Origin of the sequence: Streptomyces sp. NPDC058008, assembly GCF_042886395.1 — a bacterium.
In the GTDB taxonomy this organism is placed as follows: domain Bacteria; phylum Actinomycetota; class Actinomycetes; order Streptomycetales; family Streptomycetaceae; genus Streptomyces.
This window is the reverse complement of the sequence record NZ_JBHVQX010000042.1, coordinates 1-54,852: the sequence shown is the minus strand read 5'-3', so window position 1 is coordinate 54,852 and position 54,852 is coordinate 1. Positions and strand designations below refer to the sequence as shown.

Below are 54,852 nucleotides of genomic sequence, written 5' to 3'. Positions count from 1 at the left end.
GCGGCGGGGCCACGACCGACTCCCGTACGGCACCGCGCATCGAGACCCGCAGCCCGTCCTCCTCGTCGATGCCCAGACCGTGGGCGTACGGCAGCACCCCGTACGTCCGCCGGCCCGTGAGCCCCAGCAGCATGTCGAGGCCGGGCTCCAGCAGCGACACGTCACCGCGGAACTTGTTGACGAGGTATCCGGCGATCAGTGACTGGTCCTCGGCGCTCAGCAGCGCCGTCGTGCCGAAGAACGAGGCGAACACGCCGCCCCGGTCGATGTCGCCGACCACCAGCACGGGGAAGCGCGCGGCCCGCGCGACGCCCATGTTCACGATGTCCGTGCGCCGGAGGTTGATCTCGGCCGGACTGCCCGCCCCCTCGCAGATCACCGCGTCATGACTGCCCCGCAACTGCTCCAGACAGTCCGTGACCGTCCCCAGCAGAGCCTCCTGCCGCCCCCCGTGGTAGCCGCGCGCGCTCATCTCGCCGACCGGCCTGCCCATCAGGACGACCTGGCTGGAGCGGTCGCCGCCCGGCTTGAGCAGCACCGGGTTCATCAGCGCCGACGGCTCCACCCGGGCCGCCTGCGCCTGCATCGCCTGGGCCCGGCCGATCTCCGCCCCCTCCCGGGTGACGAACGAGTTCAGCGACATGTTCTGCGCCTTGAACGGCGCGACCTTCACCCCCCGGCGCACCAGCCACCGGCAGATCCCGGCCGTGACGACGCTCTTGCCCGCGTCCGACGTGGTTCCCGCGACCAGCAGTCCGCCGCTCATGTGACTCTCCGTCCCACGGCCAGCCGCCCCGCCGCACACACGGCGAGGGCCAGCACACTCACCCGGCGCGACAGCCGCACCGCGCGTTCGATGTCCGTGACCCGCACGTCCCGGCCCGCCCCGCCGTTGAGCACCGGCCGGTGCTCGACCCGTCCGCCGTAGGCCAGGGTGCCGCCCAGCCGTACGCCGAGCGCCCCCGCGAACGAGGCCTCCACCGGCCCCGCGTTGGGGCTCGGATGCCGGCCGGCGTCGGCCCGCCAGGCCCGGACGGCCTCGCGCGGGCGGCCCCCGGCGGCCACCGCGAGCACGGCGGTGAGCCGAGCCCCTGGCCAGCCGGCGACGTCGTCGAGCCGGGCCGACGCCCAGCCGTAGCGCCGGTGACGCGGCGACCGGTGCCCGACCATCGCGTCGAGCGTGTTGACCGCCCGGAAGCCGACCAGCCCCGGTACACCGGCGAGGGCGCCCCACACCAGGGCCCCCACGACGGCGTCGGAGGTGTTCTCGGCGACGGACTCCACCACCGCGCGGGCGATCCCCGGTCCGTCCAGCGCCTGCGGATCGCGGCCGCACAGGTGCGGCAGCCGCTCCCGGGCCAGCTCGACGTCCCCGGCGGCCAGGGCCCCGCCGATGGCGCGGGCCTCCCGGCCCAGCGACGTGCCGCCGACGACGGACCAGGTGGCCGCCGCGGTCAGTGCCACGGCGGCGGCGGGACGGTTCCGTACGGCGCGGGCGGCCAGCGCGGCGGCGCCCGTGGCGCCTCCGGCGCAGACCAGCGCGTGCAGCGCGCCCCGGCCCCGGTGGTCGCCCCACAGGCGGTTCTCGACGCCCGCCGCGGCACGGCCGAAGGCGGCGACGGGATGACCGCGCCGGGGGTCACCGAGCAGCAGGTCGCCGATCAGGCCGGCGGCGGCGCCGTACGCGAAGATGCGGTCGGCTCGCACCGCTCAGCCGGCCGTCGCGCCTCGGTGGACCTTCGCGGCAGGTGGTACGGCGACCGACGCAGGGCAGCCCGACATGGCGTATGTCCTCACTCAGGGTCCGCGCCCTGGTTCGACGTGACCGGCGACGAGAGTCTCCTGGCTCCCGGATCCGCAGTTCCTCCGGCCTTCCAGTCCGCGGTGGCGGACCGTGACTTCCGTATGGAGGCTGCTCCCCGGTGACAGTGGCGGGACCGCGCCGGATTCGCACCGGCTTCCTCTGCTGTCGCCGTAAATGGCTCCGGCAGTCCACCACGCTCCGCGAATGTCCGTCAACCTGCCGTTGACCTGCGAGGCTTCGGTGTGCTCAGACGCACACCGGGCCGGACACGCCCGTGGTGTGTCCGGCCCGGTGCGTCCGCAGGGGGATTCAGGCGACGATCAGGTAGATGCCGTACGCGACGGCCGCCGCGCACAGCGCGAAGCAGGCGTACGCGCCGGTGCGCGCCAGGACGCTGCCGCCGCCCCGCGCCGTGGACGTCTGCCTGGCGAGGCCGGTGACGCCGAGGGTGAAGAGGCCGACCAGCGCGACGGTGATCACGAGGCTGACGCCGAAGACGGAAGCGAGAGCTGCCCAGTCGATGTTCATGCGGATCTGTCCTTACACCGTGGCCGGCCGGTCGGCCGGGGTCTCGGCCGTCGCGGACGGGGCGTGGATGGTGGTCTTGAGGTCCGGCACGCTCACGCCGGCGGGCGGCGGGGCGACCGCCGCGATGGCGGTCGTCACGACACCCGCGGGCTCGCCCTCGGGCGCGTTGACGTTGGTGTGGTCGACCGGCTTGCGGCGCGACAGCAGCCAGATGGCGCCGGAGCCCGCGACCAGCAGGACCGCGACCACCGCGACGCCCCAGGGCCCCTGCTTGGTGAGGAACTCGGCCCCCGCGCCGACGAGTCCGGCGGCCGGCAGGGTCAGACCCCAGGCGACGAACATCCGGGTGGCGGTGGACCAGCGGACCACACCGCCCTTGCGGCCGAGACCCGCGCCCATCACCGCGCCGGAGCAGGACTGGGTGGTCGAGAGGGAGAAGCCGAGGTGCGAGGAGGCCAGGATGACCGTCGCCGCACTCGTCTGGGCCGCGAAGCCCTGCGGCGGACGCAGGTCGGTGAGACCGCTGCCCATGGTGCGGATGATGCGCCAGCCGCCGAGGTAGGTGCCCAGGGCGATGGCCACGCCCGCGGAGGCGATGACCCAGACGGGCGGGTTGGAGCCGGGGGAGAGGACACCGCCGGTGACCAGGGCCAGGGTGATGATGCCCATGGTCTTCTGCGCGTCGTTGGTGCCGTGCGCGAGCGAGACGAGACCGGCCGAGGCGATCTGCCCGGCGCGGTAGCCCTTCGCGGTGGACCTGAGCTGGGCCTCGTCGGTGATCTTCCGGTTGAGGCGGTACGTCAGCTTCGTGGCCAGCAGCGCGGCGACACCGGCCACGACGGGCGCGGCGACGGCGGGCAGCAGGACCTTCGTCACGACGGTGCCGCCGTTGATCGAGGACCAGCCGGCCGACATCACCGCGGCGCCGATGAGGCCGCCGAAGAGTGCGTGGGAGGAACTGGAGGGCAGGCCGACCAGCCAGGTCAGCAGATTCCACAGGATGGCGCCGACGAGCGCGGCGAAGATGACCTCGGTTCTGAGGCCGTTCTCATTGATGATCCCGCCGGAGATCGTCTTGGCGACCTCCACCGACAGGAACGCGCCGACGAGGTTGAGAACGGCGGACATGGCCACCGCCGTCTTGGGCTTGAGAGCGCCGGTCGAGATGGTGGTGGCCATCGCGTTGGCGGTGTCGTGGAAACCGTTCGTGAAATCGAACACGAGAGCTGTCACGATCACGATCGCGAGCAGCAGCGTGATGTGTTCCATTTACCCAGGCAATCGTTCGACGTCATTGGCACGTGGAACGTAAGCAACCTGGGTGAACGGAAGATGAACTGGGCAGGGCGGCACGGTGACCCCATTCGCGTACGCGGGTTCCGCTTGTGTGCGGCAGGAGGAGGGCGGAGGGCCGCGGGCGGTGCGGGGCCCGGATCCCGGAAGGCGCGGACGGCCCCGGCCGCGACCGTTCCGTCCCGTCGGGGAGACCTCGGTCACGTGCCCCCTAGGATCCCCGTATGAGTGACGTGGACAGCGACGCGGTCCGCCGCGCGTGGGACGGTGTCGTCGCGACGGCCCGGCGGACCGCCGCCGACGGCCTGGTCGTCGGGACCTCGGGCAACGTCTCGGCCCGGGTCGGCGACCTCGTCCTGGTCACCCCGAGCGGGGTGCCCTACGACCGGCTGGGCCCCGGGGACGCGGTCGGGACCGACCTGGAGGGACGGCAGGTCCTGGGAGACATGGTCCCGACCAGCGAACTCCCGCTCCACCTGGCGGTCTACCGCGGCACCGGCGCCGCGGCCGTCGTCCACACCCACGCCGTGCACGCGACGGCCGTCTCCACCCTCGTCACCGAGGTCCCCCTCGTCCACTACGCCGCCGCCCTGCTCGGCGGCCCCGTCCGCACCGCCGCCTACGCGCGCTACGGCAGCGCCGAACTGGCCCGCGGCATGATGACCGCCCTGCGCGGCCGCACCGGCTGCCTGCTGCGCAACCACGGCACCGTCACCTACGGGAACACCCTCGACGAGGCCTACGACCGCACCGCCCAGCTCGAATGGATGTGCAGGCTCTGGCTCACCGCGAGCTCCGTGCCCGGCCACCGCCCCGCCCTGCTCACCCCGGACCAGCTGCGCGAGGTCCAGGACGCCCTGGAGACGTACGGCCAGCCGCCCGGCTGAGCCCGCCCCCGCACCGTACGGCCCCCGCCCGCTGGCAGCCGGCGCCGGCGCCCGGGACACTGGAGCCGTGCGCCCGGCAACAGCGGCGGCAGTGGCCGCCACCTCGGTCCTCGGCGTCGGCGCGGCAGCGGTCGCCGCCGGACGCCACGCCAGCGACGCCGCCCTCGCGGCGCCCTCGCCACGCCCCTTCCCCGGAGACCGCCGTCTCACCGTGCACGCCACCGCGGCCGGCCGGATCACCCTGACCCGTTCGTTCTCCGCGCTGCGCCCCGGCACGTACGGACTGACCGGCCGCGACGTCCACGCGGTGGCAGGCCCGGTGATCGAACAGGCGCCCGGCGACACCGCGGCCTCCGCCGACACCGTCGTACGCCGACTGGAACGCGTGACCCTCGGTAGCCTGAAGCCCGGTGCCAGGGTCCGCCTCACCCCCGAGCTCCACCGAGGGGACCCGTCGGCCGCCCTCGGACTGGCCTACAAGGAGGTCGAGATCCCCGGTGAGCTGGGCGCCCTGCCCGCCTGGTTCGTGCCCGGGGCCCGCGAGACCTGGGTGATCACCGTGCACGGTCTCGGCACCACCCGGGACCACCCCATGAACGTCCTGGGCTTCCTCCACGACCAGCAGTTCCCCGTGCTGGACCTCGCCTACCGCGGCGACCCGGGCGCCCCGCGTTCCCCCGACGGACTCAGCCACCTCGGCGAGTCCGAATGGCGCGACCTCGACGCGGCCATCCGCCACGCCGTGCGCTACGGGGCCGAGAACGTCATCCTGCACGGCTGGTCGACCGGTGCGTCGATGGCCCTCCACGCGACCGTCAACTCCGCCCGCCGCGACCGCGTCAGCGGCCTCGTCCTCGACTCCCCGGTGCTGGACTGGAGGGCCACCCTGCGCGCCCTCGCCTCGGCCCGGGGCGTCCCCTCCGCGCTGCTGCCGCTGGCCGTCCGGGCCGCCCAGGGCCGGACCGGGCTGCACGGCGCCCCGCTGCTGGACACCTCGGTGCCGACGGCCCTGCACGTGCCCACGCTCCTCCTCCACGGCCCCGACGACACCCTGGCCCCCTGGGCCCCGTCGCGGGAGCTCGCCGACCGCCGGCCCGACCTGGTGACCCTGCACTCCGTACCGCAGGCTCCGCACGCGGCGATGTGGAACGCCGACCCGGCGGGATACGAGGAGGCGCTCCGCCGCTTCCTCACGCCCCTGATGTGAGCTGATGGGCCGGAACCACCCGGTTGGTGCCCCGTCCCGGGAGCCCGCCGAACCCCGGTGACACGGCTTCCGTTTGGGCTTTCGGCCCGTCAGAGGCAAGACTGCTCCTCGTGACGTCCCGTACCCCGCGCGACTCCAGGCTGCGACTTGTCCGCCCCCGACCCCAGGCGACCGCCCGTAAGGCCGTGACGACCCGGCGCACCAGGCCGGCCCCCCGCCCACCCGAAGGCACCCCGCCGCCGGCCGAACTGGCGCGGCAGGCCAGGGCGGTACTGGCCGACGCCGTGCGGATCGCCCACTGGGCCGCGGACGGGACGAGCACCGGCGCCGCCCCGCTCGCCGCCCAGGCGCTGGAACGGGCCGCCGCCGCACTCGAACTGTCCCCGGCCCAGGTGCGGTCCGGCTGGGACCGGGCCAGGCTGGCCGGACTCATCGAACTGCACGGCGACACCGCACGCCCCGGCTGGCGGCTGCGCGCCTGGGACCGCGACGAATCCGCGGTCCTCCGCGGGTGGGTGGCGCTCTTCGACGCCTGGTCGCTCGTCCACGCCTCACCCGAGGGCATCGAGGCCACCGCGGTGGCCGAGGCCATCGAGGCCGTGCCCCAGGTGCTCTCCCTCCTCCAGCTCTCGGCGGGCCCCGTCACCGTGCCCGCCCTCCTGGACCTCCTCGGACAGCGCGTCGCGGAACTCCACGAGGAGCGGTGCGAGGTGCCGTACGGGCCCCAGGAACAGCCCGCCCCCGCCGTGGGACGGTCCGCCGAGCTGAACGCGACGCTGCTCGACTGGGCCCTGGAGGGCCTCGCCTCCGTCGGCGCCCTCACGCTCGGCTCCGGCCACGCCACCCTCACCCCGCTGGGCAACTGGGCGGTCTGGGTCAAGCTGGAGCAGATCTGCGTCGCCGCCCAGAGCCCCGCCGGCAACATCGAGCAGTCCGCCGCCGACATGCTCCTCGGCTGCGCCCGGCTCACCCCCGGCCCGGCCCGCGCCGAATACCGGGCCTGGCTGGCCGCGCGGCCCGTCGGCAGCGCCGTGGCCGAACTGCTGGCCGTCGCCCGCGGTGAGGACGCCCTGCTGCGCGGCCTCGCCTTCGAGGCGCTGCGCGTCGTCGGAGCCCCCGCCGAACCCGTGGTCCGCTCCGTGGTCACCGAGACGCCGCTGCGCCCGTACGCACTGCTGTGGCTCGCCGAGTACGAGGGCACCGACCCGGACGACGCCCAGGACGTCCTGAGCCGTGAGGAAGCCACCTGGCTCTGGGTCGACACCGCCGCCGCCGTGGCCGACCACGGAGAGACCGGACTGCTGGTCCGCCATCTCGACTCCGCCGTCCAGGGCACCGTCCCCGCGCTGCTGGACGAGGTCCGGGCCGTCGGGCACCCGCGGACCGTCCAGGTGCTGGTCGCCCTGGCGGCCGCCCACCCGGACCCCGCCCTCGCCAAGGCCGTACGCCGCGCCGCCTTCCAGGTGCACACCGGCGGCGTCTGACCGGGCGGCCCCGGGGGCGGCTCCTCAGCCCGAGGCCCCCGGGGCGTACGTCCCGAAGCTCCAGACGTTGCCCTCGGCGTCCCGCGCCATGTAGTCGCGCGAGCCGTACTCCTGGTCGGTGGGCGGCATGAGGATCTCCACGCCGTGCTCCACGGCCCGCGCGTGGCGGGCGTCCACCTCGTCCACCACCACGTACACCCCGGCGGGCCCGGCCCCCGCCATCGCCTCGGCGAAGACGCCCCCGCGCCCCCTGGAACCGAGCATCACCCTGCCGTTGCCGCAGGACAGCTCGGCATGGAGCACGCTGCCGTCCTCCGCCTCGTGGACCGCCTCCGCGGTGAAGCCCAGGGCCTCGGTCAGCACGCGGATCGCGGCCTTCGCGTCGTCGTACAGGATCGTCGGGAAGACCGTCGGAACGCCGCCCGTACCCGCCATCACGCTCACCCTCTCCCGCACCTACGCCTCTGTGTGATATGCGTCTCAGTCTCCCACCGCCCGTCGGCGGTGTCGGCCGCAGGCCTCGCGCCGGCTCGCGCCCCGGAGCAGGCGCCGCCGCGCACGCCACGGACCTCGGGCGCGTCCCGGCCGCCGTCCTCGCCGGGAGGCCCCCCGCTCCCACCGGCCCGCGGCGGGTGCGCGGTCGCGCGCCGGAGGGCGGGCGGGCCGGCGCGGCGGGGCGGCCCCCGCCAGGGCGCGGACCGGGGCGGTGGCCCGGGATCTGGCGGAAAAGCAGGTGGACACCGCCAGTAGACTGGGTCCCATGGCAATTCTCCTTGTGCATTAGACGGCGTCGAGTCGTGAGCCCGCTGTCCCTCCGCCGTCCACACCGCCCTGGAGTATTTCCGTGATCACCGCATCCGGCATCGAGCTGCGCGCCGGCGCCCGCATCCTCATCGAGTCCGCGTCCTTCCGGATCGCCAAGGGCGACCGCATCGGCCTCGTCGGCCGCAACGGAGCGGGCAAGACGACCCTCACCAAGTGCCTTGCGGGCGAGGGCACCCCGGCGGGCGGGACCATCACCAACTCGGGCGAGGTCGGCTACCTCCCGCAGGACCCGCGCACCGGCGACCTCGACGTCCTGGCCCGCGACCGCATCCTGTCGGCCCGCGGCCTCGACGAGATCCTGCGCAGGATGCGGGAGAACGAGGAGCGGATGGCGAACGGCAAGGGCGCCACCCGCGAGAAGGCGATGAAGAAGTACGAGCGCCTGGAGACGGAGTTCCTCACCAAGGGCGGATACGCCGCCGAGGCCGAGGCCGCCACCATCGCCGCCGCGCTCAGCCTGCCCGACCGGGTGCTCGGCCAGCCCCTGCACACCCTCTCCGGTGGTCAGCGCCGCCGCGTCGAGCTCGCCCGGATCCTGTTCTCGGACGCGGACACCCTGCTCCTCGACGAGCCCACCAACCACCTCGACGCGGACTCGATCGTCTGGCTGCGCGACTACCTCAAGACCTACCGGGGCGGCTTCGTCGTGATCTCCCACGATGTCGAGCTCGTCGAGACGGTGGTCAACAAGGTGTTCTACCTCGACGCCAACCGCGCGCAGATCGACATCTACAACATGGGCTGGAAGCTCTACCAGCAGCAGCGCGAGGCCGACGAGAAGCGCCGCAAGCGCGAGCGTCAGAACGCCGAGAAGAAGGCCGCGTCGCTGAACTCCCAGGCCGACAAGATGCGCGCCAAGGCGACCAAGACCGTGGCCGCGCAGAACATGGCCAAGCGGGCCGAGCGCCTGCTCTCCGGGCTGGAGGCCGTACGGGTCTCCGACAAGGTGGCGAAGCTGCGCTTCCCCGAGCCCTCCCCGTGCGGCAAGACGCCGCTGATGGCCGAGGGCCTCTCCAAGTCCTACGGGTCGCTGGAGATCTTCACCGATGTGGACCTCGCCATCGACAAGGGCTCACGCGTCGTCATCCTCGGCCTCAACGGCGCGGGCAAGACCACCCTGCTGCGGCTCCTCGGCGGCGCGGAGAAGCCCGACACCGGCCAGATCATCGAGGGCCACGGCCTCAAGCTCGGCTACTACGCCCAGGAGCACGAGACCCTGGACCCGGAGCGCACGGTCCTGGAGAACATGCGCAGCGCGGCCCCCGACCTCGATCTGGTCGAGGTCCGCAAGACGCTCGGTTCCTTCCTCTTCTCCGGTGACGACGTGGACAAGCCCGCCGGAGTGCTCTCCGGCGGTGAGAAGACCCGGCTCGCCCTGGCGACGCTCGTCGTCTCCTCCGCCAACGTGCTGCTGCTCGACGAGCCGACGAACAACCTCGACCCGGCCAGCCGCGAGGAGATCCTGGGGGCCCTGCGCACGTACAAGGGCGCCGTCGTCCTCGTGACCCACGACGAGGGCGCGGTCGAGGCGCTCCAGCCGGAGCGCATCATCCTGCTGCCCGACGGGGTCGAGGACCTCTGGGGTGCGGACTACCGCGACCTGGTGGCCCTGGCCTGACCCGCCCGGGTCCCCGGTTCCGGTCCTCGGGCCGGTGATCCAACGCGTCTGGATCATTCGGCCCATCGGTGATCCATCATCTGGGTGAGCGGGTCTCGTACCCCGGCGCGGCGCCCGGCAGATAGCTGCCGGGCGCACTCTTTTCTGCCCCTCCAGCCCCGTACGGCCCTGACCTGGCAGTTTTTCCGGAGGCCCGTCCCGCGGGTCTCCGAGGCCCTTGGGAATGCCTGATTCCGCTTGTGTCGGCCCGCTTCGGAGGGCGTATTCCGGTTCACCGACCTTGCCGAATGGGTGGCCAGGAAGCGCGGGAGGGGTGATCATGAGAGTCCAGAGCGCACTTCCTTGAGGAGGCACGGGTGGCCGAGACTCTGAAGAAGGGCAGCCGGGTGACCGGCGCCGCGCGCGACAAGCTCGCGGCAGACCTGAAGAAGAAGTACGACTCCGGTGCGAGCATCCGGGCGCTGGCCGAGGAAACGGGCCGCTCCTACGGGTTCGTCCACCGGATGCTCAGCGAGTCCGGAGTCACGCTGCGCGGACGCGGCGGAGCGACTCGAGGCAAGAAGGCCGCTTCGGCCTGACGGCGAGCAGGTCCCACGGGCCGGTCCTCACCGGACCGGGGGCCCACCGGAACACCGGGTGGCCACCCGGCCGACCAGTAGGTCGTCCGGGTGGTTACTGTTCAGTACTTGCCAGTAAGTGCTGACTGAACCCGATCCGGAGGCGCCCCATGACCTCGCTCGACTCTGTGCTCGACAAGGACGGCGTACGGCTCACCGTCGAAGACGCGGTTGCCACGGTGACACTCACCCATCCGGCCAAGCGCAACGCTCAGTCTCCCGCTCTGTGGCGGGCGTTGGCGGAGGCAGGACGGGTACTCCCCGGCAGCGTGCGGGTCGTCGTGCTGCGCGGCGAGGGCAAGTCCTTCTCCGCCGGACTCGACCGGCAGGCGTTCGCACCCGAGGGATTCGACGGCGAGCCGTCCTTCATCGACATGGCGCGCGGCACGGAGGCCGAGCTCGACGCGACCATCGCCGGGTACCAGGAGGCGTTCACCTGGTGGCGTCGCAACGACCTCGTGTCCATCGCGGCCGTACAGGGGCATGCGATCGGTGCCGGATTCCAGCTCGCCCTCGCCTGTGACCTGCGGATCGTCGCCGAGGACGTGCAGTTCGCCATGCGCGAGACCAGCCTCGGCCTCGTGCCCGACCTCACGGGCACCCACCCCCTGGTGAACCTCGTGGGGTACGCCCGCGCGCTCGAGATCTGCGCCACCGGGCGCTTCGTGCACGCCGAGGAGGCCGAGCGCACCGGTCTCGCCAACCTCGTGGTCCCGGCCGGCCAGCTCGACGCGGCGAGCCGCGACCTCGCCGCGGCCCTGCTCGCCGCCCCGCGTGACGCCCTCGTCGAGACCAAGGCACTGCTGAGCGGCGCCCTCTCCCGTACGTACGAGGAGCAGCGCACCGCCGAGCGGGCCGCGCAGGGCCGTCGCCTGCGCGACCTCGCCGGCCTCGCCGACTGAGCGGCCGCGACCGGCTCCGCCCCCGCCCGCCGGTGAGGTGCGGAGTCAGTCCCGGTCCACCACCGCCGTGACCAGCACGGCGACCGTCAGAGGGCCTTCCACCGCGTCGGCCACCGCCCCGCGCACCGCCTGTGCGACGTCGAGCGCCCGGTGGTCCCCGGACGCGGCGAGCTCCACCTGGACGTGCCCGTCCCCGTGCGGGGTCCGCGCCGCGCCGCCCAGCACCCGTGTCAGGGAGACGACGCCCGGGACCCCGGCCGCGGCGGCCCCGGCCGCTCCCTCCGGTTCCACCGCGCGGAAGTCGGCGGGCTGCCGGGCTGCGCGCCCGGGCTCCTCCTCCAGCAGCTCCGTCATCCGCAGGTCCACCTCGTCGACCACCAGGCCGAGCCGCTGCGCCGCCGCCGTCAGGAGAGCCGCGCGCAACGCGTCCGCCGTGGCGAGCAGCGGCCGGCGCGCCGTCGCGGAGAACCCGGCCTCGATCCGCAGCGGGCCGGGAGGCAGGGCGCTGGGCGGCCCGGGCGCCGCGGGCTCCGGGGCGTTGTCCGGGTCTGCCGGGGCGATCCTGAGGGTCCCCAGCACGGCCCCCGTTCCGGTCGCGGCGTCCCGCAGGACCGTCGCGGCGGCCCGTTCGGCGATCCAGGAACAGTCGGAGGGGCCGCCCAGAGGGAGCAGTCTGCCCAGTCCGAGCCGCCGGCGTACCGTGGCGGTCCATCCGTCGGCCCCGTGCGGGCCGTCAGCCGTTGTCATTGCTCCACCCTGCCCCATCCACGGCGCGCGACCGGGCAAGCACACATAGTGTGGGGGCCGTAAGTCCAAAACCGCCCCGAAGGGAAGTGCGGCGATGACCGAGAGCCCACAGCGGAACCGGCCCGACAGCCCCGGCACTGCGTCCGGCGGGGACGACGGCAGGCAGAGCCAGCTCACCAAGCGCGGCGGGGGAGCCCCCGCCACCCGTGGACGCACCACCATCGCCGATGGTGTGGTCGAGAAGATCGCCGGAATGGCGGCACGGGACGTCGTCGGGGTCCACGCCATGGGCAGCGGCCTCTCCCGGACCTTCGGGGCGGTGCGTGACCGCGTCCCCGGCGGCAAGTCGGTGACCCGCGGCGTCAAGGCGGAGGTCGGCGAGTCGCAGACCGCGCTCGACCTGGAGATCGTGGTCGACTACGGCGTGGCGATCAGCGAGGTGGCCCGTGACGTGCGCGAGAACGTCATCGCGGCCGTCGAGCGGATGACCGGCCTGGAAGTCGTCGAGGTCAACATCGCGGTGAGCGACGTCAAGCTGCCCGACGAGGAGGACGACGAGGGCGAGTCCGAGACACGCGTCCAGTAGACCTCCCGCGCGCGGCAGTTGAGGAGAGCACACGATGAGCATGGCTGTGGTCGGCCTGGTGGCCGGCATGGCACTCGGTTTCGCCGGGTACTTCGGCGGATTCGGGGCCTTTCTGCTGGTGGCGGCGCTGGGCGCGGTCGGCTTCATCGCCGGCCGCTTCCTGGACGGCGACCTGGAACCCGGCGACTTCTTCCGGAGTCGCGAGCGCGGCGACCGGCGACGGTGACGGGGGGAACCGGCCGGGTCGCCGCCGCCGAGCGCGGGCAGACCCGGATCGCCGACCGGGTCGTCGCGAAGATCGCCGCGCAGGCGGCGAAGGAGGCCGTCGACGAGCGGCCCCAGAACGCGGCCCCGCCGCGGGCCACCGTCACCGTGCACCACGACACCGCCCGGGTCAGGGTCAGTCTCGACCTCGCCTACCCCTGCGACATCGGCCGGCAGTGCGGGTCGGTGCGTCGCCGGGTGGCCGAGCGGGTAAGAGCCCTGGCGGGGATGGAGGTGCCCGAGGTGGCGGTCCAGGTCGAACGGCTGCATCCGTCGGGAGCGGGCACCGCACCGGAGGGGAGCACCCGATGACCGAGCCCCGGGAACCTGAGAACAGCACGCAGCGCCTGCCCACCGTCGAACAGGCGCCGGGCGGCGTGCTCGAGATGGACCAGTCCGCGTCCGGCTCGACCTACGAACCCGCCGCGCCGCCGGAGGAGCCGGGCGGCAGGGCGGGCCGCTTCTGGTCCGGGCGCAGGGTCCCGGCGGCGCTGCTCGCCCTCGTCGTCCTCGGTGGCGCCGGACTCCTGCTCTACGACGTCGCGGCGGTGCGCGCGGGACACCCGGCCATGCAGTGGCGGCGTACCGTCGCGGACGACCTGGCCCGCCGTCAGCTCGACGACGTATGGCTCCTCGCGGGGCCCGCCCTGGCGGCCGCCCTCGGCCTCTGGCTGCTGCTCCTGGCCCTCACCCCCGGGCTGCGCGCCCTGCTCCCCATGAGCCGCCGGCACGCCGGGGTCCGGGCCGGGCTCGACCGGAACGCCGCCGCCCTGGTCCTGCGCGACCGGGCCGTGGAGGTCGCCGGCGTGCAATCCGTTCGGGTGAAGATGAGCCGTCGCAAGGCGACGGCGCGGGCCCTGTCGCACTTCCGTGAACTCGACGACGTCAGGGCCGACCTGGACACCGTCCTCGCCACGGCCGTCAGCGAACTGGGCCTGGCCCGGCCGCCACGCCTGTCCGTGCGCGTGCGCCGGCCGGCGAAGAAGGGGTGACCTCGTGATCACAACCGTCAACCGGGTCCTGCTCGGCCTGGCAGGGCTGGTCCTCCTCGTCGCCGGCGGTGCCGTCCTCGCGACGGGGCTCGGCGCGTCCGTGCCCTCCTGGTGGCCCTACGACGGCAGGCACGACGTGCTGCTCAGCAAGGCCGACCGGACCCGGTGGCGGGACGACGGCTGGTGGTGGCCGACCGTCATCGCGGTCCTCGCCGTCCTGGTCGTCCTCGCGCTGTGGTGGTTCCTCGCCCAGCTGCGCCGCGGGCGCCTCGCCGAGGTGCTCGTGGACAGCGGCGACGGTCAGGGCGCGCTGCTGCGCGGAAGGGCCCTGGAGGGCGCGCTCGGCGACGAGGCGGCGGGCCTGGACGGGGTGGCCGAGGCCAAGGTCAGGCTGACCGGCCGGCGCACCGCCCCGCGGGCCCGGGTCCGGATGCTGCTGGATCCGCACGCGGCCCCGGGGCCGGCCCTGCGCGGCCTCGCGGAGGGGGCGCTGACCCACGCGCGGACCTCGGCCGGGCTGGAGGAACTGCCCGCCGAGGTCCGGCTGAAGGCCGTCAAGCACCGTGCGGAGCGGGTGAGCTGACGCACCGCCTGCGCGCGGGTGCGTCAGAACCCGTGCCGGGCACCGCCGTCGACCGGCACCATGATGCCCGTGAGGTACGAGGCGGCCGGGGAGAGCAGGAAGGCCGAGGTCTTCCCGAACTCCTCCGGGGTGCCGTAGCGGCGCAGCGGGATCCGCGCCTCGTTCGCCGTGCGGGCCGCCTCCGCGTCGCCGGACAGGGCGTCGAGCTCACGCACCCGGTCCGTGTCGATCCGGGACGGCAGCACCCCGACGACCCGGATGCCACGCGGGCCCAGCTCGTCGGCGAGGGATTTGGCGAAACCGGCGAGGCCGGGGCGCAGTCCGTTGGAGATCGTCAGCCCCGCGATCGGCTCGTGCACCGACCCCGACAGGACGAAGCCGATGACACCGCCCTCGCCGAGCGCCTCGGCCGCCGTACGCGCCAGGCGCACGGCACCGAGGAAGACCGACTCGAAGGCCGACTGCCACTGGTCGTCCGTGTTGTCGGCCAGGAAGCCCGGAGCGGGGCCGCCGACGCTGATGAGAATGCCGTCCAGCCTGCCGAAGCGTTCCTTCGCGGTGTCCACGAGCCGCCGGGCCGCCAGCGGGTCGGCGTTGTCCGCGGCGAGTCCGACCGCGTCGGGGCCCAGCTCGGCGGCGGCCTCGGCGGCGGTCTTCTCGTCACGGCCGGAAACGATCACCTTCGCGCCGTCGGCGGCGAGAGCGCGCGCGGTGGCGTTGCCCAGCCCCCGGGTCGCCCCGGTGACGATGTACACACGGTCCTTCAGTCCAAGATCCATGGCCCTATCCTGCCAAGTCCTCACCGGCCAGGGCGACCGCGCTGTTCACCAGGCCGACGTGGCTGAACGCCTGCGGGAAGTTGCCGAGCTGGCGCCCGGTCACCGAGTCGTACTCCTCGGCCAGCAGCCCCACGTCGTTGCGCAGCTCCAGCAGCCGGTCGAAGAGCACCTCCGCCTCCTTCCTGCGGCCCGTCCGCAACAGGGCGTCGACCAGCCAGAACGAGCAGGCCAGGAACGCTCCCTCGTCACCGGGGAGGCCGTCCACCGACGCGCCCTCGGTGCTGTAGCGGCGGATCAGGCCGTCGTGGGCGAGCTCGCTGCGTACCGCGTCGACCGTCCCGATCACCCGCGGGTCGTCGGGCGGGAGGAAGCCGGTGCGCACGATGAGCAGCGTCGAGGCGTCCAGCTCCCGGGAGCCGTAGTACTGGGTGAAGGTGTTGCGCTCGGGGTCGTAGCCCTTCTCGACGACCTCCGCGTGCACGGCCTCGCGCATCGCCCGCCACCGGCCCGCGTCGCCCGGCAGGTCCGGATTCTCCTCCAGGGTGCGCACCGCCCGGTCGGCCGCGACCCAGGCCATCACCTTGGAGTGCACGAAGTGGCGGCGTTCGCCGCGCACCTCCCACAGGCCCTCGTCCGGCTCGCGCCAGGAGGACTCCAGGAAGCCGAGCAGGCTGAGCTGAAGGTTCCAGGCGTGCGGCTTGTCGTCGAGTCCGGCGGCGCGGGCCACCCTGAGCGAGTCGATGACCTCGCCGTAGACGTCGAGCTGACGCTGCCGCACCGCCGCGTTGCCGGTGCGCACCGGCAGCGAGTTCTCGTAGCCGCTCAGCCACGGCAGCTCCGTCTCGGGGAGCCGGCGCTCGCCGGCCAGCCCGTACATGATCTGGAGGTCGGCGGGGTCACCCGCCACCGCCCGGAGCAGCCAGTCCCGCCAGGCCGCAGCCTCCTCCACGTATCCGGCCGAGATCATGGCGCCCAGGGTGAGCGTGGAGTCCCGCAGCCAGCAGTAGCGGTAGTCCCAGTTCCGTACGCCTCCGATCTCCTCCGGCAGCGAGGTCGTCAGGGCCGCCACGATGCCGCCGGTGGGGGCGTAGGTGAGCGCCTTCAGGGTGATCAGGGAGCGGAGCACCGCCTGCCGGTGCCTGCCGTGGTAGGTGCACCGCGCCGACCACCTGGCCCAGTCGGTGAGGGTGTGCTTCAGCGACTTGTGGGGGTCGATCAGCTTCGGGCGGGGGGAGTGCGAGGGGTGCCAGGTGAGGACGAACGCCACGGACTCGCCCTCGGCGACCGTGAAGGAGGAGCAGGTGCTGAACTGCTGGCCCCACGTCTTGACCGAGGGCTCGCTGCGCAGCCAGACGGAGTCGGGGCCCGCCACCGCCACCCGGTGGCCGTGCGAGCGGCGCATCCACGGGACCACGGAGCCGAAGTCGAACCGCAGCCGCAGGACGGAGCTCATGTCGACGCTGCCGCTGACGCCCTCGATGATCCGCATGACGTCGGGCGCCTTGTCGCGCTGGGGCATGAAGTCGATGACCTTGACGGTCCCGGTCCTCGTCTCCCAGTAGGTCTCCAGGACCAGGGAGTCGTCCACGTAGGCGCGGCGGGTACAGGTGTCCGTGCTGTCCGTGCCCTGGGGGGCGATGCGCCAGTGGCCGTTGTCCTCGTCGCCGAGCAGGGCCGCGAAACAGGCGCCCGAGTCGAAGCGGGGCAGGCACAGCCAGTCGATAGAACCGTTCCTGCCCACCAGGGCAGCCGTCTGGAGATCGCCGATGACGGCGTAGTCCTCGATGCGTGGGGTCACGCTCAGGCGTCTTCCCGAACCTGGGCCGCGCTAAGCAGCGGGACCGGTGCGGACGGGCCCGCAGGGGCGGCGCTCAGGCGGTCGCGGGCTCCGGCTCGGCCGTCTTCTCCCCGTCCTTCGCGGCTTCCTCGCGGTCGCGCTTCTCACGGCGTACGAGAATCACCCAGCCGACGGGGACCCCGGCGGCGAAGAGCCACCACTGCACCGCGTAGGCCATGTGAGGGCCGATGGAGCTGTCGTCGGGGGCCGCGATCGTCTCGGGGCTGCCGTCCTCGGGCGCGGGGCCGGTCAGCTCGACGTACCCGCCCAGCACGGGACGGCCGAGCAGATGCGACTGCTGGGAGCTGTTCATCAGCATCACCTGGCGGTCCGGCAGGCCCTCCAGGTCCTTGATGCCGCTGGCGCTCGTCGTCTCGTCCGCCTTGAGCCGGCCCGTGACGGTGACCTCGCCGCGCGGCGGCGCGGGGACCTCGGGGAAGGCCTGCTGGTCGTCGGCGGCCGGTACCCAGCCGCGGTTGACCAGGACGGTGCCCCCGCCCTTGAGGTCCAGCGGGGTCAGGACCAGTACGCCGATGCGCTCGTCCTGCGAGGTGCGGCGGCGCACGACCACCTCGTGCTCGGTGTCGAACGTCCCGGTGGCCGTCACCGCACGCCAGTAGTCGGAGCGCGGGACGGTGTGCGCGGGGGAGGTGAGGCGGGTGACGGGGACCGGGGCCGATTCGAGGTTCCGCGTGATCAGCGCGTTCTGCTCGACCCGGTGTTCATGCCGGTGCAGCTGCCAGAAACCCAGCTCCACCATGGTGGGGATCATGACGAGGACGAGGAGGGTGAGAATCACCCACTGCCGGGTCAACAGGAAGCGGTACACCCCATGACCGTACAACCGGGGTCATGGGGTGCGGCACGGAGGGTCCCCCGTGCGGACGGGACGGGCCGTCACACTTTGTCCACGATGCCCGCCCTTCCCTCGGCGCGGGCGCAGTGGCCGCCGCAGTACCAGTGGCCGTCCACCTCGACGCCCTGGCCGATGACCTGGACGCGGCAGTGCTCACAGATGGGCGCCATGCGGTGGATGGCGCAGGAGAAGCAGTCGAAGACGTGCACCGCGCCCTGCGCGTGCACCTCGAAGGACATCCCGTAGTCGTTTCCGCAAACCTCACAACGTGCCATGCGCCACAGGGTGGGACGCCCGGCGGCGGCGGGCGAGCCGGTGCGGGGCGAGTCGCCCCCGGTTCACTCCGATGACGGTGACGGCTTCGGCACGGCGACCGTGCCGGCGGGCGCCACGTCCCTCAGCAGGTGGGTGAAGGCACTCTCGTCCAGGACCGGGGTGCCGAACGACTTCGCCTTGACCGTCTTGGACGTCGCCGAGTCCGGGTCGTTGGTGACGAGCAGGCTCGTCAGCCGGGACACGCTGGTCGCCACGTGCAGGCCGGCCTCCACGGCGCGGTCCTCCAGGAGCTCCCGGTCGACCGAGGTGTCACCGGAGAAGGCCACCCGCATGCCCTGCATGAGCGGTTTGTCCGACTCGTAGCGTCCGGGGTTCGGATACGGGCACGCGGGACGCTTGCGCGAGGCGCGCCAGCTGCCCTGCCCCTGCGACGGCCGGTAACCGGTGCGCGGGGTGACCGGGGAGTCGTGCCATTCCGTCAGGGGACGGCACTCCAGCAGCGGCAGCCGCACCCCGTCCCTGGCCGCCGCGTGCAGACTCGGCCGGAAGGCCTCCGCCAGCACCCGCGCGTCGTCCAGCGCGTGGTGCGCGTGCCGCTGCACCACGCCGAAGTGCGCGGCGAGCGACTCCAGCTTGTGGTTGGGCAGGGGGAGCCGCAGCTCCTTGGCGAGCGCGATGGTGCACAGCCGCTGCTCGACGGGCACCGTGACCGCCGCACGGGCGTACTCCCGGGCGATCATCGACCAGTCGAACGCCGCGTTGTGGGCCACGAGCACCCGCCCGGCGAGCCGCTCCGACAACTGCGCGGCGACCTCCGGGAAGAGCGGTGCGCCCTCCAGGACGTCGCTGGTCAGCCCGTGGATCCAGACGGGGCCCGGATCCCGCTCCGGGTTCACCAGCGTGTACCAGTGGTCCTCGACGTCACCTCTCGCGTCCAGGCGGTACACGGCAGCGGAGATTATCCGGTCGTCGCGGGCGAGTCCGGTGGTCTCCACGTCGACGACCGCGTACCCCTGGGGATACGCGGCCGGCCACGGCGCTGCGGTCTGACGGTCGTCGAGCATGGTCACAGAGAATACGGGCCCGCACCGACAGCGGCCCATCCGGGCACCTCGGCCGTGAACGCGGACAGGGCGCCGCGCAGTTGACCCGGGGGCCTCCGGCGCGGGTCGCGGACGCGCCGGGGGAGGGCGTGGTGAGACGCTCGCGGGGTGACGGACACACAGGCGCAGACACACGACGAACCCCACGGGGGCGGGCTCGGCACCCGGCTCAACTGGCTCCGGGCGGCGGTGCTCGGCGCCAACGACGGGGTGGTCTCCACCGCCGGCATCGTCGTCGGCGTGGCCGGGGCCACGGGCGACCGCTCCACCCTGCTGACCGCGGGACTGGCCGGGCTGCTCGCGGGATCCATGTCGATGGCGGCCGGCGAGTACGTCTCGGTGTCCACCCAGCGTGACTCGGAGAAGGCCGCGCTGGCGATGGAGAGACGGGAACTGGAGGAGACCCCGGAGGCCGAGCTCGCCGAGCTGACCGGCCTGCTGGAGGAGAAGGGGCTGAGCAACCGGCTGGCCCGGGAGGCCGCCGTCCAGCTCACACGGCGCGACGCGCTGCGCGCCCACGCCGAGGTCGAGCTGGGCATCGACCCGGACGAGCTGACCAACCCCTGGCACGCGGCGGGCGCGAGCTTCCTGGCGTTCACGGTGGGCGCGCTGCTGCCCCTCCTGGCGATCGTGCTGCCACCGACCTCCGTACGGCTGCCCGTCACCGTCGTGTCCGTGCTCGCGGCGCTGGCGCTCACGGGCTGGTGGAGCGCCCGCCTGGGCGAGGCGGCGGCCCGGCCCGCCGTGCTGCGGAACATGGCCGGGGGAGCGGTCGCCATGGCGGTGACGTACGGGGCGGGGACGCTGCTGGGCGCGGCGGGGGTGTGAGGACGGGGCCACGCGCCGCGCGCACGATCCGCCCGGCGGGCGGAGCCCGGTGCCGGCCGTCACCGGGCCCGACGAGGATGCCGGGGCTCCACCCCTGGGGCGGCCGGCCACGGGGGACGCGGTGCCTTCCCGGAGCCCGCTCCACGGAAGCGGTCAGGACCCGGAGGCCGGCAACGACCTGATGGCCGTGCCGGCGCAACTTCCCTACCCGGCAGGTGTGTTCCTCCCCCCGGGCCACGCGCCCGCCGGAGAGCCCGCGACGGGGCCACGGGCTGAACCCGCCGAGCGCTCATGACGCCGTGTCTCACATACTTGTCGGTAACAACGTCTATGCCCGGCCCCCCGGACGGCTCTACGGTGCTCGCATGGAGCCGAACCTGCCCGATGTCGTGCTGTGGTCGATCCCGGCCTTCGTCCTGCTCACCGTCCTCGAAATGGTGTCGTACCGCCTGCATCCGGACGACGACGCCGCCGGGTACGACGCCAGGGACGCCGCCACCAGCGTCACCATGGGGCTGGGCAGCCTGGTCTTCGACCTGCTGTGGAAGATACCCGTCGTGGCGATCTACGCCGCCCTGTACGAACTGACCCCGCTGCGCGTCCCCGTGCTGTGGTGGACGGTCCTGCTGATGCTGCTCGCCCAGGACTTCTTCTACTACTGGTCCCACCGGGGCCACCACGTCGTCCGGATCCTCTGGGCCTGCCACGTCGTCCACCACTCCAGCCGGAAGTTCAACCTCACCACCGCCCTGCGCCAGCCCTGGACCTCGCTCACCTCCTGGCCGTTCTACCTGCCGCTCATCGCCCTGGGCGTCCACCCGGCCGCACTCGCCTTCTGCTCCTCGGCGAACCTCGTCTACCAGTTCTGGGTGCACACGGAACGGATCGGCACGCTGCCCCGGCCCTTCGAGTACGTCCTCAACACCCCCTCCCACCACCGGGTGCACCACGCCTCCCAGGGCGGATACCTGGACCGGAACTTCGGCGGGATCCTCATCCTCTGGGACCGGCTCTTCGGCTCGTTCGCCCCGGAGACCGAGCGTCCCGTCTTCGGGCTCACCAAGAACATCAGTACCCACAACCCGTTCCGCGTCGCCACCCACGAGTACGCCGCCATCGCCCGCGACGTACGGTCGGCCGCCACCTGGAGCGAGCGGGCGGGCCGGGTCTTCCGCGGACCGGGCTGGCAGCCGGCGCGCCCCGCCGGGGCCGCGGTGCCCTCCGCCCCCGCGCCCGTCGCCCCCGCCCGGCCGCACGCCGCCACCGAGCGCACCGGATGACGCCCCGCGCCGGTGCGCCCCGGCTCGTGCGACCGCTGCTCCTCGCCTTCCTGGCCGTGTCCGCCGTCCATCTGGCGGGGCTCCTCGCCGGGCAGGACGCCCTGCACGTGGCCACCAAGCCGCTGCTGATGCCCCTGCTCGCCGCCCACGCCGCGGCCCGCCGGGGCCCGTGGCCGCTGATCGCCGCGCTGCTGTGCGGCTGGGCGGGGGACGTGCTGCTGATGCCCGACGCCGAGCCCGCGTTCCTCGCCGGGATGGGCTTCTTCGCAGCGGGCCACGTCTGCTACCTGGTGCTCTTCGGCCGCGCCTCGGTCCGGCCGGTCTCCGGGGCCGTCTACGCCGTCGTGCTCGTGGCCTTCGTCGCGGTGCTGTGGCCGGGGCTGCCGGACGGACTGCGCGTCCCGCTGACCGGGTACAGCCTGCTGCTCACGGCCATGGCCTGGCGCGCGGGCGTCCTCGGCCGCCCCGCCGCGCTCGGCGGCGCGCTCTTCCTCTTCTCCGACGCGCTCATCGCGACCGGCATCGCGGACCTGCCCCAGCTGCCGGCCCACAGCTTCTTGATCATGCTGACCTACCTCGCGGCGCAGTACCTGCTCACCAGGGGGGCGCTCGACGGTCCGACGGATTCCACCGGCGCCGCCCCCGGGGCGTACCGTGAGAGGCGTATCAGAATCTGAGACCAGCGAGGACCCCCACGCATGCGCGCCACTGTGATCCACGCCCCCCACGACATCCGTGTGGAGGAGGTGCCCGACGCCACGGTCCAGCAGCCCACCGACGTGGTCCTGCGGGTCCTGCGGGCCTGCATCTGCGGCAGCGACCTGTGGGCCTACCGCGGCGAATCCGCCCGGCGGCCCGGCCAGCGCATCGGCCACGAGTTCCTCGGCGTCGTCGAGGAGGCGGGCCCCGGGGTCAACGGATTCGCCGTCGGCGACCTCGTCGTGGCCCCGTTCGTCTGGTCCGACGGCACCTGCACCTACTGCGCCGAAGGGCTCACGACCTCCTGCCCCCAGGGCGGGTTCTGGGGATCGGTGGGCTCCGACGGCGGCCAGGGCGAGGCCGTCCGCGTCCCCTTCGCCGACGGCACCCTCGTCCGGCTCCCGGCCGCCGCCGCGTCCGACGACCGGCTGCTCACCGCGCTCCTGGCGCTCTCCGACGTCCTGGGCACCGGACACCACGCGGCGCTCGGCGCCGGTGTGAAGCCCGGCAGCACCGTCGCGGTCGTCGGTGACGGCGCCGTCGGCCTCTGCGGCGTCATGGCCGCCAAGCGGCTCGGCGCCGAGCGGATCATCGCGCTGGGCCGCCACCGGGCGCGGACCGACATCGCCCGCGCGTTCGGCGCCACGGACGTCGTCGCCGAGCGCGGCGACGCGGCCCTCGAGGCCGTACGGGAGCTCACGCGGGGCGAAGGCACCCACGGGGTGATCGAGGCGGTCGGCACCGAACAGTCGATGCGTACCGCCATCGGCGTCGTCCGCGACGGCGGCTTCATCGGATACGTCGGCGTCCCGCACGGCAGCGGCACCGGGCTCGACCTCGGTGTGATGTTCGACCGCAACATCGCCCTGCGGGGCGGCGTCGCCCCCGTACGCACGTACATCCCGGAGCTGCTCCCCGACGTGCTGGACGGCACCATCGACCCGTCGCCGGTCTTCGACCTGTCGGTCGGGCTGGACGGGGTGCCGGGCGGCTACAAGGCGATGGACGAGCGTACGGCGCTCAAGGTCCTCATCAAGCCGTAGCCGGCGGGCGCGCAGGACGCGGGAGGGGCCGGGGACAGCTGTCCCCGGCCCCTCCCCATGCGTCCGTGTCCGTGCCCTACTTGCGGACCGCGTCCAGCGCGTCCACGACACCGGCTCCGTAGAAGCCGTTGTAGTGCTTGCCGCCCTCGCAGACCGCGTCGACGGTGCCGTCACCGTCGATGTCGTACGGCGCGCCGCACGCGGTGGCGTCGGCCTGCAGCACCAGCAGCGCCTTCACCGCTGCCGCCGAGGCGTGCGGGTGGGTCGACTTGATCAGGGCCGCGACACCCGCGACGTGCGGGGACGCCATCGACGTACCGGCCTTGTAGCCGTAGCGGCCACCGGGCAGCGTCGAGAGGATCAGACCGTTGTCCGCGGGCGCGTCCGGCGCCTGGTAGCGCGTGGAGTCACCGCCCGGGGCGGCGACGTCGATGACCCCGAGGCCGTAGTTCGAGTAGGAGGCCTTGAGGTTCTTCGCACCGGTCGCGGAGACCGTCACGACGCCCGGCAGCATGGTCGGGATGTCGGGGCAGGCCTTCGGGTCGACCGTGCGGGTGACCGTGGTGCTGTCGTTGGGGCTCGTCGTGTCCTCGATGGCGTCGAGGGCCAGGTCGTGGTCGGAGTTGCCGGCCGCGGCGACGTTCACGACGCCCTTGCCCTCCGCGTAGCGGCTGGCACGGGTGACCGCCTCGACCAGGGCGCCCTGGTCCGGGTCGTTCTTGCAGTTGAACAGCCACGGGTCGGTGTAGTAGCTGCTGTTCGTCACGTCGACGCCGTGCTCGGCGGCCCAGACGAAGCCGCAGACGACGGCCTCGGTGTAGAAGAAGCCGGCCGGGGTGGACACCTTGATGCCGGAGACCTTCACGCCGGGCGCGACACCGGTGACACCGATGCCGTTCTTCGCCGCGGCTATCGTGCCGGCGACGTGCGTGCCGTGGTCGCTCTCACCCGCGGCGGGCCGCCAGGCGCCGTCCGTGGTGTCCGGGGCGCCGGACACGCAGTTCACCGAGGCCTTGCGGTCGAAGTTCGGGGCCAGGTCCGGGTGCGTGTCGTCCACGCCCGTGTCGATGACGGCGACCGTGACCTTGCTGCTGCCGAGCGACTTCTTGTGCGCCTGGTCCGCCTTGATGGCCGGAAGGTCCCACTGCAGGGGCTCCAGCGGGTCCTGCCCCGCCACCGCGTCCGCCGACGCCGCCCGCGCCTGCGCGGCGGTGAGGGGCTGCTCGACCCCGATGTCCTTCGTCGCCTGCGGCACGATCGGACTGGTGCGGGTCGCGCCCGCGGACTGCACGCCCTTGGCCTTGCGGATCGTCGCGCCGAAGTCCGGGTTCTGCGAGTGGACGACGATGACGCCTATCTTGTCGTACGACGTCACGACGGTTCCGCCGGCCGCGGATATCGCCTTCCGCACCTGCGTGACCGTGCCGTGACCCGCCCTCGTGTTCACGACGTACGACAGCTTCGGGCCGTCCGTCCTGACCGCCGCCGTCGGCGCGTCCGCGGGGGCCGCGGACGCCGCCCCCGTCGGAAGGAAGCCGAGCGAGGCCGTGAGCGCGAGTCCGACGGGCAGCGTGAGTACGCGAGTCCGTCTGGATGCCAGATGAGCCATGGGTTCTCCACATCATCCGTGCCGGTGGAACCGGACACAGGCGTGTCCGGTCCGGTACATGACCTGTGAAGTTATCGCTGATCTTCCCGGCACAGCAATGAATACGGGCAAGTGAGTTCGAGGTGTGACCTGTGGGGGGCGCGTGCCCGGAGCCGGTCCGAGAAGACCGAATCTGCGGTGAACCGCTTCGCCGCGCTCTCCGTGCCGTTGCACAGGGAGTCGTGCGACCAGTGCCCGCCACTCAGCAACGCAGAGGACTCCCGTGAAATCCAACGCCCCGACCACCGCACCCGCGTCGCGAGGAGAATCCGTGGCCACCGAAGCACCGCCGCCCCAGAGCCCTGAGGACGGCAGTCCCGTCCAGCCCACGACCGAGGCGTTCCTCGAGGCGCAGAACAGCGCGGAGTTCGCCGAGCTGCGACGCTCGCACCGGTCCTTCGCCTTTCCGCTGACCGTCGGATTCATCGCCTGGTACCTGCTGTACGTGCTGCTGTCCAGCTATGCCGACGACTTCATGAGCAAGATTGTCTTCGCGAACTTCAACGTCGCCTTCGTGTTCGGCCTCGCCCAGTTCGCCACCACGTTCCTGATCGCCTGGTTCTACTCGCGCCACGCCACGAGCAAGCTCGACCCGCAGGCGGCGGCCATCAAGTCCCGTCTGGAGGCCGACGCATGAGCGCCGCCCACGCACCGCACGCCGTGATCCAGCTCGCCGCGTCGTCGTCGACCGCCGAACACCGGCCGCTGATCATCACCCTCTTCGCGGTCTTCGTCGCCGCGACCCTGGGCATCACCGTCTGGGCCGGCCGGCAGACCAAGAGCGCGTCGGACTTCTACGCGGGCGGGCGGCAGTTCACCGCCTTCCAGAACGGCCTCGCCGTCTCCGGCGACTACATGTCGGCCGCGTCCTTCCTCGGCATCGCCGGAGCCATCGCGCTCTTCGGCTACGACGGCTTCCTCTACTCCATCGGCTTCCTCGTCGCCTGGCTCGTCGCCCTGCTGCTCGTCGCCGAACCCCTGCGCAACTCGGGCCGCTACACCATGGGCGACGTCCTCGCCTACCGGATGCGCCAGAGGCCGGTGCGTACCGCCGCCGGCGTCTCCACGATCGTCGTCTCGATCTTCTACCTGCTGGCCCAGATGGCGGGCGCGGGCGTCCTCGTCTCGCTGCTGCTCGGCATCACCAGCGACGCCGGCAAGATCCTCATCGTGGCGCTGGTCGGCGTGCTGATGATCGTCTACGTCACCATCGGGGGCATGAAGGGCACTACCTGGGTACAGATGGTCAAGGCGGTGCTGCTCATCGCGGGCGCCCTGCTGATGACCCTGATGGTGCTGTGGAAGTTCGACTTCAACATCTCCGACCTGCTCGGCACCGCCGCGGAGAAGAGCGGCCACGGCTCGGCGTTCCTGGAGCCCGGCCTGAAGTACGGCGCCACCGACGTGTCGAAGCTGGACTTCATCTCGCTCGGCATCGCGCTCGTGCTCGGCACCGCGGGACTCCCGCACATCCTGATCCGCTTCTACACCGTCCCGACCGCCAAGGCCGCCCGCAAGTCCGTCAACTGGGCCATCGGCATCATCGGCGCCTTCTACCTGATGACGATCGCCCTCGGCTTCGGCGCGGCAGCGCTGATCGGGCCCGAGGAGATCAAGGCGAAGAACCCGGCAGGCAACGCGGCGGCACCCCAGCTCGCCGAGTACCTCGGCGGGGTCGGCACGACCGGGGGCGCCGTCATGCTCGCCGTCATCTCCGCCGTCGCCTTCGCCACCATCCTCGCCGTCGTCGCGGGCCTGACCCTCGCGTCCTCGTCCTCCTTCGCCCACGACATCTACGCCAACGTCATCCGCAAGGGGAAGGCCACCGAGAAGGAGGAGATGAGCGCGGCCCGCTGGGCCACCGTCGCGATCGGCGTCGTCTCCATCGCCCTCGGCGCGATGGCCCGCGACCTGAACGTCGCCGGACTCGTGGCCCTCGCCTTCGCCGTCGCCGCCTCGGCCAACCTGCCGACCATCCTCTACAGCCTCTTCTGGAAGCGCTTCACCACCCAGGGCGCCCTCTGGTCGATCTACGGCGGTCTCGCCTCGTCCGTCATCCTGGTGCTCTTCTCCCCGGTCGTCTCCGGGAAGGCCAGCTCGATGTTCCCGGACGTGGACTTCGCCTGGTTCCCCCTGGAGAACCCCGGCCTCATCTCCATCCCGCTGGGCTTCCTGCTCGGCTGGGTCGGCTCGGTCCTCTCCAAGGAGGAGCCCGACAAGGGCAAGTACGCCGAACTCGAGGTCAAGTCCCTCACCGGCACCGGAGCCCACTGAACCCGGCCTCCGCACGCACCGCGCCACGGGGCCCCGTCGTAGAGACCTACGACGGGGCCCCGTCGCACCTCGTGTCAACCGGGCCCCCTCCACACCACCGGCCTCGCGTAGTCTCGGAGGAGTCAACCGAAACCGCTCACCGGGGGAGGGGGCCCACAGTGCTCATCGACACCTACGGCCGGGTCGCCACCGACCTGCGTGTCTCACTGACCGACAAGTGCAATCTCCGCTGCACCTACTGCATGCCCGAGGAGGGCCTGCGGTGGCTCTCCAAGCCGGACCTCCTCACCGACGACGAGATCGTCCGCCTCGTCGGGATCGCCGTCACCGGCCTCGGCGTCACCGAGGTCCGCTTCACCGGCGGCGAGCCGCTGCTGCGCCCCGGCCTCGTCTCCGTCGTCCAGCGGTGCGCCGCCCTGGAACCCCGCCCCAGGATGTCCCTCACGACCAACGGCATCGGGCTCGGCCGCACCGCCGCCGCCCTGAAGGCCGCGGGCCTGGACCGGGTCAACGTCTCCCTGGACACCCTGCGCCCCGACGTGTTCAGGACACTCACCCGACGCGACCGGCACGCGGACGTGCTGGAGGGACTCCGGGCGGCCCGCGACGCCGGACTCACCCCGGTCAAGGTCAACTCCGTCCTCATGCCCGGCCTCAACGGCGACGAGGCCCCCGAGCTGCTCGCCTGGGCCGTCGAGAACGCCTACGAGCTGCGCTTCATCGAGCAGATGCCGCTCGACGCCCAGCACGGCTGGAAGCGCGACGGCATGATCACGGCCAGTGACATCCTCGCCTCGCTCCGCACGCGCTTCACCCTCACCCCCGAAGGGGACGAGGAGCGCGGATCCGCCCCCGCGGAACGCTGGACCGTGGACGGCGGCCCGCACCGCGTCGGCGTCATCGCCTCCGTGACCAGGCCCTTCTGCGCCGCCTGCGACCGCACCCGGCTCACCGCCGACGGCCAGGTCCGCACCTGCCTCTTCGCCCGCGAGGAGACCGACCTGCGCGGCGCCCTGCGCTCCGGCGCGCCGGACGAGGAGATCGCCAGGATCTGGAAGCTCGCGATGTGGGGCAAGAAGGCCGGCTCCGGACTCGACGACCCCTCCTTCCTCCAGCCCGACCGCCCGATGTCAGCGATCGGCGGCTGAGGACTCCCACTCCGCCAGCGGCACGACGTCCTTGAGGAAGCCGCGCACGCCGAGGAACGAGGAGAGGTGCTCCCGGTGCTCGTCGCAGGCCAGCCAGGTCTTGCGGCGCTCGGGGGTGTGCAGCTTGGGGTTGTTCCAGGCGAGGACCCACACGGCGTCGGCGCGGCAGCCCTTGGCGGAACAGACCGGTGCGCCGGTGGCGCTCGAGGCTGGGGTGTCGGGGAGGTTCACGGCCTCAACCCTAGACGCTGCCGCCCGCCGACCCGCGGACGCACCCCCGCCGGAGAATGGCGACGCCGGGCAGCCACGGGGGGAGCTGCCCGGCGTCGGTCCGTCGCTCCGACGGGGGATGCGGAGCGCTCACGAAGTATGGCACGGGCGCCGGGGTCCGGTGCACCGGAACGTCATGATTGGGGCGAGCTTTCCTGAGCGCTCCCGCTCAGCCCGGGGCGGGCCCGCCGGCGGCGCGGCCGGACGGCCCCGGCTCCCCGGCCGGCTCCGCCGGGCCCGCGGCGGGGGCGGTGCCGAGAGCGGTCCGCGCCGGCGCGGGAACGAAGGTCGAGGGAAGCGAAGGGGCGTTCTCACGACCGGCGTTGGCGATGACGACCGAGACGTAGGGGAGCAGAACGCCCAGCGCGAGCGCCACCACCGCCACGTGCCTCTCGACGTTCCACAGCGTCGCGGCCAGCACCACGGAGACCGTGCGCACGGACATCGAGATGATGTAACGCCGCTGTCTGCCGCGCACATCGTCCGCGAGACCCTGCCGGGCCCCCGTGATCCGGAAGACCTCCGTGCCGCTCTGCTTCCGCATCGTGATTCCACCACCAGATCTCCGTGCCGGACTTCCCCGGACGACGCCGCTCCCACGGTACGCCCGGCGGGCGCGGTATCCGAGACCGGGGCGGGTCCGGGCCGCGTGGTGGCGAACCGCCTCTCCCCGTACGGACGTGTCCGGCATGCGGCGTACGTCCGGCGAGCCGACACTGGGCGGACGTGCGCACTCCGCGCCGCACGAGGAGGCGATATGGGCTGGTTGTGGGCAATCATCGTAGGGCTCGTGCTGGGTGTGCTCGCCCGGGCGATCCTGCCGGGGAAGCAGAACATCCCCCTCTGGCTGACGGTGGTGTTCGGCATCCTCGGCAGCATCCTCGGTAACGCCGTCGCCACCTGGATCGGTGTCAACGACACCAAGGGGATCGACTGGATCCGCCATCTGCTGCAGCTGCTCGGTGCCGTGGCCGTCGTCGGCGTCGGCGACATGCTCTGGCAGTCCATCAGGGGCAACAGGAACAGGAGCCGGAAGGACTGACCGGCCCACGGCACAGCACCGCGGCCGGCCACGCGTCACGCGTGACCGGCCGCGGTGCCGTGCTCCCGGGGGTCAGCCGGCCGTGACCTCGACGGCGGCCAGGTTCTTCTTGCCCCGGCGCAGGACCAGCCAGCGCCCGTGCAGCAGCTCCTCGGCGGCGGGCGCGCTCTCGCCGTCCGTGACCTTCGCGTTGTTCACGTAGGCCCCGCCCTCCTTGACCGTGCGGCGGGCGGCCGACTTGCTCGCCGACAGCCCGACCTCGACCAGGAGGTCCACCACCGGGCCCAGCTCGGCGACCCGGGCGTGCGGCACCTCGGACAGCGCGGCGCTCAGCGTCGCCTCGTCCAGCTCCCCGAGCTCACCCTGGCCGAACAGCGCCTTCGACGCCGCGATGACCGCCGCGCACTGCGCGCCGCCGTGCACCAGCGTCGTCAGCTCCTCGGCCAGCGAGCGCTGCGCCGAACGCGCCTGAGGACGTTCCTCGGTGAGCTTCTCCAGCTCCTCGAGCTCCTCACGGCTCCGGAAGCTCAGGATGCGCATGTACGTCGAGATGTCCCGGTCGTCCACGTTCAGCCAGAACTGGTAGAAGGCGTACGGCGTGGTCATCTCCGGGTCGAGCCAGACGGCGCCGCTCTCGGACTTGCCGAACTTCGTGCCGTCGGCCTTCACCATGAGCGGCGTCGCCAGCGCGTGCACCGCGGCGCCCGGCTCCAGGCGGTGGATCAGGTCGATGCCCGCCGTGAGGTTGCCCCACTGGTCGCTGCCGCCCTGCTGGAGGGTGCAGCCGTAGCGGCGGTACAGCTCCAGGTAGTCCATGCCCTGGAGGAGCTGGTAGCTGAACTCCGTGTAGCTGATGCCCTCCTGCGACTCCAGGCGGCGGGCCACCGAGTCCTTGGTGAGCATCTTGTTGACCCGGAAGTGCTTGCCGATGTCCCGGAGGAACTCGATCGCGGACAGGCCCGCGGTCCAGTCCAGGTTGTTCACCATCGTCGCCGCGTTCGGACCCTCGAAGGTGAGGAAGGGCTCGATCTGCCCGCGCAGCCGCTGGACCCACGCGGCGATGGTCTCCGGGTCGTTCAGGGTGCGCTCCGCGGTCGGCCGCGGGTCACCGATCTGGCCGGTGGCCCCGCCGACCAGGGCGAGCGGCCGGAGCCCGGCGAGCTGGAGCCGGCGCATGGTGAGCACCTGCACGAGATGGCCCACGTGCAGACTCGCCGCGGTCGGGTCGAAGCCGCAATAGAAGGTGACCGGGCCGTCCGCGAGAGCCTTGCGCAATGCGTCCTCGTCGGTGGACTGGGCGAACAGCCCGCGCCACTTCAGCTCGTCGACGATGTCCGTCACGGTCGTTTCTCTCCTCTGGGGTCCGGCTGGTTCCGATCGGTCGTCCGGTCAGTCTATGGGCGTCACACGCCCCGGCTGACCGAGCTCATGTGGAAGTCGGGGACGCGCAGCGCGGGCATCGCGGCCCGGGTGAAGTAGTCGCCCCACTCGCGCGGCAGCGTCTTCTCCGTCCGGCCCGCCTCCGTCGCCCGGGACAGCAGCCCGACCGGCGACTCGTTGAACCGGAAGTTGTTCACCTCGCCGACGACCTCGCCGTCCTCCACCAGGTAGACCCCGTCCCGGGTCAGACCCGTCAGCAGCAGGGTGGCCGGATCCACCTCGCGGATGTACCAGAGGCACGTCAGCAGCAGGGCGCGGCCGGTCGTCGCGGCCACCATCTCGTCCAGGGAGCGCTCACCGCCCCCGTCCAGCACCAGGTTGTCCATCGAGGGGGCGACCGGCAGGTCCGTCAGCCCGGCGGAGTGCCGGGTCGTCGTCAGCCGCTCCAGCCTGCCGTCCCTGATCCAGTCGGTCGGAGCCAGTGGCAGCCCGTTGTCGAAGACCGAGGAACCGTCCCCCGAGGAGTGCGCGATCACGAACGGCGCCGACTCCAGCCCCGGGGCGTGCGGGTCGCTGCGCAGGGTGAGCGGCAGCCCGGACAGCTTTTCGCCGATCCGTGTGCCGCCGCCCGGCCGGGAGAAGACCGTACGGCCCTCCGCCGCGTCCCGGGCGCCCGCCGACCAGTACTGGTAGATCAGCAGGTCCGCCACGGCGGTCGGCGGCAGGAGCGTCTGGTAGCGCCCGGCGGGCAGCTCGATCCTGCGCTCGGCCCAGCCCAGGCGCTGCGCCAGCTCCGCGTCCAGGGCCGCCGGGTCGACGTCCTCGAAGTCCCGGGTCGCCCGGCCCGCCCAGGCCGAACGGGTCCGGTCCGGGGACTTGGCGTTCAGCTCCAGCGTCCCGTTCGGCTGGTCGTGGCGCAGCCGCAGACCCGTCGACGTACCCAGGTACGTCGAGTTCATCTGGTGGTGCGCGAAGCCGTACAGCTCCCGGCCGCCCGCGCGCGCCCGCGCGAAGGAGTCGCCGAGCGCCGGGGCGAAGGCGGCGAAGACGTCGGACCCGGTCTCGGCCGGCGGCTCCGTGAAGTCGGCGGAGACCGGGACGCCGGAGACCAGCGGCTGCGCGTCCTCGGCCGGTCCCGCACCGCGCGCGGCCGCCTCGGCGGCCCGCACGAGGGGCTCCAGGTCGGCGGTGGTGACCGCGGAGCGCGACACCACGCCGGACGCCGTTCCCCGCGCGCCGTCCACCGTGGCGATCACCGTCAGGGTCCGGCCGCGCGTCACCCCGTTCGTGGTGAGCGCGTTGCCGGCCCAGCGCAGGTTGGCGGAGGAGCTCTCGTCCGCGATGACCACGCAGCCGTCGGCGGTGGACAGCTCCAGTGCGCGCTCGACGATCTCGTACGGCTTGCTGACGCGGCTCATCGCCCGCCCTCCTGCGTCGTGTTGAGGATGTTCACGCCTCGGAAGAGGGCCGAGGGGCAGCCGTGCGAGACGGCCGCGACCTGGCCCGGCTGGGCCTTGCCGCAGTTGAACGCGCCGCCCAGGACGTAGGTCTGGGGGCCGCCCACCTTCTCCATGGAGCCCCAGAAGTCCGTCGTCGTCGCCTGGTAGGCCACGTCCCGCAGCTGGCCCGCCAGCCTGCCGTTCTCGATCCGGAAGAACCGCTGCCCGGTGAACTGGAAGTTGTAGCGCTGCATGTCGATCGACCAGGACCGGTCGCCGACCACGTAGATCCCGCGCTCCACCCCGCCGATCAGGTCCTCCGTGGAGAGCCCGCCCGGGTCCGGCCGCAGCGACACGTTCGCCATGCGCTGCACCGGGACGTGCTCCGGGGAGTCGGCGTACGCGCACCCGTTGGACCGGCCCAGACCCGTCAGCTTCGCGATCCGCCGGTCCGTCTGGTAGCCCACCAGCGTCCCGTCCCTGACCAGGTCCCAGGACTGCGCCTCGACGCCCTCGTCGTCGTACCCGACCGTCGCGAGCCCGTGCTCGGCGGTGCGGTCACCGGTCACGTTCATCACGGGGGAGCCGTACGCCAGCTTCCCGAGCTGGTCGAACGTGGCGAACGAGGTGCCCGCGTACGCCGCCTCGTAGCCCAGCGCCCGGTCCAGCTCGGTGGCGTGCCCGATCGACTCGTGGATGGTCAGCCAGAGGTTGGACGGGTCGACCACCAGGTCGTACGTCCCCGCCTCGACGCTCGGCGCCCGCATCTTCTCGGCCAGCAGCCCCGGGATGCGCTCCAGCTCCTGGTCCCAGTCCCAGCCGGTGCCCGTGAGGTACTCCCAGCCCCGGCCCACCGGCGGGGCGATGGTGCGCATCGAGTCGAACTCGCCGGTCGCGGAGTCCACGGCCACGGCGGTCAGCTGCGGATGCACCCGCACGCGCTGCTGGGTGGTGACGGTGCCGGCGGTGTCCGCGTAGAACTTGTTCTCGTGGACCGTCATCAGCGAGGCGTCCACGTGCGCGACCCCGTCGGCCGCCAGCAGCCGCGCGCTCCACTCGGCGAGCAGCCCCGCCTTCTCCTCGTCCGGTACGGAGAACGGGTCGACGTCGTACGCGGACACCCAGGTCCGCTCCCCGTGCACCGGCTCGTCCGCCAGCTCGACCCGCTCGTCGGAACCGGCTGCGGCGATCACCTTCGCGGACAGCTTGGCCATGGCGACGGCCCGCGAGGCCACCTTCGCCGCCGCGTCCATCGTCAGGTCCACGCCGGAGGCGAACCCCCAGGCCCCGCCGTGCACCACCCGCACCGCGTACCCGGTGTCGGTGGTGTCCGACGAACCCGAGGGCCGGGCGTCGCGCAGCCGCCACGAGGCGCCGCGCACCCGCTCGAACCGGAAGTCCGCGTGCGCGGCGCCCAGCGCACGGGCGCGGGCGAGCGCCGCGTCGGCGAGGGCGCGGAGCGGCAGCGCCAGGAACGACTGATCTACCTCGTGGGCCACGCGGGCCTCCCCTTCTCCACCTCTGAAAACGTCTCCGCAGTGAATCATGGGGGGTCCCCGCCTCCCCGTGCCCGGGTTTTACGCCGCCGTGGCCCGCGCCGGAGCGTTCTGTAGGGATCCGACAGTCGCGGCCCGGCGTCGCTGTCAGAGGCCGATTCCCGGGATGAGCGCCGGTACCGATAGGTTTTCGATGTACCAGACCGCCAAGGAAAGGGTGATCCGTTGAGCCGCTCGGTTCTCGTCACCGGAGGAAACCGGGGCATCGGCCTCGCCATCGCCCGCGCCTTCGCCGACAACGGCGACAAGGTCGCCGTCACCTACCGCTCGGGGGAGCCGCCGCAGGCGCTCACCGAGGCGGGCGTCCTCGCGGTCCGCTGCGACATCACCGACACCGAGCAGGTGGAGCAGGCCTACAAGGAGATCGAGGACAAGCACGGTCCCGTGGAGGTGCTGGTCGCCAACGCCGGTATCACCAAGGACCAGTTGCTGATGCGGATGTCCGAGGACGACTTCACGTCCGTCCTGGACACCAACCTCACCGGCACCTTCCGCGTCGTCAAGCGGGCCAACCGCGCGATGCTGCGCGCCAAGAAGGGCCGCGTCGTCCTCATCTCCTCCGTCGTCGGCCTCCTCGGCTCGGCCGGACAGGCCAACTACGCCGCGTCCAAGGCGGGCCTCGTCGGCTTCGCGCGGTCGCTGGCCCGTGAGCTCGGCTCGCGGAACATCACGTTCAACGTCGTCGCACCCGGGTTCGTCGACACCGACATGACCCAGGTGCTCACCGACGAGCAGCGCAAGGGCATCGTGTCCCAGGTGCCGCTCGGCCGTTACGCGCAGCCCGCCGAGATCGCCGCCGCGGTGCGCTTCCTGGCGTCGGACGACGCGTCGTACATCACTGGAGCCGTCATCCCCGTTGACGGCGGATTGGGCATGGGTCACTGATCACCATGAGCGGAATCCTCGACGGCAAGCGCATCCTCATCACGGGTGTGCTGATGGAGTCGTCCATCGCCTTCCACACCGCCAAGGTGGCCCAGGAGCAGGGCGCCGAGGTCATCCTGACGGCCTTCCCCCGGCCGACGCTGACCGAGCGCATCGCCAGGAAGCTCCCGAAGCCCGCCAAGGTCATCGAGCTCGACGTGACCAGCGACGAGCACCTGGACCGGCTCGCCGGCCTGGTCAAGGAGGAGCTCGGCTCGCTGGACGGAGTCGTGCACTCCATCGGCTTCGCGCCGCAGGACGCGCTCGGCGGCAACTTCCTGAACACGCCCTTCGAGTCGGTGGCCACCGCCATGCACGTCTCGGCGTTCTCGCTGAAGTCGCTCGCCATGGCCTGCAAGCCCCTGATGGCGGACGGCGGCTCCATCGTCGGCCTCACCTTCGACGCCCAGTTCGCCTGGCCGCAGTACGACTGGATGGGCCCGGCCAAGGCCGCGCTGGAGGCCACCTCCCGCTACCTCGCCCGCGACCTGGGCAAGGACAGCATCCGCTGCAACCTCATCTCGGCCGGACCGATCGGCTCCATGGCCGCCAAGTCCATCCCGGGCTTCGGCGAGCTCGCCGACGTCTGGAACCACCGGTCCCCGCTGGAGTGGAACATGGCCGACCCGGAGCCGGCCGGCCGCGGTGTCGTCGCGCTGCTCTCGGACTTCTTCCCGAAGACCACGGGCGAGATCATCCACGTCGACGGCGGCGTGCACATGATGGGCGCCTGACCCGGACGCCCTTCGACGGCCGCGCACCCCTCACCCGGGTGCGCGGCCGTCGTGCGTGGCCGTGGGCCCGCGCCCGGCGCCCGAGTCGAAAAGATGGCCGTTCCCCCGCAGAATGTGGTGGAACCGGACTTCTGTTCAGGCTGCGGGGAGGAGATCGCCGTGCGCTCCACACGTCGCAGGACCTGGGCCCTGATCGCGGCGGCGGCCGTCGCCGCGGGACTCCTGGCCCCGGTGGCCGTCAGCGCGGCCGGCCGGGCGGGCAGCGGAGCGGCCGCCCCCCTCGCACCCGTACCGGAGCCCTCGGGCGCGGAATGCCGTACGTCGGTCGAGGGGTCCGAGGTCGTCGCCTACTGCCACAACCCGTACCCCACGACCGATCTCGTGCAGCTCCACACCGAGTGCGCGCGCTGGTGGGACGTGGACGCCGACGGCGGCGCGGTCGCGGTCCAGCCGGGGCGGACGGTCAAGATCGAGGACCGCTGCTGGAAAGAGGTCGCCTCGGCCTGGGTGAGCCACTCGGCGTCCTAGGGGACGACGGTCCCGCTCAGACCCGCTCCCGCAGGCAGTTCAGCGCGTGCGCGGCCGCCTCGGCGGCGGCCGTCTCCGCGTCGCCCGCCCGGATGGCCTCGACGAGCCGCGCGTGGTCCATGTGCGCCTCGGGCCGCAGCTCCGGGCCCACGTCGTCGCGCAGGTAGTCGCGCAGCAGACCGTTCAGATCGGCGTAGAGCTCGGTGAGCACGTCGTTGTGCGAGGCGGCGACCACCGCGAGGTGCAGGGTGGCGTCGGCCGCCACGAACGCCTCCGCGTCCCCGGAGGCCCACGCCTCCTCCCGCCGCGCCATCAGCGTGTCCAGCTGCCGGAGGTCCCGGTCCGTGCGCCGCAGCGCCGCGAGCCGGGCGGCCGAGGACTCCAGGGTGGAGCGCAGCTCGGCGACGTGCCGCGGGTCGGCGTCCGCGAACCGGCGGTGCATCACCCCGGCCAGCTCACTGGTGGCCACGACGTACGTGCCGGAGCCCTGGCGGATGTCCAGCAGCCCGTTGTGCGCCAGGGCGCGCACCGCCTCGCGCACCGTGTTGCGGGCGACCCCGAGCTGCTCGACCAGCTCGGGCTCGGTGGGGATCCGCGAGCCGACCGGCCACTCACCCGCGGTGATCTGGTTCCTCAGCTGGGCAATCACCTGGTCGGCGAGAGCCGAACGCCGCGTGGACGTCAGCGCCATGGTGCTCCTTGCTCGTGTTCCGGAAGGGGTGGTCCGGGAGGTGCGGGCCCGTCGGACGTCACTCCGATTGTCCCAGGGGGAGGACAGGAGTGGACAGTCAATCATCCCATGATTCTATGATGGGCCCCATGCGCCACGACGAGACCCCGACCCTGAGCCCTCCCGCAGCCCCCGGCACCCCGGTGCCGGAGAAGGCCGTGCCCGGACCGTCCCCCTGGGTGCTGCGGATCGTCGTCATCGGCCTGGTCCTCGCCGCGCTCAACCTCCGGCCCGCCATCACCAGCCTCGGACCCCTCCTCGAAGAGGTGCGGGACGGACTGCACATGAGCGGCAGCGTCGCCGGGGTCCTGACCTCCGTGCCCCCGCTCTGCTTCGCCGTGTTCGGCTTCATGGCACCCCGGCTGGCCCGCCGCTTCGGCCCCAGCGCGGTGGTCTGCGCCGGGATGATGGCGATCACCGCCGGCCTGCTGCTGCGCCCCTTCGTGGGCGGGACCGCCGGATTCCTCGCCGCCAGCGCCCTCGCCCTGATGGGCATCGCGGTCAGCAACGTCCTGATGCCCGTGATCGTCAAGCGCTGGTTCCCCGACCGGGTCGGCACCATGACCGGCCTCTACTCGATGGCCCTCGCCCTCGGCACCGCGCTGGCGGCCGCCCTCACCGTGCCCCTCACGAACGCGCTGGGCGGCAGCTGGCGGAGCGGCCTGGTCATCTGGGCGGCCCTGGCGGCGGTCGCCGTCCTGCCCTGGCTCCCCTTCCTGAAGGACCGCGGTGACACGTTCCGGCAGGCCGCCGGGACCCCGGCTCCCCCCGCGCTCCGGATCACCCGCAGCCGCACGTCCTGGGCGCTCGCCTGCTTCTTCGGGCTCCAGGCCACGGCCGCGTACATCACCATGGGCTGGATGCCGCAGATCTTCCGCGACGCGGGGCTCCCGGCGGGCACCGCGGGCGTGCTGCTCGCCGTGACCATGGCCATGGGCGTGCCCCTCGCCTTCGTCATCCCCCGGGTCGCCTCCCGGCTGCGGACCCAGGGCCCCATCGTCCTCGTCCTCAGCGCCTGCGGCCTCGCCGGATACGCCGGTCTCTACCTGGCCCCCGCGGGCGGCGCCTGGCTCTGGGCCCTGCTGCTCGGCATCGCCAACTGCGCCTTCCCCCTCGCCCTCACCATGATCGGGATGCGCTCGCGGACCGGCGCCGGGGTGGTCAGGCTCTCCGCCTTCGCGCAGTCCACCGGCTATCTGCTCTCGATCCCCGGCCCGCTCCTCGTCGGGGTGCTCTACCAGCACAGCGGCGGCTGGGGACTCCCGCTCGCCCTCATGGCGGGCCTCCTCGTGCCCCAGACCGTCGCCGGAGTGCTCGCCGGGCGGGCCCGGACGATCGAGGACGAATGCTGAGATGCGACACTGTGCCCATGCCAGTGCTCGATCCGCATCCCCAGAACGGCCAGAAGAAGCTCCTCCTCGTCTTCGGGACGATGCTTCTCATCTCCGTGGTCATCGGAGTGATCGCCACACTCGCCTCCCCCTGACCCCCGGGGGTGGGGCCAGCCCCCCTGTCCCCTAGGGGGCCAGGTTCAGGGTCGAGTGGGTGGGCCGCCGGATGGGACCGCCGCCGCCCGGCCCGTAGGTTCTGGGTACAGAAAGCCCGGCACCCACGGAGGCGGACATGGCGGCCCGTACACGCACCCGGACCCACCACCCGGCCACGGACGCCGTCGAGGTGCGGCTGCCGTGGTGGGCCGTCGCGCTGCCCGCCCTCGCCTTCGCCGCGCTCCTGCTGCTGATCCTGGAACCCGGCCAGGCGCAGGCGGCGGACGGCGACCCCGCGATCGGGCGGCTGCTCGGCCACATCCTGGGCCTGCTGCCCGCCTGACCGGCCCCGGCGCCCCCGTCCCGCCCCGGCGGACGAGCACGTCAACACCCTGCGCCCGGAGGCGCGATTCATGCGAAGCTGAGAAGTATGAGCGCCGATACACCTCGCAGGATCGTCCTTCTCAGGCACGCAAAGGCGGAATGGTCGCAGGAGTCCGACCACGAGCGGCCACTGGCGGAACGCGGCAGGAAGGACGCCCCCGTCGCCGGCCGCAGGCTGGCCGACTCGGGGACCGTCTTCGACCTGGCTCTGTGCTCGACCGCCACCAGGACCCGCGAGACCTGGAAGCTCGCGGTCCACGAGTTCGCTCAGCGCCCCAGGACCGTCTACGAGGAGAGGCTGTACGAGGCCTCCCTCGGGGAGCTGATCGCCCTGTTCGGCGAGACCCCCGACGACGTCCGCGATCTGCTGGTCATCGGCCACAACCCCGGCATGCACGGTGCCGCGGACGCGCTCTCCGGCAGCGCCGAGGGCGACGCGCTCGCCCGCATGACCCGGGACGGCTTCCCGACCGCCGCCTACGCCGTCGTCGAGTTCTCCGGCCCCTGGAAGAGCCTGGAGCACGGTGTCGGCAGGCTCGCCGAGTACTGGACGCCGAACGACTGACCGTGACGCACGAGGGGCGCCGGCCCACCCCGTGGACCGGCGCCCCCCGCCGTACGGCCTCCCGCGTGCGGGACCCGTGCGGTCAGTCCACGAGGCCGTCGGCGGCCTCGACCTCCTCGCGGGTGATCCCCAGCAGGTACAGCACGGTGTCCAGGAAGGGCACGTTCACCGCCGTGTGGGCGGCCTCGCGGACGACCGGCTTCGCGTTGAAGGCGACGCCCAGGCCCGCCGTGTTCAGCATGTCCAGGTCGTTCGCACCGTCGCCGATCGCCACCGTCTGCGCCAGCGGCACCCCCGCCTGCTCGGCGAAGCTGCGCAGCAGCCGGGCCTTGCCCGCCCGGTCCACGACGTCGCCCACGACCCGGCCGGTGAGCTTGCCGTCGACGACCTCCAGCGTGTTGGCGGAGGCGAAGTCGAGGCCGAGGCGCTCCTTGAGGTCGTCCGTGACCTGGGTGAAGCCGCCCGAGACCACGCCCACCTGGTAGCCGAGCCGCTTCAGCGTCCGGATCAGGGTGCGGGCGCCGGGGGTCAGCCGGACCTCGGCCCGCACCTTCTCCACCACCGACACGTCGAGCCCGGCCAGCAGCGACACCCGGGCGTGCAGGGACTGCTCGAAGTCCAGCTCGCCGCGCATCGCCTGCTCGGTCACCGAGGCGACCTCGGCCTCGCAGCCCGCGTGCGCCGCGAAGAGCTCGATGACCTCGTCCTGGATGAGCGTGGAGTCCACGTCCATCACGACCAGCCGCTGCGCCCGGCGGCTCAGCCCCGCCGACACGACGGCGATGTCGACGCCGATGCCGGCGGCCTCCGTCGCCAGCGCGGTGCGCAGCGCCTCGGTGCCGGTGCCGGACACGGCGAACTCGACGGCGGTGACGGGGTACTTCGCCAGGCGGAAGATGCGGTCGATGTTGCCGCCGGTGGAGGTGATCCTGGCCGCTATGGCCGCCGTCGACTCCGCGGTCAGCGGGTGTCCCAGCACGGTCACATGGGAACGTCCGTCACCGCGGGGGCGGTTGTCGCCCGTGCCCGAGATGATCTCGGCCTGCAGTTTCAGCGATTCGGCCCAGCTGTGCACGGTCGCCCGGAGGTCGCCCTCGGTCGTGCCGTCCGGGACCGGCGAGGTCACCAGGGCGCACAGGACGATACGGCCCCGGGTGACGACCTGCTCGATGTCCACGACATCGACGGCGTAGGCGGCCAGGGTGTCGAAGAGACCGGCCGTGATACCCGGCCGGTCCTTCCCGAAGATCTTGACGAGAAGTGTGGGGGCGTCCGTGCCCGGAGGGGGCTCGGGGGACTCAGGGGACCGGGGTGGCTGCGGTGCGCTCATGGTGCTCCCACCGTATAGGGCGGCACGGCCACCCCAGAAGACGTCCCGGGTAACGGACAGCGGTCCTTCGGCCACCCCGGACCGCGGACACGGCGGCCGGGCGCCCCGGTTGGGGTGCTCCGGGCCCATTCCTCCCGAGTCCGTCCGGGCGGCGGCCGGCCTCCGCGCCCTCTTCGCACCGCCCGGCTTTCCGTTACGGGACCGCTCCTGGAATAGTTCCCCACGATGTTCAGCATCCCTAGGCTCCCTGCGACGGGGGCGACACGGGGGACGACAAGTGGGGCGCGGAGTGCCGGATCTCGTACTGGAATTGAATGGAAGGACCTGGGCGCTCGAACCGTCCAGGTCGTACACCCTCGGACGTGATCCGCAGGGCGACATGACGATCGACGACGCCAGGGTGTCGTGGCGGCACGCCACGATCAGCTGGAACGGCCGTGGCTGGTCCATGGAGGACCACGGCAGCACGAACGGCACCTATGTGCAGGGCCGGCGGGTCCAGCAGACGGAGCTCGTCGCGGGGACGGAGGTCCGCCTCGGCAACGCCACCGACGGACCCCGCCTGAACCTCACCGCCGCGGCGGGCGCGGCGGTCCACGGCGGGCAGCAGGCTCCGGTGCAGCCGCAGCAGGCTCCCGCCCGGCAGCCTCAGCAGCAGGGCGCCGCCGGCCCCGCGCCGCAGCAGGCGCCCTGGCCGCAGGCCCCGCAGCCGCAGCAGGCCCCGCAGGCGGGACTCCCGCACCAGCAGGGACACGGCGGCCCGCCCGTCGCGGGCGGAGCCGGCGGGGCGGTGGCCCCCCGGGCCTACGGGGACCGCAGTCCGACGACGTTCCACCGGCTGGACCTCGGCCGCGTCATGCGCATCGGCCGTGCCCTGGAGAACGAGCTGGTCGTCTCCGACCTCCAGGTCTCGCGTCTGCACGCCGAATTCCGGGCGACGCCCGACGGCCGCTTCGAGATCCGCGACCTCGGGTCCCACAACGGCACGTACGTCAACGGCCAGCCGCTCAGCAAGTCCGGCTCCGCGCTCCTGGGCCCGAACGACATCGTCGGCGTGGGCCACTCGACGTTCCGGCTGGTCGGGGACCGGCTGGAGGAGTTCGTCGACACCGGTGACGTCTCCTTCTCCGCCCGCCACCTCACGGTGACGGTCGACGGGGGCAAGGACATCCTCAAGGACGTCTCCTTCGGTGTCCCGGAGAAGTCGCTGATCGCGGTCATCGGACCGTCGGGCTCCGGCAAGTCCACCCTGCTCAAGGCGCTGACCGGCTACCGGCCCGCCAACCAGGGCGATGTCCTCTACGACAACCGGAACCTCTACAAGCAGTTCGCCGAGCTGAGGCAGCGCATCGGCCTGGTCCCGCAGGACGACATCCTGCACAAGGAACTCACCGTCACCCGGGCCCTGCGCTACGCGGCCAAGCTGCGCTTCCCCGCGGACACCACGGAGGCCGAGCGCACCGCCCGGATCCACGAGGTCCTCGCCGAGCTCAAGCTCGACGTCCACCGGGACAAGAAGATCACCTCGCTCTCCGGCGGCCAGCGCAAGCGCGTCTCGGTCGCCCTGGAGCTGCTGACCAAGCCGTCGCTGATCTTCCTGGACGAGCCGACCTCGGGCCTCGACCCGGGCATGGACCGCGACGTCATGCAGCTGCTGCGCGGCCTCGCCGACGACGGCCGTACGGTCCTGGTGGTCACGCACTCCGTGGCCGAGCTGGCGATCTGCGACAAGCTGCTGGTCATGGCACCCGGCGGGTCCGTCGCCTACTTCGGTCCGCCCGAGGAGGCGCTGAACTTCTTCGGCTACACCAGCTGGGCCGACGTCTTCTCCGCGTTCGAGAACTACCGCGACTACGACTGGGCGGGCCGCTGGCGCGGTTCGCAGCACTACCAGATGTACGCCGCGGACATCGACGCCGTCGCGGCGCAGCCCGTCCACATGCCCCCGCCGCAGCAGATCCGCCCCAGGAAGCCGCAGAGCTGGACGGCCCAGCTGCTGACGCTGATGCGCCGCTACGTCTCCGTGATCGTCTCCGACAAGGGCTTCCTCGCCCTGATGGTGATCCTGCCCGCGGTGCTCGGCATAGTCAGCGTGGTCATCCCCGCGGAGTTCGGCCTGGTGGCACCCGACGTGCCCAACAAGCGGTTCAACAGCAAGGCCGGGACCATCGTGCTGATCCTCGCGGTCGGCATGTGCTTCGCCGGGTCGGCCAACTCCGTACGAGAACTGATCAAGGAACGGGTGATCTACGAGCGGGAACGGGCGACCGGCCTGTCCCGGTCCGCCTACCTGTGCTCCAAGGTGATCGTCCTCGGCCTGATCACCGCCGCGCAGGGCGCGATCATCTGCGGCATCGGCTTCTCCACCCGCAAGCTGCCGGAGGAGGGGCTGTTCATGCCCGCCGGCGTGGAGATCTGCGTGTCGATCACGGTGCTCGGCCTCACCTCGATGATGGTCGGCCTCCTGATCTCCGCACTGGTCAGGACCGCGGAGAAGACGATGCCGCTGCTCGTCATGTTCGCCATCGTGCAGGTCGTCTTCACCGGTGTGCTCTTCCAGCTCTACGGATCACCGGGCCTGGAGCAGTTCGCCTGGCTGATGCCGTCGCGCTGGGCGGTGGCCGCGGCCGGTACCACGCTGGACCTCGCCCACCTCATGCCGCCGTGGGACACCGACAACCCGACCGACCTGGACCCGCTCTGGGAGCACACGGCCGGCCAGTGGGGCGTCAACATCACGGTGCTGGTCCTCATGAGCGCCGTCCTGTTCTTCGCCGTCGCGCGGATGCTGCGGCGCCACGAGCCCGAGGTCATGCGCAAGTAGCGCGGTCCCACCGGTCCCGGAAACGCCCGAGGGCGGCAACCCCGTGGGGTGCCGCCCTTCGGCATGTGCCGGCCGGTCACGCGACGCTGCGGACCGGCTGTGCCAGGCCTTGCTCGGTGCCGTGACTCAGTACGCGCTGTCGACCTTGTCGATCGAGCCGTACTTGTCCGCGGCGTAGTTGGCGGCCGCGGTGATGTTGGCGACCGGGTCGTACTGGTCGTGCTTGGTGCCCTTGACGTGGTAGAAGTCGAACGTCGGCTTGATGACCTGCAGCAGACCCTTCGAGGGGACGCCGTTGATCGCGTTGATGTCCCAGTTGTTGATCGCGCGGGGGTTACCGCTGGACTCACGCATGATGTTGCGGTGCAGGCCCTCGTACGTACCGGGGATCTTCTTCTCGTGCATGATCGACAGGGCCTCGCGGATCCAGCCGTCGAGGTTGTCGGCGTAGACCGGCTTGCGGTCGGCGGCGCGGCTCGACGTGCCGGCGGAACGCTTCTTCGCGTCGGCCTTGGCCTTCGCGGCGGCCTTGCTCTTGGCCTCGGCGACGGCCTTGGCCTTCGCCTCGGCCTTCGCGGCGGTCTGCTTCTTCTCCGCCGCGGCCTTGGCCTTGGCGGCGTCGGCGGCCTTGACCAGCTGCTGGGCGGTGGAGTTCTGCTCGATGCCGGCGGTCTGGAGGCTCGTCGTCTTCGAACCGGTGTAGGCGACCGGGGCCGCCGCGGCGGCGGCCTGGGGCTCGGCGGTGGCCGAGGAGCCGTGCGGGACGAGAGAGAAGGCGACGGCGCCTGCGGCCAGGGTGGAGACCCCCGCGACGGAGAGCTTCTGCGCCTTGTTCAGACGACGGCTACGGCTGGAGATGCGGGACACGGACATACAGTCGTACCTCTTCGAATAGCAGGGGGTCCTCGGCGAGGACGCAGACGGAGGAGCCGAGGCGTATCCGTCGGGGACAGCTGCAATTCTTAGCGCCAGCAAAATGGCCTGGCAAAGGTGTGACGTACGAAGCTGCATAGTGGAAGGGGGTCGTGTTCATACCTCCTTGTCCGGTTTGAACCCTGACGTATTGCCCGTTATGGGCAAACTATTCTTCTTCGTAAGTGATGTGCGTCCTATGCCTGGGCTCACATGGGACCCCCTCTTCGCTTACGAAAAGTTGCTTCTGTAATGCGGAGCGTGAGGGGATTCTCGGTCGACGGCAGCGGGAGTCGGGCTTCCCCCGGCCCATGCCGGAGGTACCGGTGGGCCGGCGTCCGGGCACAGCCGCTCCGCGGCCCCGGCTCCTCCTCGCCGAGCACCGTGGCCGGCCGGTCGAGCGGGCCCCGTACCCGCCCCACGCCGGGTGCGGCCGGGCCGCCGCGTCCGGGCTCACCGCGATCACCGTCCCGGCCGCCGGGGCCCGCGGCAGTGGCAGCGCCTCCCGCACGAGCCCGGGCGCCGCGACGACGTTGTTCTCCGGTGCCCGCCGCAGCCCCTCCGGCGGCGTCTCGTCCAGCCGCACGAGCGGCCCGGCGCCCAGGGCGCTCGCGTCGTCCACCAGGCCGACCGGACCGCTCGGCTTCCCGGCGGCGGCAGCCAGGGACCGGCGGTGCGACGGTCGGCCCGGCGCCCAGGGCGCTCGCGTCGTCCACCAGAGCGACCGGACAGCTCGGCTCCCCGGCGGCGGGCCACCAGGGAGGCGGCGGTGCGACGGATCCGTGACGCCCCCGGCCACCGCCACGACCCGGGTCCGGTAGCGGCCGCGCGGCCCCGTGGTCGTCGCACGGAGCACCTGTGCCGGCCGCCCGGCCGGCACAGGTCCCGGCCCCTTCCGGCAAGGGCCGCGCCGAGCGCGGGCCCCAGCCCCTTCGAACCACCCGTGATCACCGCGACCGGCACGACGGCCATCCCCTCGGGCCGCGTCGTACTCCGACGCCCCCGACGCGGGAGTCCACCCGGCGCACCCGCCCCGTCCACCGGCCGTGACGGCCCAGGGCTCTTCGGCCTAGGACCGAGGCCCCGTCCCCAGGGGGCCCACAGCCCGATACGGGTGCCGCACCCCCGCCGGTACGGTGAGCACATGAGCCATCGCCCCCCGTCGGGCCTCGCCGCGGTCAGCGCCGCGCTGCTCGCCATGAGCCGCCACCTGGAGATGCGGGACGTCCTCAAGACGATCGTCGCCTCGGCCCGGGAGCTGCTGGACGCCGAGTACGCCGCGCTCGGGGTGCCGGACGACCACGGCGGCTTCGCCCAGTTCGTCGTCGACGGGGTGAGCGACGAGCAGTGGAAGGCCATCGGGCCGCTGCCCCGCCAGCACGGCATCCTCGCGGCGATGCTCCAGGAGGCCAGACCCCAGCGGCTCGCGGACGTCCGTGAGGACCCCCGGTTCGAGGGCTGGCCCGAGGCCCACCCCGAGATGTCCGACTTCCTCGGCCTGCCCATCCTGGACGGCGACGAGACCATCGGCGCACTCTTCCTCGCCAACAAGCGCTGCCCCAGGCCGACCGGCGGCTGCGACTTCACCGAGGAGGACGAGGAACTCCTCGGGATCCTCGCCCAGCACGCGGCCATCGCCCTCACCAACGCCCGGCTCTACGAGCGCAGCCGTGAGCTCACCATCGTCGAGGAGCGTTCACGGCTCGCGCACGAGCTGCACGACGCCGTCAGCCAGAAGCTCTTCTCCCTCCGGCTCACGGCCCAGGCGGCCGCAGCCCTCGTCGACCGGGACCCGGCGCGCGCCAAGGGCGAGCTCCAGCAGGTCGCCGCACTGGCGGGGGAAGCGGTGGACGAGCTGCGCGCCGCCGTGGTCGAGCTGCGCCCCGCCGCCCTGGACGAGGACGGGCTGGTCGCGACGCTCCGCACCCAGGTCCAGGTCATGGACCGCGCCCACAGCGCCCGGGTCACCTTCGAGAGCGCCGGTGTGCGCGCCCTGCCCTCCGCCCAGGAGGAGGCGATGCTGCGGGTCGCCCAGGAAGCCCTGCACAACGCCCTGCGCCACTCCGGCGCGGCACTGGTCACCGTCAGCCTCCGCCGGCACACCGACGCCACCGTGCTGCGGATCACCGACGACGGCCGCGGCTTCGACCCCCAGGAGGTCGGGCGGGCGGGCCGGCACCTGGGCCTCGTCTCCATGCGGCACCGGGCCGGCGGGGCAGGCGGGCGGCTCACCGTGGAATCGGAGCCCGGCAAGGGCACCACGATCCGGATGGAGGTGCCCAGTGGCTGACAAGATCATCAGGGTGCTGCTGGTCGACGACCACCAGGTGGTCCGGCGGGGACTGCGTACGTTCCTGGAGGTCCAGGACGACATCGAGGTGGTGGGGGAGGCGTCGGACGGGGCCGAGGGCATCGCCAGGGCCGAGGAGCTGCGGCCCGACGTGGTCCTGATGGACATCAAGATGCCGGGCACGGACGGCATCGAGGCGCTGCGCGGGCTCAGGAAGCTGGAGAACCCCGCCAGGGTCCTGATCGTCACCAGCTTCACCGAGCAGCGCACGGTCGTGCCCGCACTGCGGGCGGGAGCCTCGGGCTACGTGTACAAGGACGTCGACCCGGACGCCCTGGCCGGCGCCATCCGCTCGGTGCACGCCGGGCACGTCCTGCTCCAGCCGGAGGTCGCGGACGCGCTGCTGGCCCAGGACGACACGAGCGGCGGCACGGGGCGGGGGAGCACCCTGACCGAGCGGGAGCGCGAGGTGCTGGGGCTGATCGCCGACGGCCGCTCCAACCGGGAGATCGCGCGGGCGCTGGTCCTGTCGGAGAAGACCGTGAAGACCCACGTCTCGAACATCCTGATGAAGCTCGACCTGTCGGACAGGACCCAGGCCGCGCTCTGGGCGGTCCGGCACGGGGCGGCGGGCTGAGCCGCCACGGGGTTCCCGGCCGGTCGGAGATTCATACTGTCGGGTGGATGTCACCCGTACGGCGCACCCTCCGCCGAGGTGACGGCGTTCTCCACGCGTGCTGCGGCGGTCGGCCGCGGCGACACGAGGAGGAACCCGAAGTGAAGAACCTGAAGAAGGCAGCGGCCGTCACCATGATCGCGGGCGGAATGATCGCCGCCGGTGCCGGAGCGGCCTCCGCCGCGGGCCACGGCGCCGGTGCCCACGGCACCGCCGCCGGCTCCCCGGGCGTCGTCTCGGGCAACCTCGTCGAGGTCCCGGTGAGCGTCCCGGTGAACGTGGTCGGCAACACGGTCGACGTGGTCGGCCTGCTCAACCCGGCCTTCGGCAACCAGGGCGTGAACGGCTGACCGGCACCCCGCACCCCCCCCCCGCCGGGAAGGCCCACCCGGGCCTCCCCGGCGGCCGGGGGACGGACCGGCGCCCCCCCACGCCCGCGGGGCCCGGCTAGCGCCCCCGCTCCTCCACGTACGCGTTGTACGCCGCGACCTGCGCCCGCCTCGCGACCCGCTCCACCGGCCGCAGCGCCTCGCCCCGGGCCGCGATCTCCGACGCGCTGACCGCGCCGCCGTGCCCGTTCTCATGGGCGACCGACACCAGCAGCCCCACGCGCTGAGCCAGCTCCAGCACCCGGACCGCCCGCGGCGGATACCCCGGAGCCAGCACCTCCCGCCCCCGCTCCGCGCGCGCCCGGTAGGCATCCACCGCGGCCTCCGCGACCGGGCCGGACCCGGCGACATCCAGCCGCGACAGCACCGCCGTGGCGTCCCGGAGCGCTTCGGCCAGCTCCCGCTCCGCCTCTCCCAGCGACGGCACGTCGGCGGGCGGCGCCTCCCGCACGGGCAGACAGCGCCAGACCACCTCGACGTGCAGGTCCCCGGCGGGCCCCGCCTCGGCCACCTCGGGCACCAGGCCGTACGGCGCCCCGGCGATGACCACCGCCTCCTGCGCCTCCAGCGCGCGGGCGTTGAAGTCCGGCGGACCGCTGAGCCCCAGCGGATGGCCGGGCACCGGCAGCGCGACCCGGAAACCGGTCGCCCCCAGCGCCCTCAGCCGACCGAGCGCCAGCGTGAGCCCCACGGGCCCCGCCTCACCCGGCAGTCCCTCGACGCGGTGCACCGCGTCCTCGTCGACGATCGCGAGCGCCGCGTCGTCCGGTGACACGAGTCCGGCCAGAAGCGCGTTTCCCCATGCGGCGAGCCGCCCTGAGCGTGGTTCCGAAAGCATGGGAACAGCCTAGGGAACGGCCCCAGGGCCTGAGCACTCCCCGGGTGGCGTAGGTTTTCCCTGGGAGCTGTGCCCACAGGCACGCGACGATCTCGACACTGTATGGGGAGACAACGCGCCATGAGCGATGTACTGGAGCTGGTGGACGTATCCGTGGTCCGCGACGGACGCGCTCTGGTGGACGACGTCTCCTGGTCGGTCAAGGAGGGGGAGCGCTGGGTCATCCTCGGGCCGAACGGCGCCGGCAAGACCACGCTCCTGAACATCGCCTCCAGCTACGTCTTCCCGAGCACCGGCACGGCCACGATCCTCGGTGAGCGACTCGGCGGCGTCGGCACGGACGTCTTCGAGCTCCGCCCCCGCATCGGCATCGCCGGCGTGGCCATGGCCGAAAAGCTCCCCAGGCGCCAGACCGTGCTGCAGACGGTGCTCACCGCCGCGTACGGCATGACCGCCACCTGGCACGAGGACTACGAGGCCGTCGACGAGGAGCGCGCCCGCGCCTTCCTCGACCGCCTCGGCATGACCGAGTACCTCGACCGCAAGTTCGGCACGCTCTCCGAGGGCGAGCGCAAGCGCACCCTCATCGCCCGCGCCATGATGACCGACCCCGAGCTGCTCCTCCTCGACGAGCCGGCCGCCGGGCTCGACCTCGGTGGACGCGAGGACCTGGTACGCCGCCTCGGCAGGCTGGCCCGTGACCCGTACGCCCCCTCCATGGTCATGGTCACCCACCACGTCGAGGAGATCGCGCCCGGCTTCACCCACGTCCTGATGATCCGGCAGGGCAAGGTGCTCGCCGCCGGACCCATGGAGACCGAGCTCAGCTCCCGGAACCTCTCCCTCTGCTTCGGCCTGCCGCTCGTCGTCGAGCACCGAGGCGACCGCTACACCGCCCACGGACTCCCCCTCGGCCGGTAGTCGCAGCACAGCCAACCTCCCCTGCGCCCTGTCGGGGAGGGTGCCCACGGTCCTACGATGACGACGTGGACATCGACGCGTGGGTGTGGTGGCTGATCGGCGCGGTGGGACTGGGCATTCCGCTCGTCCTGACCGCGATGCCCGAATTCGGGATGTTCGCCGTCGGAGCGGTGGCCGCGGCCGTCGTCGCGGCGCTGGGCGGTGGTGTCGTCGCACAGGTCCTGGTCTTCGTCCTGGTCTCGGTGGCGCTGATCGCGGTCGTGCGTCCGATCGCGGCCAGACACCGCGCGGGCCAGTCCACCCACGCCACCGGCATCGACGCCCTGAAAGGCCGTCAGGCCGTCGTCCTGGAACGGGTCGACGGCAGCGGCGGGCGCATCAAGCTGGCCGGCGAGGTCTGGTCCGCGCGCTCGCTCGACGAGGACCAGGTCTTCGAACCCGGCCGGCAGGTGGACGTCGTGGACATCGACGGTGCAACGGCCGTCGTCATGTGAGCGAACCGGTCACACGGCAGGCCGCAGTCTGCCAAACTCGAAGTCGATCATCATCTCAATCCGATCGTCATGACTGATCGACCTCGATCACCGCGATCCGTCGGCAACCGAAGGGCACGAGGCACACGATGCAACCGATCATCATCGTCCTGATCATTCTGGTGGTGCTCGTCTTCATCGCCCTGATCAAGACGATCCAGGTCATCCCGCAGGCCAGTGCCGCCATCGTCGAGCGCTTCGGCCGCTACACCCGCACGCTCAACGCCGGGCTGAACATCGTCGTCCCGTTCATCGACTCGATCCGCAACCGGATCGACCTCCGCGAACAGGTCGTCCCCTTCCCGCCGCAGCCGGTGATCACCCAGGACAACCTCGTCGTCAACATCGACACGGTCATCTACTACCAGGTCACCGACGCCCGCGCCGCGACGTACGAAGTCGCCAGCTACATCCAGGCGATCGAGCAGCTCACCGTCACCACGCTCCGCAACATCATCGGCGGCATGGACCTCGAACGGACCCTGACCTCCCGCGAGGAGATCAACGCCGCGCTGCGCGGAGTGCTCGACGAGGCCACCGGCAAGTGGGGCATCCGCGTCAACCGCGTCGAGCTCAAGGCCATCGAACCGCCCACCTCCATCCAGGACTCGATGGAGAAGCAGATGCGCGCCGACCGTGACAAGCGCGCCGCGATCCTCACCGCCGAGGGCATCCGGCAGTCCGCGATCCTCACCGCGGAGGGCGAGAAGCAGTCCGCGATCCTGCGCGCGGAAGGTGAGGCCAAGGCGTCGGCCCTGCGCGCGGAGGGCGAGGCACAGGCCATCCGCACGGTCTTCGAGTCCATCCACGCCGGTGACCCGGACCAGAAGCTCCTCTCCTACCAGTACCTCCAGATGCTCCCCAAGATCGCCGAGGGCGACGCGAACAAGCTCTGGATCGTGCCCAGCGAGATCGGCGACGCGCTCAAGGGCCTCAGCGGCGCCTTCGGCAACCTCGGCAGCGGCGCCCCCGGCTTCAACACCGGTACGGAGCGCAGGGAACAGCCCCCGGTGGAATGACCGGCAAGCACCTTCGTGCATGATCGGTGGGCCCCTCGACCTTCATGGCGGGGAGGCACCACTGACCTTCGAAGGAGATGGCCTTGTCCATCTGGGAAATGCTTGCCGTCCTCGTGGCCGGGATCGGCGCCGGAGCGATCAACACCGTCGTCGGATCCGGCACGTTGATCACCTTCCCGGTGCTCCTCGCCACCGGCCTGCCACCGGTCACCGCGACCGTGTCCAACGCGCTCGGGCTGATCCCGGGCGCCATCAGCGGGGCCATCGGCTACCGCGCGGAACTCACCGGCCAGCGCCGCCGGATCCTCAAGCTGAGCGTCGGCGCGCTGATCGGCGGCCTCACCGGGGCCACCCTCCTGCTCGCCCTGCCCTCCACCGCGTTCGAGACGATCGTCCCCGTCCTGGTGGCCCTCGCCCTCGTCCTGGTCATCCTGCAGCCCCGCATCAGCCGCGCCGTCCAGAGCCGCCGTGAGCGCACGGGCAAGGCCGCCAGGCCCGACGGCGGGCCCCTCCTGTTCACCGGCCTGATGCTCGCCAGCGTCTACGGCGGCTACTTCACGGCGGCCCAGGGCATCATCTACCTCTCCCTGATGGGCATGCTGCTCGACGACACGATGCAGCGGCTCAACGCCGTCAAGAACGTCCTCGCCGCCGTCGTCAACAGCGTCGCCGCGCTCTTCTTCCTCTTCGTCGCGGACTTCGACTGGACGGCGGTCGTGCTGATCGCGGTGGGGTCCGCGGTCGGCGGCCAGCTCGGCGCCAAGGTCGGCCGCCGGCTCAGCCCCGCCTTCCTGCGCGGGCTGATCGTCGTCGTCGGCACCGCGGCCATCGTGCAACTCCTGCTGCGCTGACGTGGGGAGCCCGTCCCCTCCGGACTTGGGGGACGGGCTCCGGCGGGGCAGCCGGGGCGGTCACGCCGCCGAGCGCGCCAGCCACTCGGGCAGCGACGACCGGTCGCCGGCGCCCAGCGCGAGCAGCATCGCGTCCGCGGGCGACGGCACGAACGGCTGGCGCAGCAACGGCATACCCGCCTCCTCCGGCGTCCGGGCCGCCTTGCGGTGGTTGTCCTCCGCGCACGAGGCCACGGTGTTCAGCCAGGTGTCCTGGCCCCCCTGGGCCCTGGGCACCACGTGGTCGACGGTGCTCGCCCGCCGCCCGCAGTACGCGCACCGGTGCTGGTCCCTTATCAGCACGCCCCTCCTGGACCACGGGGCGTGTCTTCGGAACGGCACCCGTACGTACCGGCAGAGCCTGATCACCCGGGGGACGGGTATGTCCACGGCGGCACCACGCATACGGAGCCCGGGATGCGACTGCTCGACGACGGCCTTGTCCTGGAGGATCAGGACCACCGCGCGGTTGAGCGTCACCGTCGACAGCGGCTCGAAGCTCGCGTTGAGTACAAGTGTCTCCCGCATCCTGCCCACCTCCCGTGTGCCGCCCGACCGTCGGCGGGCCCGTGACAACTCTGTCCGGGCGGACCGTGATGGACAACGCAATAAAAAGTGCCCTGCCCTGATCTCTCCAGGACCAGGGCAGGGCAAACGGGAGGCGAACATTCAGCTTCCGGGGGCGGCGTACTCCCCGATCAGCTGGGCGCGGCCCAGGGTGTGGAAACGCAGATTGAACCCGACCACGGCGGGAGAGGCGTCACTGTCCGGCCCGAGCTTCTCGGTGTCCACCGCGTACACGGTGAACACATAGCGGTGGTTCTCACCGGCGGGAGGCGCCGCTCCGCCGAACTCCTTCGCCCCGTAGTCGTTGCGGGCCTGTACGGCGCCCTCCGGCAGCCCCTGGAAGGCCCCGCTCCCCGCACCGGCCGGAAGCTCCGTCACGGACGCGGGGATGTCGAAGAGCACCCAGTGCCAGAACCCGCTGCCGGTCGGCGCGTCCGGGTCGAAGCACGTCACCGCGAAACTCTTCGTCCCCGCCGGGAAACCCTCCCACCGCAGCTGCGGCGAGGTGTTGCCCGCCGCGAACACCTGGGCGTCCGCCAGCACGGCGCCGGGTGCGAGGTCCTCGCTCACCACGGTGAACGGGGGGACCTCGGGATGGAAGTCGTGCGGCAGCGGCGCCCTCTTCGGCTCGGTCACGTCAGCACCTCTCCTGATCGGCTGTGCGATGTCTTGCCACCGACCCTAGGGGGTGTCAGAGCCAGTTGCGCCGGCCGCCGACCTCGGCGAGCCAGTGGTTGAGGTACGCGGCCCAGTCCGTGCCCCGGAAGTCGTTCAGGCCCACCGTGAACGCACGGTAGGAATCGCTGCCCTCGCTGAAGAGGCCCGGCTTCTTGTCCATCTCCAGGACGACGTCCATCTCGCGGTCGTCGGCCACGAACGTCAGCTCGACCTGGTGGAGTCCCCGGTACTGCTGCGGCGGGTAGAACTCGATCTCCTGGTAGAAGGGCAGACGCTGGCGGGTTCCGCGGATGTGGCCGCGCTCCATGTCGGCGCTGCGGAAGCCGAAGCCGAGCTGCCCGAAGGCGTCCAGGATGGCCTGCTGCGCGGGCAGCGGGTGCACGTTGACCGGGTCCAGGTCACCCGAGTCGAGGGCGCGGGCGATCTCCAGCTCCGTCGTCACCCCTATGTCCATGCCGCGCAGGTGCTGCCCGGCGAACATGGTGACCGGCGTCTCCCAGGGGATCTCCAGACCGAACGGCACGACGTGCACCGCGCCCGCCTCCACCTGGAAGGCACCTCCCAGACGCAGCGTGGTGAACTCGATGTCCTGCTTGGTCTCCTGGTCCCCGCTCTCGACCTCGACGCGCGCCTGCAGCCCGACCGAGAGCCCCTCGATCCGCTGGTCGACGGAGCCGCCCTGGATCCGCACCTCGCCCTGGACGACCCCGCCGGGGACGACGTTGAGTTCGGTCAGTTCGGTCTCGACCGAAGCACCGCCGGCACCCATGCTCGCGAGCAGCCGCTTGAAGCCCATGTTTTCCTCCTTGGTCCTGACCCCTACATACGCGCCCTGACCGTAACCGGTTCCCGCGGTGCGCCCAGTACCCTCGGACGCCATGGACGAGGGCATGGACCGCACGCCGCTCGGGCGCGACTTCTTCGACAGGCCTGTCCTGGAGGTGGCCCCCGACCTCCTGGGCCGCCTGCTGGTCCGGACCACCGACGAGGGCGCCATCGAGCTGCGGCTGACGGAGGTGGAGGCGTACGCCGGAGGGATCGACCCCGGGTCCCACGCGTTCCGCGGCCGGACGGCGCGCAACAGCGTGATGTTCGGGCCGCCGGGCCACTCGTACGTCTACTTCACGTACGGGATGTGGCACTGCCTCAACCTGGTGTGCGGTCCTGAGGGCGAGGCGAGTGGTGTCCTGCTGAGGGCGGGGGAGATCGGGGTCGGGGCGGAGAAGGCCCGCACCCGTCGGTTCTCGGCCCGGCATGACAGGGAACTGGCCAAAGGGCCGGCCCGTCTCGCCACGGCCCTCGACGTGGACCGCGCACTGAACGGTGCCGACGTGGTGGCGGGAGCGCGGCGGCCCCTGTCCATCCTGCGGGGCACGCCACCGGCCCCCGACCAGGTGCGGAGCGGACCACGCACGGGAGTGGGCGGCGACGGCTCCCACCAGCCCTGGCGCTTCTGGATCGACGGCGACCCCACGGTCAGCCCGTACCGGGCCCACGTGCCCCGCCGTCGCGCAACTTGACTCGCCCCTGCTGTTTCCCTAATGTAGTCCGAGCCGCTTGAACGGATGCAGTTGTTCTTGGCACGGTCCATCGGACCGGGCCGAAGCATCGTGAGAGGGCCAACCACTACCTACGATTCACCCCTGGCGGGTGCAATTTCGGCATGCCGGAATTCGTCCGACCGACTCGATTATGAGTCACCGAGGAAATCGGCTAACGTAGTGACCACGCCGAAAGGGAAAGCGCGAAAGCGAAGACCTGGAAAGCGAAAAGGCAGTAATGCAGGAACCCGCTTCGGCCGGGAATCGGACACGAAAGAGTCTGATAGAGTCGGAAAC

General features: G+C 72.2%; 59 protein-coding genes, 1 pseudogene and 1 riboswitch (1 of these 61 only partly in view). Of the genes and pseudogenes, 35 read left to right on the top strand and 25 right to left on the bottom strand.

All coding sequences use genetic code 11. The annotated features are described in order from the left end of the window. The 4 genes from ACFVS9_RS31020 to ACFVS9_RS31005 all read right to left on the bottom strand — a co-directional run. Positions 1-766: the beginning of a cobyric acid synthase gene (locus tag ACFVS9_RS31020; RefSeq protein WP_389937747.1), read on the bottom strand. The gene continues 911 nt to the left of window position 1, outside the view; 766 of the gene's 1,677 nt are visible here — the first part of the coding sequence; its start codon is at positions 764-766; the stop codon falls past the left edge of the window. After that, the gene (locus ACFVS9_RS31015) at positions 763-1,707 is read right to left on the bottom strand and encodes a cobalamin biosynthesis protein (protein WP_383116662.1); all 945 of its coding nucleotides are present in this window, start codon (positions 1,705-1,707) and stop codon (positions 763-765) included. Before ACFVS9_RS31015 ends, ACFVS9_RS31020 begins: the two co-directional genes overlap by 4 nt. Positions 1,708-1,835: 128 nt before the next feature. Next, a riboswitch (cobalamin riboswitch) is annotated at positions 1,836-1,965 on the bottom strand. A gap of 148 nt (positions 1,966-2,113) precedes the next feature. Next, positions 2,114-2,332, bottom strand: a complete 219-nt coding sequence (locus tag ACFVS9_RS31010; RefSeq protein WP_383116661.1) for a hypothetical protein — start codon at positions 2,330-2,332, stop codon at positions 2,114-2,116. Between the two features lie 12 nt (positions 2,333-2,344). Continuing rightward, entirely contained in the window at positions 2,345-3,601 is a 1,257-nt protein-coding gene (locus ACFVS9_RS31005; RefSeq protein WP_383116660.1) for an anion permease, read from the bottom strand. 248 nt (positions 3,602-3,849) lie between these two features. On the opposite strand from ACFVS9_RS31005, the gene ACFVS9_RS31000 reads away from it, so the two are divergent. From ACFVS9_RS31000 to ACFVS9_RS30990, 3 genes are all read left to right on the top strand, one after another. Next, positions 3,850-4,512, top strand: coding sequence for a class II aldolase/adducin family protein (locus ACFVS9_RS31000; protein ID WP_383116659.1), 663 nt, complete (start codon positions 3,850-3,852; stop codon positions 4,510-4,512). Between the two features lie 67 nt (positions 4,513-4,579). Beyond that, positions 4,580-5,719, top strand: coding sequence for an alpha/beta hydrolase (locus ACFVS9_RS30995; RefSeq protein WP_389937742.1), 1,140 nt, complete (start codon positions 4,580-4,582; stop codon positions 5,717-5,719). A 185-nt stretch (positions 5,720-5,904) separates the two neighbouring features. Continuing rightward, positions 5,905-7,203 carry a hypothetical protein gene (locus tag ACFVS9_RS30990; protein WP_389937769.1) on the top strand — a complete coding sequence of 433 codons (1,299 nt, stop codon included), beginning with the start codon at positions 5,905-5,907 and terminating at the stop codon, positions 7,201-7,203. Positions 7,204-7,227: 24 nt separating this feature from the next. Here the strand turns inward: ACFVS9_RS30990 and ACFVS9_RS30985 are convergent, their stop codons facing one another. Continuing rightward, on the bottom strand, positions 7,228-7,638 hold the full coding sequence (locus ACFVS9_RS30985; RefSeq protein WP_389937766.1) for a VOC family protein: 411 nt from the start codon (positions 7,636-7,638) through the stop codon (positions 7,228-7,230). A gap of 409 nt (positions 7,639-8,047) precedes the next feature. On the opposite strand from ACFVS9_RS30985, the gene ACFVS9_RS30980 reads away from it, so the two are divergent. The 3 genes from ACFVS9_RS30980 to ACFVS9_RS30970 all read left to right on the top strand — a co-directional run bounded on the left by ACFVS9_RS30980 (position 8,048) and on the right by ACFVS9_RS30970 (position 11,165). Continuing rightward, positions 8,048-9,646 carry an ABC-F family ATP-binding cassette domain-containing protein gene (locus tag ACFVS9_RS30980; RefSeq protein ID WP_383116656.1) on the top strand — a complete coding sequence of 533 codons (1,599 nt, stop codon included), beginning with the start codon at positions 8,048-8,050 and terminating at the stop codon, positions 9,644-9,646. 356 nt (positions 9,647-10,002) lie between these two features. Next, entirely contained in the window at positions 10,003-10,224 is a 222-nt protein-coding gene (locus ACFVS9_RS30975; protein ID WP_006123601.1) for a helix-turn-helix domain-containing protein, read from the top strand. A gap of 149 nt (positions 10,225-10,373) precedes the next feature. Then, complete coding sequence (locus ACFVS9_RS30970; protein WP_383116655.1) at positions 10,374-11,165, top strand: enoyl-CoA hydratase/isomerase family protein; 792 nt, start codon at positions 10,374-10,376, stop codon at positions 11,163-11,165. Positions 11,166-11,210: 45 nt separating this feature from the next. Here the strand turns inward: ACFVS9_RS30970 and ACFVS9_RS30965 are convergent, their stop codons facing one another. Beyond that, positions 11,211-11,912 (bottom strand): hypothetical protein, encoded by a 702-nt coding sequence (locus ACFVS9_RS30965; RefSeq protein ID WP_383116654.1) that lies wholly within the window; start codon positions 11,910-11,912, stop codon positions 11,211-11,213. Between the two features lie 94 nt (positions 11,913-12,006). On the opposite strand from ACFVS9_RS30965, the gene ACFVS9_RS30960 reads away from it, so the two are divergent. From ACFVS9_RS30960 to amaP, 5 genes are read left to right on the top strand one after another with little or no spacing between them, the layout of a single operon-like run. Further along, positions 12,007-12,498, top strand: a complete 492-nt coding sequence (locus ACFVS9_RS30960; protein ID WP_383116653.1) for an Asp23/Gls24 family envelope stress response protein — start codon at positions 12,007-12,009, stop codon at positions 12,496-12,498. 34 nt (positions 12,499-12,532) lie between these two features. Further along, complete coding sequence (locus tag ACFVS9_RS30955) at positions 12,533-12,724, top strand: hypothetical protein (protein ID WP_030920082.1); 192 nt, start codon at positions 12,533-12,535, stop codon at positions 12,722-12,724. Further along, the gene (locus ACFVS9_RS30950; RefSeq protein WP_389937737.1) at positions 12,721-13,074 is read left to right on the top strand and encodes a hypothetical protein; all 354 of its coding nucleotides are present in this window, start codon (positions 12,721-12,723) and stop codon (positions 13,072-13,074) included. The genes ACFVS9_RS30955 and ACFVS9_RS30950 overlap by 4 nt, the downstream gene beginning before the upstream one ends. Then, entirely contained in the window at positions 13,071-13,754 is a 684-nt protein-coding gene (locus ACFVS9_RS30945; protein ID WP_389937734.1) for a DUF6286 domain-containing protein, read from the top strand. Before ACFVS9_RS30950 ends, ACFVS9_RS30945 begins: the two co-directional genes overlap by 4 nt. A gap of 4 nt (positions 13,755-13,758) precedes the next feature. Next, on the top strand, positions 13,759-14,337 hold the full coding sequence (amaP, locus tag ACFVS9_RS30940) for an alkaline shock response membrane anchor protein AmaP (protein WP_383116650.1): 579 nt from the start codon (positions 13,759-13,761) through the stop codon (positions 14,335-14,337). A gap of 23 nt (positions 14,338-14,360) precedes the next feature. Here amaP and ACFVS9_RS30935 read toward each other — a convergent pair whose 3' ends face one another. The 5 genes from ACFVS9_RS30935 to ACFVS9_RS30915 form a co-directional block, all read right to left on the bottom strand. Then, positions 14,361-15,116 carry an SDR family oxidoreductase gene (locus ACFVS9_RS30935; RefSeq protein ID WP_383116649.1) on the bottom strand — a complete coding sequence of 252 codons (756 nt, stop codon included), beginning with the start codon at positions 15,114-15,116 and terminating at the stop codon, positions 14,361-14,363. Between the two features lie 4 nt (positions 15,117-15,120). Further along, a complete protein-coding gene (locus ACFVS9_RS30930; RefSeq protein WP_383116648.1) occupies positions 15,121-16,914 on the bottom strand; it encodes a glycoside hydrolase family 15 protein in 1,794 nt (597 codons plus the stop codon). A 73-nt stretch (positions 16,915-16,987) separates the two neighbouring features. Next, the gene (locus ACFVS9_RS30925) at positions 16,988-17,782 is read right to left on the bottom strand and encodes an SURF1 family protein (protein WP_383116647.1); all 795 of its coding nucleotides are present in this window, start codon (positions 17,780-17,782) and stop codon (positions 16,988-16,990) included. Between the two features lie 68 nt (positions 17,783-17,850). Then, positions 17,851-18,084, bottom strand: coding sequence for a hypothetical protein (locus ACFVS9_RS30920; RefSeq protein ID WP_073747930.1), 234 nt, complete (start codon positions 18,082-18,084; stop codon positions 17,851-17,853). 63 nt (positions 18,085-18,147) lie between these two features. Further along, the gene (locus ACFVS9_RS30915) at positions 18,148-19,155 is read right to left on the bottom strand and encodes a DEDDh family exonuclease (RefSeq protein ID WP_383116646.1); all 1,008 of its coding nucleotides are present in this window, start codon (positions 19,153-19,155) and stop codon (positions 18,148-18,150) included. Positions 19,156-19,296: 141 nt separating this feature from the next. Between ACFVS9_RS30915 and ACFVS9_RS30910 the strand changes: the two genes are divergently transcribed. The 4 genes from ACFVS9_RS30910 (at position 19,297) to ACFVS9_RS30895 (ending at position 23,038) form a co-directional block, all read left to right on the top strand. Beyond that, the gene (locus tag ACFVS9_RS30910) at positions 19,297-20,016 is read left to right on the top strand and encodes a VIT family protein (protein WP_383116645.1); all 720 of its coding nucleotides are present in this window, start codon (positions 19,297-19,299) and stop codon (positions 20,014-20,016) included. A gap of 365 nt (positions 20,017-20,381) precedes the next feature. Then, complete coding sequence (locus tag ACFVS9_RS30905; protein WP_389937727.1) at positions 20,382-21,296, top strand: sterol desaturase family protein; 915 nt, start codon at positions 20,382-20,384, stop codon at positions 21,294-21,296. After that, the gene (locus ACFVS9_RS30900) at positions 21,293-21,973 is read left to right on the top strand and encodes a lysoplasmalogenase (RefSeq protein ID WP_383116643.1); all 681 of its coding nucleotides are present in this window, start codon (positions 21,293-21,295) and stop codon (positions 21,971-21,973) included. Before ACFVS9_RS30905 ends, ACFVS9_RS30900 begins: the two co-directional genes overlap by 4 nt. A gap of 21 nt (positions 21,974-21,994) precedes the next feature. Further along, positions 21,995-23,038 (top strand): zinc-dependent alcohol dehydrogenase family protein, encoded by a 1,044-nt coding sequence (locus ACFVS9_RS30895; RefSeq protein WP_389937724.1) that lies wholly within the window; start codon positions 21,995-21,997, stop codon positions 23,036-23,038. Positions 23,039-23,114: 76 nt separating this feature from the next. Here the strand turns inward: ACFVS9_RS30895 and ACFVS9_RS30890 are convergent, their stop codons facing one another. Continuing rightward, a complete protein-coding gene (locus ACFVS9_RS30890) occupies positions 23,115-24,647 on the bottom strand; it encodes a S8 family serine peptidase (protein WP_383116641.1) in 1,533 nt (510 codons plus the stop codon). Between the two features lie 310 nt (positions 24,648-24,957). On the opposite strand from ACFVS9_RS30890, the gene ACFVS9_RS30885 reads away from it, so the two are divergent. From ACFVS9_RS30885 to moaA, 3 genes are all read left to right on the top strand, one after another. Beyond that, entirely contained in the window at positions 24,958-25,323 is a 366-nt protein-coding gene (locus ACFVS9_RS30885; RefSeq protein ID WP_383116640.1) for a DUF485 domain-containing protein, read from the top strand. Beyond that, positions 25,320-26,960 (top strand): cation acetate symporter, encoded by a 1,641-nt coding sequence (locus ACFVS9_RS30880; protein ID WP_383116639.1) that lies wholly within the window; start codon positions 25,320-25,322, stop codon positions 26,958-26,960. Before ACFVS9_RS30885 ends, ACFVS9_RS30880 begins: the two co-directional genes overlap by 4 nt. 158 nt (positions 26,961-27,118) lie before the next feature. Beyond that, positions 27,119-28,108 carry a GTP 3',8-cyclase MoaA gene (gene moaA, locus ACFVS9_RS30875; RefSeq protein ID WP_383116638.1) on the top strand — a complete coding sequence of 330 codons (990 nt, stop codon included), beginning with the start codon at positions 27,119-27,121 and terminating at the stop codon, positions 28,106-28,108. Here the strand turns inward: moaA and ACFVS9_RS30870 are convergent. Beyond that, complete coding sequence (locus ACFVS9_RS30870; RefSeq protein WP_383116637.1) at positions 28,091-28,339, bottom strand: hypothetical protein; 249 nt, start codon at positions 28,337-28,339, stop codon at positions 28,091-28,093. The two genes, moaA and ACFVS9_RS30870, sit on opposite strands and share 18 nt — an antisense overlap. Before the next feature lie 208 nt (positions 28,340-28,547). Next, positions 28,548-28,922, bottom strand: coding sequence for a DUF3099 domain-containing protein (locus tag ACFVS9_RS30865; protein WP_389937720.1), 375 nt, complete (start codon positions 28,920-28,922; stop codon positions 28,548-28,550). A 213-nt stretch (positions 28,923-29,135) separates the two neighbouring features. Here ACFVS9_RS30865 and ACFVS9_RS30860 point away from each other — a divergent pair, with 213 nt between their 5' ends. Continuing rightward, on the top strand, positions 29,136-29,420 hold the full coding sequence (locus ACFVS9_RS30860) for a GlsB/YeaQ/YmgE family stress response membrane protein (RefSeq protein ID WP_383116635.1): 285 nt from the start codon (positions 29,136-29,138) through the stop codon (positions 29,418-29,420). Between the two features lie 72 nt (positions 29,421-29,492). Here the strand turns inward: ACFVS9_RS30860 and tyrS are convergent, their stop codons facing one another. From tyrS to ACFVS9_RS30845, 3 genes are all read right to left on the bottom strand, one after another. After that, positions 29,493-30,761: a tyrosine--tRNA ligase gene (gene tyrS / locus ACFVS9_RS30855; protein WP_383117792.1), complete on the bottom strand. Its 1,269-nt coding sequence runs from the start codon at positions 30,759-30,761 to the stop codon at positions 29,493-29,495. 62 nt (positions 30,762-30,823) lie between these two features. Continuing rightward, positions 30,824-32,218 (bottom strand): metallopeptidase TldD-related protein, encoded by a 1,395-nt coding sequence (locus ACFVS9_RS30850; protein ID WP_389937716.1) that lies wholly within the window; start codon positions 32,216-32,218, stop codon positions 30,824-30,826. Then, positions 32,215-33,738, bottom strand: a complete 1,524-nt coding sequence (locus ACFVS9_RS30845; protein WP_389937713.1) for a TldD/PmbA family protein — start codon at positions 33,736-33,738, stop codon at positions 32,215-32,217. Before ACFVS9_RS30845 ends, ACFVS9_RS30850 begins: the two co-directional genes overlap by 4 nt. 222 nt (positions 33,739-33,960) lie before the next feature. Between ACFVS9_RS30845 and fabG the strand changes: the two genes are divergently transcribed. From fabG to ACFVS9_RS30830, 3 genes are all read left to right on the top strand, one after another. Further along, positions 33,961-34,680, top strand: a complete 720-nt coding sequence (gene fabG, locus ACFVS9_RS30840) for a 3-oxoacyl-[acyl-carrier-protein] reductase (RefSeq protein WP_383117795.1) — start codon at positions 33,961-33,963, stop codon at positions 34,678-34,680. A 5-nt stretch (positions 34,681-34,685) separates the two neighbouring features. After that, positions 34,686-35,453 carry an enoyl-ACP reductase FabI gene (gene fabI / locus ACFVS9_RS30835; protein WP_383117796.1) on the top strand — a complete coding sequence of 256 codons (768 nt, stop codon included), beginning with the start codon at positions 34,686-34,688 and terminating at the stop codon, positions 35,451-35,453. Between the two features lie 159 nt (positions 35,454-35,612). Then, the gene (locus tag ACFVS9_RS30830) at positions 35,613-35,981 is read left to right on the top strand and encodes a hypothetical protein (RefSeq protein WP_383117797.1); all 369 of its coding nucleotides are present in this window, start codon (positions 35,613-35,615) and stop codon (positions 35,979-35,981) included. Between the two features lie 16 nt (positions 35,982-35,997). Here ACFVS9_RS30830 and ACFVS9_RS30825 read toward each other — a convergent pair whose 3' ends face one another. After that, positions 35,998-36,672, bottom strand: a complete 675-nt coding sequence (locus tag ACFVS9_RS30825; RefSeq protein WP_383117798.1) for a FadR/GntR family transcriptional regulator — start codon at positions 36,670-36,672, stop codon at positions 35,998-36,000. Between the two features lie 119 nt (positions 36,673-36,791). Between ACFVS9_RS30825 and ACFVS9_RS30820 the strand changes: the two genes are divergently transcribed. From ACFVS9_RS30820 to ACFVS9_RS30805, 4 genes are all read left to right on the top strand, one after another. Continuing rightward, positions 36,792-38,063 carry a CynX/NimT family MFS transporter gene (locus ACFVS9_RS30820; protein ID WP_383117818.1) on the top strand — a complete coding sequence of 424 codons (1,272 nt, stop codon included), beginning with the start codon at positions 36,792-36,794 and terminating at the stop codon, positions 38,061-38,063. Positions 38,064-38,080: 17 nt separating this feature from the next. Continuing rightward, positions 38,081-38,197 (top strand): SGM_5486 family transporter-associated protein, encoded by a 117-nt coding sequence (locus ACFVS9_RS30815; RefSeq protein WP_383117799.1) that lies wholly within the window; start codon positions 38,081-38,083, stop codon positions 38,195-38,197. Positions 38,198-38,334: 137 nt separating this feature from the next. Next, positions 38,335-38,541, top strand: coding sequence for a hypothetical protein (locus tag ACFVS9_RS30810; RefSeq protein WP_383117800.1), 207 nt, complete (start codon positions 38,335-38,337; stop codon positions 38,539-38,541). Between the two features lie 87 nt (positions 38,542-38,628). Then, on the top strand, positions 38,629-39,147 hold the full coding sequence (locus ACFVS9_RS30805) for a SixA phosphatase family protein (protein ID WP_383117801.1): 519 nt from the start codon (positions 38,629-38,631) through the stop codon (positions 39,145-39,147). Positions 39,148-39,229: 82 nt separating this feature from the next. Here ACFVS9_RS30805 and serB read toward each other — a convergent pair whose 3' ends face one another. Beyond that, entirely contained in the window at positions 39,230-40,477 is a 1,248-nt protein-coding gene (gene serB / locus ACFVS9_RS30800) for a phosphoserine phosphatase SerB (RefSeq protein WP_383117802.1), read from the bottom strand. A gap of 277 nt (positions 40,478-40,754) precedes the next feature. Here serB and ACFVS9_RS30795 point away from each other — a divergent pair, with 277 nt between their 5' ends. Further along, positions 40,755-43,301, top strand: a complete 2,547-nt coding sequence (locus ACFVS9_RS30795) for an FHA domain-containing protein (RefSeq protein WP_389937706.1) — start codon at positions 40,755-40,757, stop codon at positions 43,299-43,301. Positions 43,302-43,427: 126 nt separating this feature from the next. On the opposite strand, the gene ACFVS9_RS30790 is transcribed toward ACFVS9_RS30795, so the two are convergent. Beyond that, the gene (locus ACFVS9_RS30790; RefSeq protein ID WP_389937704.1) at positions 43,428-44,174 is read right to left on the bottom strand and encodes a transglycosylase SLT domain-containing protein; all 747 of its coding nucleotides are present in this window, start codon (positions 44,172-44,174) and stop codon (positions 43,428-43,430) included. A gap of 392 nt (positions 44,175-44,566) precedes the next feature. Further along, positions 44,567-45,176, bottom strand: a pseudogene (locus tag ACFVS9_RS30785) (hypothetical protein); the annotation flags it as partial. 181 nt (positions 45,177-45,357) lie between these two features. Between ACFVS9_RS30785 and ACFVS9_RS30780 the strand changes: the two are divergent. The 3 genes from ACFVS9_RS30780 (at position 45,358) to ACFVS9_RS30770 (ending at position 47,529) form a co-directional block, all read left to right on the top strand. After that, positions 45,358-46,503, top strand: coding sequence for a GAF domain-containing protein (locus tag ACFVS9_RS30780; protein ID WP_389937703.1), 1,146 nt, complete (start codon positions 45,358-45,360; stop codon positions 46,501-46,503). Further along, positions 46,496-47,140 (top strand): response regulator, encoded by a 645-nt coding sequence (locus tag ACFVS9_RS30775; RefSeq protein ID WP_389937701.1) that lies wholly within the window; start codon positions 46,496-46,498, stop codon positions 47,138-47,140. Before ACFVS9_RS30780 ends, ACFVS9_RS30775 begins: the two co-directional genes overlap by 8 nt. Before the next feature lie 140 nt (positions 47,141-47,280). After that, entirely contained in the window at positions 47,281-47,529 is a 249-nt protein-coding gene (locus tag ACFVS9_RS30770) for a chaplin family protein (protein WP_383117807.1), read from the top strand. A gap of 97 nt (positions 47,530-47,626) precedes the next feature. Here ACFVS9_RS30770 and ACFVS9_RS30765 read toward each other — a convergent pair whose 3' ends face one another. Beyond that, entirely contained in the window at positions 47,627-48,406 is a 780-nt protein-coding gene (locus ACFVS9_RS30765) for a hypothetical protein (protein ID WP_383117810.1), read from the bottom strand. A 120-nt stretch (positions 48,407-48,526) separates the two neighbouring features. On the opposite strand from ACFVS9_RS30765, the gene ACFVS9_RS30760 reads away from it, so the two are divergent. The 4 genes from ACFVS9_RS30760 (at position 48,527) to ACFVS9_RS30745 (ending at position 51,730) form a co-directional block, all read left to right on the top strand. After that, positions 48,527-49,327 carry an ABC transporter ATP-binding protein gene (locus ACFVS9_RS30760; protein ID WP_383117811.1) on the top strand — a complete coding sequence of 267 codons (801 nt, stop codon included), beginning with the start codon at positions 48,527-48,529 and terminating at the stop codon, positions 49,325-49,327. Positions 49,328-49,392: 65 nt separating this feature from the next. Beyond that, on the top strand, positions 49,393-49,821 hold the full coding sequence (locus ACFVS9_RS30755; protein WP_383117812.1) for an NfeD family protein: 429 nt from the start codon (positions 49,393-49,395) through the stop codon (positions 49,819-49,821). A gap of 128 nt (positions 49,822-49,949) precedes the next feature. Continuing rightward, positions 49,950-50,879 (top strand): SPFH domain-containing protein, encoded by a 930-nt coding sequence (locus ACFVS9_RS30750; protein ID WP_014157029.1) that lies wholly within the window; start codon positions 49,950-49,952, stop codon positions 50,877-50,879. 77 nt (positions 50,880-50,956) lie between these two features. Continuing rightward, entirely contained in the window at positions 50,957-51,730 is a 774-nt protein-coding gene (locus ACFVS9_RS30745) for a sulfite exporter TauE/SafE family protein (RefSeq protein ID WP_383117813.1), read from the top strand. A 60-nt stretch (positions 51,731-51,790) separates the two neighbouring features. Here ACFVS9_RS30745 and ACFVS9_RS30740 read toward each other — a convergent pair whose 3' ends face one another. From ACFVS9_RS30740 to ACFVS9_RS30730, 3 genes are all read right to left on the bottom strand, one after another. After that, positions 51,791-52,297 (bottom strand): HNH endonuclease, encoded by a 507-nt coding sequence (locus ACFVS9_RS30740; protein ID WP_383117814.1) that lies wholly within the window; start codon positions 52,295-52,297, stop codon positions 51,791-51,793. Positions 52,298-52,438: 141 nt separating this feature from the next. Then, positions 52,439-52,972 carry a YbhB/YbcL family Raf kinase inhibitor-like protein gene (locus tag ACFVS9_RS30735; RefSeq protein ID WP_383117815.1) on the bottom strand — a complete coding sequence of 178 codons (534 nt, stop codon included), beginning with the start codon at positions 52,970-52,972 and terminating at the stop codon, positions 52,439-52,441. 55 nt (positions 52,973-53,027) lie between these two features. Then, complete coding sequence (locus ACFVS9_RS30730) at positions 53,028-53,810, bottom strand: sporulation protein (RefSeq protein WP_383117816.1); 783 nt, start codon at positions 53,808-53,810, stop codon at positions 53,028-53,030. An 82-nt stretch (positions 53,811-53,892) separates the two neighbouring features. On the opposite strand from ACFVS9_RS30730, the gene ACFVS9_RS30725 reads away from it, so the two are divergent. Then, positions 53,893-54,534, top strand: a complete 642-nt coding sequence (locus ACFVS9_RS30725; protein ID WP_383117817.1) for a DNA-3-methyladenine glycosylase — start codon at positions 53,893-53,895, stop codon at positions 54,532-54,534. Positions 54,535-54,852 lie beyond the last annotated feature (318 nt).

Coding starts and splice junctions, on each gene's coding strand:
- ACFVS9_RS30750 (WP_014157029.1), top strand. CDS start 49,950: ATGCAACCGATCATCATCGTCCTGATCATTCTGGTGGTGCTCGTCTTC.
- ACFVS9_RS30780 (WP_389937703.1), top strand. CDS start 45,358: ATGAGCCATCGCCCCCCGTCGGGCCTCGCCGCGGTCAGCGCCGCGCTG.
- ACFVS9_RS30970 (WP_383116655.1), top strand. CDS start 10,374: ATGACCTCGCTCGACTCTGTGCTCGACAAGGACGGCGTACGGCTCACC.
- serB (WP_383117802.1), bottom strand. CDS start 40,477: ATGAGCGCACCGCAGCCACCCCGGTCCCCTGAGTCCCCCGAGCCCCCT.
- ACFVS9_RS30945 (WP_389937734.1), top strand. CDS start 13,071: ATGACCGAGCCCCGGGAACCTGAGAACAGCACGCAGCGCCTGCCCACC.
- ACFVS9_RS30965 (WP_383116654.1), bottom strand. CDS start 11,912: ATGACAACGGCTGACGGCCCGCACGGGGCCGACGGATGGACCGCCACG.
- ACFVS9_RS31000 (WP_383116659.1), top strand. CDS start 3,850: ATGAGTGACGTGGACAGCGACGCGGTCCGCCGCGCGTGGGACGGTGTC.
- ACFVS9_RS30955 (WP_030920082.1), top strand. CDS start 12,533: ATGAGCATGGCTGTGGTCGGCCTGGTGGCCGGCATGGCACTCGGTTTC.
- ACFVS9_RS30900 (WP_383116643.1), top strand. CDS start 21,293: ATGACGCCCCGCGCCGGTGCGCCCCGGCTCGTGCGACCGCTGCTCCTC.
- ACFVS9_RS31010 (WP_383116661.1), bottom strand. CDS start 2,332: ATGAACATCGACTGGGCAGCTCTCGCTTCCGTCTTCGGCGTCAGCCTC.
- fabI (WP_383117796.1), top strand. CDS start 34,686: ATGAGCGGAATCCTCGACGGCAAGCGCATCCTCATCACGGGTGTGCTG.
- ACFVS9_RS30740 (WP_383117814.1), bottom strand. CDS start 52,297: ATGCGGGAGACACTTGTACTCAACGCGAGCTTCGAGCCGCTGTCGACG.
- ACFVS9_RS30810 (WP_383117800.1), top strand. CDS start 38,335: ATGGCGGCCCGTACACGCACCCGGACCCACCACCCGGCCACGGACGCC.
- ACFVS9_RS30895 (WP_389937724.1), top strand. CDS start 21,995: ATGCGCGCCACTGTGATCCACGCCCCCCACGACATCCGTGTGGAGGAG.
- ACFVS9_RS30890 (WP_383116641.1), bottom strand. CDS start 24,647: ATGGCTCATCTGGCATCCAGACGGACTCGCGTACTCACGCTGCCCGTC.
- ACFVS9_RS30860 (WP_383116635.1), top strand. CDS start 29,136: ATGGGCTGGTTGTGGGCAATCATCGTAGGGCTCGTGCTGGGTGTGCTC.
- ACFVS9_RS30730 (WP_383117816.1), bottom strand. CDS start 53,810: ATGGGCTTCAAGCGGCTGCTCGCGAGCATGGGTGCCGGCGGTGCTTCG.
- ACFVS9_RS30920 (WP_073747930.1), bottom strand. CDS start 18,084: ATGGCACGTTGTGAGGTTTGCGGAAACGACTACGGGATGTCCTTCGAG.
- ACFVS9_RS30760 (WP_383117811.1), top strand. CDS start 48,527: ATGAGCGATGTACTGGAGCTGGTGGACGTATCCGTGGTCCGCGACGGA.
- ACFVS9_RS30825 (WP_383117798.1), bottom strand. CDS start 36,672: ATGGCGCTGACGTCCACGCGGCGTTCGGCTCTCGCCGACCAGGTGATT.
- ACFVS9_RS30790 (WP_389937704.1), bottom strand. CDS start 44,174: ATGTCCGTGTCCCGCATCTCCAGCCGTAGCCGTCGTCTGAACAAGGCG.
- ACFVS9_RS30745 (WP_383117813.1), top strand. CDS start 50,957: ATGGCCTTGTCCATCTGGGAAATGCTTGCCGTCCTCGTGGCCGGGATC.
- ACFVS9_RS30865 (WP_389937720.1), bottom strand. CDS start 28,922: ATGCGGAAGCAGAGCGGCACGGAGGTCTTCCGGATCACGGGGGCCCGG.
- ACFVS9_RS31005 (WP_383116660.1), bottom strand. CDS start 3,601: ATGGAACACATCACGCTGCTGCTCGCGATCGTGATCGTGACAGCTCTC.
- ACFVS9_RS30880 (WP_383116639.1), top strand. CDS start 25,320: ATGAGCGCCGCCCACGCACCGCACGCCGTGATCCAGCTCGCCGCGTCG.
- ACFVS9_RS30805 (WP_383117801.1), top strand. CDS start 38,629: ATGAGCGCCGATACACCTCGCAGGATCGTCCTTCTCAGGCACGCAAAG.
- ACFVS9_RS30765 (WP_383117810.1), bottom strand. CDS start 48,406: ATGCTTTCGGAACCACGCTCAGGGCGGCTCGCCGCATGGGGAAACGCG.
- ACFVS9_RS30815 (WP_383117799.1), top strand. CDS start 38,081: ATGCCAGTGCTCGATCCGCATCCCCAGAACGGCCAGAAGAAGCTCCTC.
- ACFVS9_RS30820 (WP_383117818.1), top strand. CDS start 36,792: ATGGGCCCCATGCGCCACGACGAGACCCCGACCCTGAGCCCTCCCGCA.
- ACFVS9_RS30960 (WP_383116653.1), top strand. CDS start 12,007: ATGACCGAGAGCCCACAGCGGAACCGGCCCGACAGCCCCGGCACTGCG.
- ACFVS9_RS30905 (WP_389937727.1), top strand. CDS start 20,382: ATGGAGCCGAACCTGCCCGATGTCGTGCTGTGGTCGATCCCGGCCTTC.
- ACFVS9_RS30725 (WP_383117817.1), top strand. CDS start 53,893: ATGGACGAGGGCATGGACCGCACGCCGCTCGGGCGCGACTTCTTCGAC.
- ACFVS9_RS30850 (WP_389937716.1), bottom strand. CDS start 32,218: ATGAGCCGCGTCAGCAAGCCGTACGAGATCGTCGAGCGCGCACTGGAG.
- ACFVS9_RS30985 (WP_389937766.1), bottom strand. CDS start 7,638: ATGGCGGGTACGGGCGGCGTTCCGACGGTCTTCCCGACGATCCTGTAC.
- ACFVS9_RS30935 (WP_383116649.1), bottom strand. CDS start 15,116: ATGGATCTTGGACTGAAGGACCGTGTGTACATCGTCACCGGGGCGACC.